Source organism: Exiguobacterium sp. s142 (assembly GCF_018618455.1).
Lineage (GTDB): Bacteria > Bacillota > Bacilli > Exiguobacteriales > Exiguobacteriaceae > Exiguobacterium > Exiguobacterium aurantiacum_A.
In genome coordinates, this window is the sequence record NZ_JACSMB010000016.1 from 1 (window position 1) to 53,545 (window position 53,545).

68 protein-coding genes, 1 rRNA gene and 2 other annotated features are annotated in these 53,545 nt (G+C 49.3%); all 69 genes read right to left on the reverse strand.

Translation table 11 applies throughout. The features are described from left to right. Positions 1-371 precede the first annotated feature (371 nt). Positions 372-1,025: a KinB-signaling pathway activation protein gene (locus KNP77_RS12665; RefSeq protein ID WP_214891130.1), complete on the reverse strand. Its 654-nt coding sequence runs from the start codon at positions 1,023-1,025 to the stop codon at positions 372-374. Positions 1,026-1,036: 11 nt separating this feature from the next. Continuing rightward, positions 1,037-2,068 (reverse strand): P-loop NTPase, encoded by a 1,032-nt coding sequence (locus KNP77_RS12670; RefSeq protein ID WP_214891132.1) that lies wholly within the window; start codon positions 2,066-2,068, stop codon positions 1,037-1,039. Positions 2,069-2,211: 143 nt separating this feature from the next. After that, positions 2,212-2,604 (reverse strand): 30S ribosomal protein S9, encoded by a 393-nt coding sequence (gene rpsI / locus KNP77_RS12675; RefSeq protein WP_070329232.1) that lies wholly within the window; start codon positions 2,602-2,604, stop codon positions 2,212-2,214. Between the two features lie 25 nt (positions 2,605-2,629). Then, on the reverse strand, positions 2,630-3,067 hold the full coding sequence (gene rplM, locus KNP77_RS12680; RefSeq protein ID WP_016510784.1) for a 50S ribosomal protein L13: 438 nt from the start codon (positions 3,065-3,067) through the stop codon (positions 2,630-2,632). Positions 3,068-3,221: 154 nt separating this feature from the next. Then, positions 3,222-3,962, reverse strand: a complete 741-nt coding sequence (gene truA, locus KNP77_RS12685) for a tRNA pseudouridine(38-40) synthase TruA (protein WP_214891134.1) — start codon at positions 3,960-3,962, stop codon at positions 3,222-3,224. Then, positions 3,959-4,750 (reverse strand): energy-coupling factor transporter transmembrane component T family protein, encoded by a 792-nt coding sequence (locus KNP77_RS12690; RefSeq protein ID WP_070329234.1) that lies wholly within the window; start codon positions 4,748-4,750, stop codon positions 3,959-3,961. The genes truA and KNP77_RS12690 overlap by 4 nt, the downstream gene beginning before the upstream one ends. After that, positions 4,747-5,625 carry an energy-coupling factor transporter ATPase gene (locus tag KNP77_RS12695; RefSeq protein ID WP_016510779.1) on the reverse strand — a complete coding sequence of 293 codons (879 nt, stop codon included), beginning with the start codon at positions 5,623-5,625 and terminating at the stop codon, positions 4,747-4,749. Before KNP77_RS12695 ends, KNP77_RS12690 begins: the two co-directional genes overlap by 4 nt. After that, positions 5,601-6,437, reverse strand: coding sequence for an energy-coupling factor transporter ATPase (locus KNP77_RS12700; RefSeq protein ID WP_070329236.1), 837 nt, complete (start codon positions 6,435-6,437; stop codon positions 5,601-5,603). The genes KNP77_RS12695 and KNP77_RS12700 overlap by 25 nt, the downstream gene beginning before the upstream one ends. Before the next feature lie 69 nt (positions 6,438-6,506). Then, a complete protein-coding gene (rplQ, locus tag KNP77_RS12705; RefSeq protein WP_016510776.1) occupies positions 6,507-6,860 on the reverse strand; it encodes a 50S ribosomal protein L17 in 354 nt (117 codons plus the stop codon). 24 nt (positions 6,861-6,884) lie between these two features. Continuing rightward, complete coding sequence (locus KNP77_RS12710; protein WP_070329237.1) at positions 6,885-7,829, reverse strand: DNA-directed RNA polymerase subunit alpha; 945 nt, start codon at positions 7,827-7,829, stop codon at positions 6,885-6,887. A gap of 92 nt (positions 7,830-7,921) precedes the next feature. After that, positions 7,922-8,317 carry a 30S ribosomal protein S11 gene (gene rpsK, locus KNP77_RS12715; protein ID WP_070329238.1) on the reverse strand — a complete coding sequence of 132 codons (396 nt, stop codon included), beginning with the start codon at positions 8,315-8,317 and terminating at the stop codon, positions 7,922-7,924. Positions 8,318-8,333: 16 nt separating this feature from the next. Further along, positions 8,334-8,699, reverse strand: coding sequence for a 30S ribosomal protein S13 (rpsM, locus tag KNP77_RS12720; protein WP_035386113.1), 366 nt, complete (start codon positions 8,697-8,699; stop codon positions 8,334-8,336). Positions 8,700-8,718: 19 nt separating this feature from the next. Beyond that, entirely contained in the window at positions 8,719-8,832 is a 114-nt protein-coding gene (gene rpmJ, locus KNP77_RS12725; RefSeq protein ID WP_003156543.1) for a 50S ribosomal protein L36, read from the reverse strand. Between the two features lie 30 nt (positions 8,833-8,862). Beyond that, positions 8,863-9,081: a translation initiation factor IF-1 gene (infA, locus tag KNP77_RS12730; protein ID WP_035386112.1), complete on the reverse strand. Its 219-nt coding sequence runs from the start codon at positions 9,079-9,081 to the stop codon at positions 8,863-8,865. Between the two features lie 105 nt (positions 9,082-9,186). Then, positions 9,187-9,945: a type I methionyl aminopeptidase gene (gene map, locus KNP77_RS12735; RefSeq protein WP_016508902.1), complete on the reverse strand. Its 759-nt coding sequence runs from the start codon at positions 9,943-9,945 to the stop codon at positions 9,187-9,189. Then, a complete protein-coding gene (locus KNP77_RS12740) occupies positions 9,942-10,592 on the reverse strand; it encodes an adenylate kinase (protein ID WP_070329239.1) in 651 nt (216 codons plus the stop codon). Before KNP77_RS12740 ends, map begins: the two co-directional genes overlap by 4 nt. Before the next feature lie 78 nt (positions 10,593-10,670). After that, entirely contained in the window at positions 10,671-11,960 is a 1,290-nt protein-coding gene (secY, locus tag KNP77_RS12745; RefSeq protein WP_070329240.1) for a preprotein translocase subunit SecY, read from the reverse strand. Continuing rightward, positions 11,960-12,400, reverse strand: coding sequence for a 50S ribosomal protein L15 (gene rplO / locus KNP77_RS12750; RefSeq protein ID WP_021066618.1), 441 nt, complete (start codon positions 12,398-12,400; stop codon positions 11,960-11,962). Before rplO ends, secY begins: the two co-directional genes overlap by 1 nt. Before the next feature lie 30 nt (positions 12,401-12,430). Beyond that, positions 12,431-12,616, reverse strand: a complete 186-nt coding sequence (rpmD, locus tag KNP77_RS12755) for a 50S ribosomal protein L30 (protein WP_016508937.1) — start codon at positions 12,614-12,616, stop codon at positions 12,431-12,433. Between the two features lie 15 nt (positions 12,617-12,631). Continuing rightward, the gene (gene rpsE / locus KNP77_RS12760) at positions 12,632-13,132 is read right to left on the reverse strand and encodes a 30S ribosomal protein S5 (protein ID WP_016508948.1); all 501 of its coding nucleotides are present in this window, start codon (positions 13,130-13,132) and stop codon (positions 12,632-12,634) included. Positions 13,133-13,152: 20 nt separating this feature from the next. Then, a complete protein-coding gene (rplR, locus tag KNP77_RS12765; protein WP_070329241.1) occupies positions 13,153-13,515 on the reverse strand; it encodes a 50S ribosomal protein L18 in 363 nt (120 codons plus the stop codon). Between the two features lie 34 nt (positions 13,516-13,549). Next, positions 13,550-14,089, reverse strand: a complete 540-nt coding sequence (gene rplF / locus KNP77_RS12770; protein WP_016508938.1) for a 50S ribosomal protein L6 — start codon at positions 14,087-14,089, stop codon at positions 13,550-13,552. 33 nt (positions 14,090-14,122) lie between these two features. Next, on the reverse strand, positions 14,123-14,521 hold the full coding sequence (rpsH, locus tag KNP77_RS12775) for a 30S ribosomal protein S8 (protein WP_021066614.1): 399 nt from the start codon (positions 14,519-14,521) through the stop codon (positions 14,123-14,125). Between the two features lie 31 nt (positions 14,522-14,552). Then, the gene (gene rpsN, locus KNP77_RS12780) at positions 14,553-14,822 is read right to left on the reverse strand and encodes a 30S ribosomal protein S14 (RefSeq protein WP_035386110.1); all 270 of its coding nucleotides are present in this window, start codon (positions 14,820-14,822) and stop codon (positions 14,553-14,555) included. A gap of 18 nt (positions 14,823-14,840) precedes the next feature. Beyond that, entirely contained in the window at positions 14,841-15,380 is a 540-nt protein-coding gene (gene rplE, locus KNP77_RS12785; RefSeq protein WP_016508927.1) for a 50S ribosomal protein L5, read from the reverse strand. Positions 15,381-15,412: 32 nt separating this feature from the next. After that, complete coding sequence (gene rplX, locus KNP77_RS12790; RefSeq protein ID WP_070329242.1) at positions 15,413-15,721, reverse strand: 50S ribosomal protein L24; 309 nt, start codon at positions 15,719-15,721, stop codon at positions 15,413-15,415. Positions 15,722-15,758: 37 nt separating this feature from the next. Beyond that, the gene (rplN, locus tag KNP77_RS12795; RefSeq protein ID WP_012727667.1) at positions 15,759-16,127 is read right to left on the reverse strand and encodes a 50S ribosomal protein L14; all 369 of its coding nucleotides are present in this window, start codon (positions 16,125-16,127) and stop codon (positions 15,759-15,761) included. Positions 16,128-16,170: 43 nt separating this feature from the next. Next, a complete protein-coding gene (gene rpsQ / locus KNP77_RS12800; protein WP_016508930.1) occupies positions 16,171-16,431 on the reverse strand; it encodes a 30S ribosomal protein S17 in 261 nt (86 codons plus the stop codon). 33 nt (positions 16,432-16,464) lie between these two features. Then, positions 16,465-16,668: a 50S ribosomal protein L29 gene (gene rpmC / locus KNP77_RS12805; RefSeq protein ID WP_016508900.1), complete on the reverse strand. Its 204-nt coding sequence runs from the start codon at positions 16,666-16,668 to the stop codon at positions 16,465-16,467. Then, a complete protein-coding gene (gene rplP / locus KNP77_RS12810; RefSeq protein ID WP_016508922.1) occupies positions 16,655-17,092 on the reverse strand; it encodes a 50S ribosomal protein L16 in 438 nt (145 codons plus the stop codon). Before rplP ends, rpmC begins: the two co-directional genes overlap by 14 nt. A gap of 32 nt (positions 17,093-17,124) precedes the next feature. Beyond that, the gene (gene rpsC / locus KNP77_RS12815) at positions 17,125-17,769 is read right to left on the reverse strand and encodes a 30S ribosomal protein S3 (RefSeq protein WP_035386108.1); all 645 of its coding nucleotides are present in this window, start codon (positions 17,767-17,769) and stop codon (positions 17,125-17,127) included. 13 nt (positions 17,770-17,782) lie between these two features. Continuing rightward, positions 17,783-18,115, reverse strand: a complete 333-nt coding sequence (rplV, locus tag KNP77_RS12820) for a 50S ribosomal protein L22 (protein ID WP_021066609.1) — start codon at positions 18,113-18,115, stop codon at positions 17,783-17,785. 20 nt (positions 18,116-18,135) lie between these two features. Further along, positions 18,136-18,411 (reverse strand): 30S ribosomal protein S19, encoded by a 276-nt coding sequence (gene rpsS / locus KNP77_RS12825; protein ID WP_012727673.1) that lies wholly within the window; start codon positions 18,409-18,411, stop codon positions 18,136-18,138. Positions 18,412-18,477: 66 nt separating this feature from the next. Beyond that, the gene (gene rplB / locus KNP77_RS12830) at positions 18,478-19,308 is read right to left on the reverse strand and encodes a 50S ribosomal protein L2 (RefSeq protein WP_070329243.1); all 831 of its coding nucleotides are present in this window, start codon (positions 19,306-19,308) and stop codon (positions 18,478-18,480) included. Positions 19,309-19,342: 34 nt separating this feature from the next. Next, positions 19,343-19,624 carry a 50S ribosomal protein L23 gene (rplW, locus tag KNP77_RS12835; protein ID WP_024372184.1) on the reverse strand — a complete coding sequence of 94 codons (282 nt, stop codon included), beginning with the start codon at positions 19,622-19,624 and terminating at the stop codon, positions 19,343-19,345. Continuing rightward, entirely contained in the window at positions 19,624-20,247 is a 624-nt protein-coding gene (gene rplD / locus KNP77_RS12840) for a 50S ribosomal protein L4 (RefSeq protein WP_070329244.1), read from the reverse strand. Before rplD ends, rplW begins: the two co-directional genes overlap by 1 nt. A gap of 28 nt (positions 20,248-20,275) precedes the next feature. Further along, a complete protein-coding gene (gene rplC, locus KNP77_RS12845) occupies positions 20,276-20,902 on the reverse strand; it encodes a 50S ribosomal protein L3 (protein WP_016508913.1) in 627 nt (208 codons plus the stop codon). 61 nt (positions 20,903-20,963) lie between these two features. Further along, positions 20,964-21,272: a 30S ribosomal protein S10 gene (gene rpsJ, locus KNP77_RS12850; RefSeq protein ID WP_016508894.1), complete on the reverse strand. Its 309-nt coding sequence runs from the start codon at positions 21,270-21,272 to the stop codon at positions 20,964-20,966. 380 nt (positions 21,273-21,652) lie between these two features. After that, the gene (locus KNP77_RS12855) at positions 21,653-22,162 is read right to left on the reverse strand and encodes a nucleotidyltransferase family protein (protein ID WP_070329245.1); all 510 of its coding nucleotides are present in this window, start codon (positions 22,160-22,162) and stop codon (positions 21,653-21,655) included. A gap of 97 nt (positions 22,163-22,259) precedes the next feature. Beyond that, positions 22,260-23,447 (reverse strand): elongation factor Tu, encoded by a 1,188-nt coding sequence (tuf, locus tag KNP77_RS12860; protein ID WP_070329246.1) that lies wholly within the window; start codon positions 23,445-23,447, stop codon positions 22,260-22,262. Positions 23,448-23,561: 114 nt separating this feature from the next. Continuing rightward, complete coding sequence (fusA, locus tag KNP77_RS12865) at positions 23,562-25,640, reverse strand: elongation factor G (protein ID WP_070329247.1); 2,079 nt, start codon at positions 25,638-25,640, stop codon at positions 23,562-23,564. Positions 25,641-25,756: 116 nt separating this feature from the next. After that, positions 25,757-26,224 carry a 30S ribosomal protein S7 gene (gene rpsG / locus KNP77_RS12870; RefSeq protein WP_016508928.1) on the reverse strand — a complete coding sequence of 156 codons (468 nt, stop codon included), beginning with the start codon at positions 26,222-26,224 and terminating at the stop codon, positions 25,757-25,759. Positions 26,225-26,269: 45 nt separating this feature from the next. Then, positions 26,270-26,692, reverse strand: coding sequence for a 30S ribosomal protein S12 (rpsL, locus tag KNP77_RS12875; protein ID WP_012727683.1), 423 nt, complete (start codon positions 26,690-26,692; stop codon positions 26,270-26,272). A gap of 288 nt (positions 26,693-26,980) precedes the next feature. Further along, positions 26,981-30,580 (reverse strand): DNA-directed RNA polymerase subunit beta', encoded by a 3,600-nt coding sequence (gene rpoC / locus KNP77_RS12880; protein ID WP_070329248.1) that lies wholly within the window; start codon positions 30,578-30,580, stop codon positions 26,981-26,983. Between the two features lie 22 nt (positions 30,581-30,602). After that, positions 30,603-34,151 carry a DNA-directed RNA polymerase subunit beta gene (gene rpoB / locus KNP77_RS12885; RefSeq protein ID WP_214891140.1) on the reverse strand — a complete coding sequence of 1,183 codons (3,549 nt, stop codon included), beginning with the start codon at positions 34,149-34,151 and terminating at the stop codon, positions 30,603-30,605. A 193-nt stretch (positions 34,152-34,344) separates the two neighbouring features. Beyond that, complete coding sequence (locus KNP77_RS12890) at positions 34,345-34,941, reverse strand: class I SAM-dependent methyltransferase (RefSeq protein ID WP_131441633.1); 597 nt, start codon at positions 34,939-34,941, stop codon at positions 34,345-34,347. A gap of 85 nt (positions 34,942-35,026) precedes the next feature. Continuing rightward, the gene (rplL, locus tag KNP77_RS12895) at positions 35,027-35,392 is read right to left on the reverse strand and encodes a 50S ribosomal protein L7/L12 (protein WP_070329250.1); all 366 of its coding nucleotides are present in this window, start codon (positions 35,390-35,392) and stop codon (positions 35,027-35,029) included. Positions 35,393-35,447: 55 nt separating this feature from the next. Beyond that, positions 35,448-35,954 (reverse strand): 50S ribosomal protein L10, encoded by a 507-nt coding sequence (gene rplJ, locus KNP77_RS12900; protein WP_070329251.1) that lies wholly within the window; start codon positions 35,952-35,954, stop codon positions 35,448-35,450. A 45-nt stretch (positions 35,955-35,999) separates the two neighbouring features. After that, positions 36,000-36,153, reverse strand: a sequence feature (ribosomal protein L10 leader region). 59 nt (positions 36,154-36,212) lie between these two features. Then, entirely contained in the window at positions 36,213-36,899 is a 687-nt protein-coding gene (gene rplA / locus KNP77_RS12905) for a 50S ribosomal protein L1 (RefSeq protein WP_083274148.1), read from the reverse strand. A gap of 98 nt (positions 36,900-36,997) precedes the next feature. Further along, entirely contained in the window at positions 36,998-37,423 is a 426-nt protein-coding gene (gene rplK, locus KNP77_RS12910) for a 50S ribosomal protein L11 (protein WP_070329252.1), read from the reverse strand. A 148-nt stretch (positions 37,424-37,571) separates the two neighbouring features. Next, entirely contained in the window at positions 37,572-38,123 is a 552-nt protein-coding gene (gene nusG, locus KNP77_RS12915; protein ID WP_071398664.1) for a transcription termination/antitermination protein NusG, read from the reverse strand. Between the two features lie 17 nt (positions 38,124-38,140). Further along, complete coding sequence (gene secE, locus KNP77_RS12920; protein WP_012727692.1) at positions 38,141-38,311, reverse strand: preprotein translocase subunit SecE; 171 nt, start codon at positions 38,309-38,311, stop codon at positions 38,141-38,143. A gap of 34 nt (positions 38,312-38,345) precedes the next feature. Next, a complete protein-coding gene (gene rpmG, locus KNP77_RS12925) occupies positions 38,346-38,492 on the reverse strand; it encodes a 50S ribosomal protein L33 (protein WP_083274150.1) in 147 nt (48 codons plus the stop codon). 127 nt (positions 38,493-38,619) lie between these two features. Then, entirely contained in the window at positions 38,620-39,261 is a 642-nt protein-coding gene (gene sigH, locus KNP77_RS12930) for an RNA polymerase sporulation sigma factor SigH (RefSeq protein WP_131508708.1), read from the reverse strand. Between the two features lie 203 nt (positions 39,262-39,464). Beyond that, on the reverse strand, positions 39,465-40,013 hold the full coding sequence (locus KNP77_RS12935; RefSeq protein WP_070329254.1) for a YacP-like NYN domain-containing protein: 549 nt from the start codon (positions 40,011-40,013) through the stop codon (positions 39,465-39,467). Then, the gene (rlmB, locus tag KNP77_RS12940; protein WP_035386115.1) at positions 40,010-40,747 is read right to left on the reverse strand and encodes a 23S rRNA (guanosine(2251)-2'-O)-methyltransferase RlmB; all 738 of its coding nucleotides are present in this window, start codon (positions 40,745-40,747) and stop codon (positions 40,010-40,012) included. Before rlmB ends, KNP77_RS12935 begins: the two co-directional genes overlap by 4 nt. A gap of 121 nt (positions 40,748-40,868) precedes the next feature. Further along, the gene (locus tag KNP77_RS12945; protein ID WP_035386102.1) at positions 40,869-41,273 is read right to left on the reverse strand and encodes a Mini-ribonuclease 3; all 405 of its coding nucleotides are present in this window, start codon (positions 41,271-41,273) and stop codon (positions 40,869-40,871) included. Further along, entirely contained in the window at positions 41,270-42,667 is a 1,398-nt protein-coding gene (gene cysS, locus KNP77_RS12950) for a cysteine--tRNA ligase (RefSeq protein WP_131466496.1), read from the reverse strand. Before cysS ends, KNP77_RS12945 begins: the two co-directional genes overlap by 4 nt. Next, positions 42,636-43,325, reverse strand: a complete 690-nt coding sequence (gene cysE / locus KNP77_RS12955) for a serine O-acetyltransferase (RefSeq protein ID WP_131466498.1) — start codon at positions 43,323-43,325, stop codon at positions 42,636-42,638. The genes cysS and cysE overlap by 32 nt, the downstream gene beginning before the upstream one ends. 49 nt (positions 43,326-43,374) lie before the next feature. After that, positions 43,375-43,578 (reverse strand) — a binding site (T-box leader). Next, positions 43,575-45,032 carry a glutamate--tRNA ligase gene (gltX, locus tag KNP77_RS12960; protein ID WP_201739246.1) on the reverse strand — a complete coding sequence of 486 codons (1,458 nt, stop codon included), beginning with the start codon at positions 45,030-45,032 and terminating at the stop codon, positions 43,575-43,577. It overlaps the preceding feature by 4 nt. Before the next feature lie 45 nt (positions 45,033-45,077). Further along, positions 45,078-45,551: a 2-C-methyl-D-erythritol 2,4-cyclodiphosphate synthase gene (gene ispF / locus KNP77_RS12965; RefSeq protein ID WP_131466502.1), complete on the reverse strand. Its 474-nt coding sequence runs from the start codon at positions 45,549-45,551 to the stop codon at positions 45,078-45,080. Next, positions 45,548-46,228 (reverse strand): 2-C-methyl-D-erythritol 4-phosphate cytidylyltransferase, encoded by a 681-nt coding sequence (gene ispD / locus KNP77_RS12970; protein WP_214891136.1) that lies wholly within the window; start codon positions 46,226-46,228, stop codon positions 45,548-45,550. The genes ispF and ispD overlap by 4 nt, the downstream gene beginning before the upstream one ends. 56 nt (positions 46,229-46,284) lie before the next feature. Beyond that, positions 46,285-47,349: a PIN/TRAM domain-containing protein gene (locus KNP77_RS12975; RefSeq protein WP_070329260.1), complete on the reverse strand. Its 1,065-nt coding sequence runs from the start codon at positions 47,347-47,349 to the stop codon at positions 46,285-46,287. Positions 47,350-47,463: 114 nt separating this feature from the next. Further along, a complete protein-coding gene (gene radA / locus KNP77_RS12980) occupies positions 47,464-48,840 on the reverse strand; it encodes a DNA repair protein RadA (RefSeq protein WP_131441626.1) in 1,377 nt (458 codons plus the stop codon). Between the two features lie 54 nt (positions 48,841-48,894). Next, a complete protein-coding gene (clpC, locus tag KNP77_RS12985) occupies positions 48,895-51,330 on the reverse strand; it encodes an ATP-dependent protease ATP-binding subunit ClpC (protein ID WP_070329262.1) in 2,436 nt (811 codons plus the stop codon). A 24-nt stretch (positions 51,331-51,354) separates the two neighbouring features. After that, positions 51,355-52,398, reverse strand: a complete 1,044-nt coding sequence (locus KNP77_RS12990; RefSeq protein WP_070329263.1) for a protein arginine kinase — start codon at positions 52,396-52,398, stop codon at positions 51,355-51,357. Further along, positions 52,398-52,832 carry a UvrB/UvrC motif-containing protein gene (locus KNP77_RS12995; protein ID WP_070329264.1) on the reverse strand — a complete coding sequence of 145 codons (435 nt, stop codon included), beginning with the start codon at positions 52,830-52,832 and terminating at the stop codon, positions 52,398-52,400. Before KNP77_RS12995 ends, KNP77_RS12990 begins: the two co-directional genes overlap by 1 nt. Before the next feature lie 14 nt (positions 52,833-52,846). Then, positions 52,847-53,314, reverse strand: a complete 468-nt coding sequence (locus KNP77_RS13000) for a CtsR family transcriptional regulator (protein WP_214891138.1) — start codon at positions 53,312-53,314, stop codon at positions 52,847-52,849. A gap of 142 nt (positions 53,315-53,456) precedes the next feature. Continuing rightward, positions 53,457-53,545: ribosomal RNA gene (gene rrf, locus KNP77_RS13005) — 5S ribosomal RNA — on the reverse strand; the annotation flags it as partial.

The following is a 53,545-nucleotide window of genomic DNA, read 5'->3' on the forward strand; positions in this document are numbered from 1 at the left end:
GAATTTGATATAGCTCTTGAAAATGACGAAGCTTGCGCTTCAATCAAAACTTGTAAAACTTTTTTTGCCTCATCGTTCAGTTTTCAAAGACCAAATGTTGTCGTGTTAGCGACTTTTTAATAATAGCGAGTTCACTTTTTAAAGTCAACCGTTTTTTATTATTTTTTTCACTTTTTTCTGTTGCTCAAATTTGAACAGCAGCGACGTTTATTAATATATCAATGCCTGCACTATTCGTCAACTGTTTTTCTAAAAAAACTTTGATTGCTTCAAAAATTATTTCGATACGCTTAAATTGGCCGTGGACTCCCTTCTTAACCAATGGAAAAGCTCAGGCGAAATCACCTGAGCTCATCACTGGCAAGAGAACATTACGACGATTTGGACGAGACGCGTTTCTTCGTCTTTAATGACTCTTTAGGACCACTATTCGATTTTGACATTGCTTCACCGTGCGCTGGCGCTTGGAAGCGATGAAGCATCAACACTTGGTAAGCGTTGGCGAACACGAGCGTCGCAAGTGCCGGCCATAGAAGAGCGATCTCATCTGTCGCTTGCAGTGCCGGAATCCACTCAATCAACGTAATGACGATCATCAAGAAGAGCGCGGGGATAAATGCACTCGCGTTCGTCTGTCTCGCCTTGCTCGTCGCTACGATCCACGACACGACGACTAGGACGAGCATCTCTCCGATATAACGCCACATGTGATCATTTCCAAATGCGAGCATGCGTAGATAGACCGCGTCAAATAACGCGAATACAATCAAGAGCACTTGAACTCGATTCCACAGTTTCGCTCCGCGGAATAAATCCAAGCCGACACGGTGGACGATCAAGTAGGCAAAAAAGCCCATCATACTGATTCCCGTCCACGTGCTCGAGTAACTGAGTGCCGTCACGATCGCTTCCCACGACTGACTGACCAAATAACCCGGATTGGCGAGTATATTCATCAGGAACCCAAATAGCGTCCCGAAAACGAGTGTCGTCCAAAACAAACGTAAAAAACCTTGTACTTTCATCTGCTAACCATTCACCCTTCTATTTGTTGAATGACCGATTGCGCCAATTCATCATATGTTATCTCAAACGGATGCCCATCCCGGTAGACCGAAGGCGCAAAGTCGTCTTCGTTGTCATACGGCTGACCGAGCGGGATTTGCGCGAGCAGTTTACTCTTGAGCGCTTCTGATAATTTTTCGCCGCCGCCGTAACCGAAGACGTATTCTTTCTCGCCCGTTACCTTACTCTCGAAGTATGCCATATTCTCAATGATTCCGAGCACTTTATGGTTCGTCTTGATTGCCATCGCACCCGCTCGAGCCGCGACGAAAGCAGCGGTCGCGTGAGGTGTCGTTACAATCAACTCCTGGCATGACGGGAGCATCGAGTGGATATCAAGCGCGACGTCACCTGTCCCTGGCGGTAAATCGAGCAACAAGTAGTCGAGGTCACCCCACTCCACATCATTGAAGAAGTTGTTGAGCATCTTTCCGAGCATCGGTCCGCGCCAGATGACCGGCGCATTGTCTTCGACGAAGAAGCCCATCGAGATGACTTTTACCCCGAACCGCTCGACCGGGATGATCTTTTCACCTCGGACGACGGGACGTTCTTCAATACCGAGCATATCCGGGACACTGAACCCGTAAATATCGGCATCAATCAAGCCGACCTTTTTACCGGCACGTGCTAACGCGACCGCCAAGTTGACCGATACCGTCGACTTCCCGACGCCGCCTTTTCCTGAAGCGATTGCTATGAACGTCGTTCCTGAGTTTTCACGAAGGATAGCCGGTTTTGTCGCTTCTTTTAAACTTTCGTCATTTAGCGCTTCGAAACGAAGGCCGACCGTCTTAAAGCCTTTTCCTTTCAACAATGTGACGATCTCTTGTTGCAGCTGAAGCTGCTCTCCGCTCCCGGTCTGCCCGAGTGCCACTTTCACGCTGACATAGTCTTCTTTAATTCGGACGTCTTTCACGCCAGCTGTATCTCCAAGCGTACGATTGATCGTCGGATCGACCAACCCTGCTAGTTCTTCACGAACTTGTTCTACTGTAAGCATGTCATTTCCCCCTAATTTCTGTCTCGATAACAGTATATCAAAAAAAGCGTTTTCTTGAGGGAACGAAAACCAACTATTTCTCGAGCAACAAAAAAACTCTCCGCCCATAAAGGGCGAAGAGTTTAGACCAAACTGTTCGAAGATTAACGCTTCGAGAACTGTGGTGCGCGACGTGCTGCTTTAAGACCGTATTTTTTACGCTCTTTCATACGTGCGTCACGAGTCAAGAAGCCTTTTTCTTTGAGGCTTGGACGGAATTCTGGGTCCGCTTGAAGAAGCGCACGTGATACGCCGTGGCGAATCGCTCCAGCTTGTCCAGTGAATCCACCACCGTTAACGTTAACGATGATATCGTATTTACCTTCTGTTTCAGTCAATACGAGTGGTGATTTTGCCATCATGATCAAAGTCTCATGACCGAAGTATTCTGAAATATCACGGCCATTTACAACAACTTTGCCGTCACCTGCAACGAGGTGAACACGAGCCACCGAGTGCTTGCGGCGGCCAGTTCCGTAGTAACGTACATCTGCCATCGTTTAGTTCCTCCTTGTGTCCCGATTAACCGCGAAGTTCGTAAACTTCTGGTTTTTGTGCTTCGTGGTTGTGCTCAGCTCCAGCGTAAACGTGGAGTTTAGTGAATTGTTGACGACCGAGTGATCCTTTTGGAAGCATCCCTTTGATCGCGAGTTCAAGCATACGCTCTGGGCGTTTTGCAAGAAGCTCTTTTGCAGTTTGTGATTTCAAGCCGCCTGGATGACCTGAATGACGGTAGTACATCTTGTCGTTCAGTTTGTTACCAGTCAATTTGACTTTCTCAGCGTTGATGATGATGACGTGGTCTCCGCAATCAACGTGTGGTGTGAAAGTTGGCTTGTGCTTACCGCGAAGAAGTGATGCTACTTCACTAGTCATACGACCGAGTGTTTTGCCTTCTGCATCGATAAGGTGCCATTTGCGTTCTACTTCAGATGCTTTAGCCATGAATGTCGTGCGCATGTGGAATACCTCCTAAAATGTCTGTTCATTTGAATTTTTTAATGCTTGTTTGATGCTTTATCATAATCCTAGTTTACGGGGCTAAGATTGTGGTTCATCTCTCAATGTGAAAATGAAATGCCAATGAATATGATACGTTTTTACAAGGGGAATGTCAATCTACTTTTTTATAATTCACATTCCATAAATATAGACCGTGCGGTGGAGCCGTAATCCCAGCACTGCGGCGGTCTTTCGCCGCGAGCATTCGACTCACATCGGCCGGCTCATACTTCCCTCTGCCAACCTCCATTAACGTACCGACCATAATCCGGACTTGGTTGTACAGAAAGCCGGATCCGACGAAGCGAAAGTACATTTCGTCTCCCGCCTCAACGAGTTCCGCTTCATAAATCGTGCGGACACGGTCCACCACTTCTGACTTCGTCACCGAAAACGAAGTGAAATCATGTGTCCCGACGAGTGAACGGAGCGCTTGACGCATCCGTTCCCGGTCAAGCGCATACGTCACCGTCACGGCATGATGGCGGCGGAACGGATCGACGTCAGTGCGAATGAAGTAACGATACTCTTTCCGTTTCGCACCGTAGCGGGCATGGAAAGAAGCATCTACTTCTTCGGCCGAACAAACAAGGATATCATCTGGCAACATCGCGTTCAACGCTTTGACGAAGCGATCTACCGGCATCGATAAATGCGTATCGAAGTGGATGACCTGACCTTTCGCGTGAACACGGGCATCCGTCCGCCCAGAAGCGACAACTTTCATCGCTTGACCATGCATCTTCGCAAGAACCGTCTCGACTTCGGCCTGAACCGTATTGCCGTTTGGCTGGACTTGATAACCCGCATAATTCGTCCCATCATAAGCAATCGTCAATTTAACCCGTCTCATCCTATCCCTCGCAATCCAATCAAAATGAGTGTCAAGCAGACAAATACGATCAACAATCCTGTGTCGCGTCGTTCCCACGTCATCTCACGCCACCTCGTCCGCCCTTCACCCCCACGGTACCCGCGGGCTTCCATCGCCGTGGCAAGGTCCTCAGCCCGCTTAAACGCGGACACGAACAATGGGATCATGAGCGGGACGACCGCTTTTAACCGATCTTTAATCGGACCACTCTTCAAATCGACGCCTCGCGCCTGTTGCGCCTTCATGATGCGATCCGTCTCGTCGGCTAGCGTCGGCAAGAAACGAAGCGAGATGGACAGCATCAGGGCGATCTCGTGTGCCGGCACTCGTATGCGTTCGAGGGGACGAAGACCAGCTTCAATCGAATCGGTCAGTTCCATCGGCGTCGTCGTCAAGGTGACGAGCGTCGTCAACATGACGAGATAGAAGAAACGGAGCGAGACGATCAAGCCCATTCTCACCCCTTCCGAATAAATCGAGAACGGACCGAGTGAAACGAGCAACGTCCCTTCCCGATTGAAGAACAGTTGCAACAGGAGTGTGAACACGATCAAAAATAAAATCATTTTCAACCCGTTCCATAAATAGCGCCATGACAACTGAGACAATTTGACCGCGAATAACGTGAACGCGAGTAAAAACACGTTCGTCCACAAATTGTCGGCCAAGAAGACGACTGGAATAAACCCGAGGATGAACAGCGTTTTGGCCCGAGCGTCAAGTGTGTGCAGCCATGAATGACCGGGAATGTATTGCCCGATGATCATATGGCTCCCCCCTTTCTCAACTCGGCCGCAATCCAGTCCGCCAGTTCGACTTCCGTCCGAAGGGATGGAGGCTCGACCCCGAACGTCGGTGCGAGTTCAAGCGCGAGCCGAAGCACGTTCGGGACGTCGAGTTGCAACGAGCGAACGAGTGACTCGTCCTTGAACAGTTCGAACGGGTCACCATCGAAGGCGACTTGTCCTTGTTCCATGACGACGACACGTTCCGCATACGTCAACACGTCATCCATGTCATGCGAGACGAGGATGAGCGTCAAGTCGAGTTCTTCTTTTAAACGTTTAAACAGCGCCAGCATGTCTTGACGGCCGAGCGGGTCGAGTCCTGCCGTCGGTTCATCGACGACTAAGACGTCCGGACGGCTCGCGAGCACGCCCGCAATCGCGACACGTCGCATCTGTCCGCCCGACAAATCGAACGGGGAACGGTCCCATAACGTTTCATCGAGACCGACAAGGCGCAGGGCCGCATGAGCCCGTTCTTTCGACTCGGCCTCCGTCGCACCGAAGTTGCGGGGACCAAACATCACGTCGCGTTCGACCGTCTCTTCAAACAGTTGATGCTCGGGATACTGAAAGACGAGCCCAACGCGGCGTCGAAGCGGAAGCAAACTTTGCTTTTTATCGCGACGCTTCGTAATCGCACGTACTGTAATGTCATCCACGACGACACGACCTTTTGTCGGTCGCAGTAAGCCGTTCATGTGCTGAACGAGTGTCGATTTCCCAGAGCCGGTATGGCCAAGAAACGCAACAAGCGCCCCCGACGGAATAAATACATTCACATCGCGCAGCGCGGTTCGTTCAAACGGAGTATTCAATTGATATTGGTAAGTCACTTCTTCAATGCTAATCGGCATAGATGGTTCACCAACTCCGAATGTTGTAGCATCAGACGATCGAGTGGTATGCCCCGTTCCTTCAGTTCGAGTTGCATCCGTACGATAAACGGCACATCCAATTGGATGGCACGTAACGCTTCCGGATTTCTAAACACGTCTTCTGGTGTACCGGTCATTGCAATTTTCCCTTTAGACAAGGCAATGATACGGTCGGCAAACAACACTTCGTCGAGCTCGTGTGTAATGGCGACAACGGTCATCCCTTCTGAGACGAGCTGTTGTACCGTTTGTAACACCTCTTTACGCCCAATCGGGTCGAGCATCGAGGTAGCTTCATCGAGCACGAGGACATGCGGGCGCATTGCGAGAGCCGAAGCAATCGCAACACGCTGCTTTTGTCCACCGGATAACTGATGCGGTTCACGGTCCGCTAGTTCCGATAATCCAACGCGCGCTAGACTGTCATCAATTCGACGAACCATTTCTTGACGTGGAAGTCCCATGTTTTCGAGAGAGAACGCCACATCATCGCGCACGGTCGCCCCGACAAACTGATTGTCGGGATTTTGGAAGACGACACCGATCCGTTTACGAACGTCCCACACGTCTGTGGCGTCCGTCGGATCGAGCGTCTCAACCCGGACCTCTCCTTCCTGAGGAAGCAAAAGCCCGTTCCACAACTTCGTCAAAGTCGACTTGCCGGAACCATTATGGCCAACGATGGCGAGCCATTCCCCTTTGTATACATCGAGTGACAACCCGTCTAAGGCTGGCTCGGTTTGTCCCGGGTAACGAAACACGACATCACGTACCATAATTTGAGATTCCATCTGTCGACTCCTTTCCGATGTGGAAACAGGGCAATACGTGACCGCATGCCCTGTTGACTGCCTAATGAATTAGACGAGTTCGATGATTACGACTTCCGCACCGTCACCGCGGCGTGGGCCGACTTTCATGATGCGTGTGTATCCACCTTGACGTTCAGCGTAGCGTGGTGCCACGTCTTCGAACAATTTTTGGATTGCGTTTTTCTCTCCAGCGCTCTCTTTGCGAACGAATGAAGCTACTTGACGACGGGCATGAAGATCGCCACGTTTTCCAAGAGTGATTAATTTTTCAACGACTGGGCGAAGTTCTTTCGCTTTTTGTTCAGTTGTTTGAATGCGCTCGTTGATAATAAGGTCAGTTGCAAGATCACGCAAAAGAGCCTTGCGTTGCGAGCTTGTACGGCCAAGTTTCGAATAAGCCATTACATTTCCCTCCTTCGGTTGAACTTAGTCTTCTTTACGCAAGCCCAAACCGAGCTCGTCCAACTTGAGTTGAACTTCTTCGAGTGATTTACGTCCGAGGTTACGGACTTTCATCATCTCTTCCTCTGATTTGTTTGCGAGTTCTTGAACAGTGTTGATGCCGGCGCGCTTCAAGCAGTTGTACGAACGAACTGAGAGATCGAGTTCTTCGATCGTCATTTCAAGTACTTTTTCTTTTTGGTCTTCTTCTTTCTCGACCATAATTTCTGCGTTGAGAGCTTCGTCAGTCAAACCAACAAAGATATTCAAGTGTTCTGTCAAAATTTTCGCTCCAAGCGATACTGCTTCTTCCGGACGGATTGAACCATCTGTCCACACGTCTAATAGAAGCTTATCGAAGCTAGCATCTTGACCGACACGTGTTTTGTCTACTTCGTAGTTCACGCGTTGAATCGGTGTATAGATCGAATCGATTGGAATGACACCAATCGGCATATCATCACGTTTGTTATCTTCTGCCTGGACGTAACCACGACCACGGCGAGCAGTCAAACGCATGCGAAGCGTCGCATTGTCAGCGAGAGTCGCGATGTGGAGCTCAGGATTCAAGATTTCAACGTCGCTATCATGGGTAATGTCTGCCGCAGTGACAGCACCGGCACTTGAAACGTTAATCTCAAGCGTTTTCTCTTCTTCCGAGTACACTTTGAGCGCTAACTTCTTGAGGTTTAAAACAATTTGGGTGACGTCTTCGACGACTCCGTCAATCGTTGAGAACTCGTGAAGTACGCCATCGATTTGAACCGCCGTAATCGCTGCACCAGGAAGCGATGACAATAAAATTCGACGCAGTGAGTTGCCGAGAGTAGTGCCATATCCACGTTCAAGCGGTTCCACCACGAATTTACCAAACGTAGCATCCTCGCTGATTTCGACCGTTTCGATCTTTGGTTTTTCAATCTCGATCATCTGAACCCCTCCTTGAGTGTATCCTGCCACGCAGCTTGCGCTGCATTGTATATGTTGTTCGTGCTAGGTAAGCCCATCACACGCACAAACGATTATACGCGGCGACGTTTTGGAGGGCGGCAACCGTTGTGCGGAACAGGTGTTACGTCACGGATTGCAGTTACTTCAAGACCAGTAGCTTGGAGGGCACGGATTGCCGCTTCACGTCCAGCACCAGGACCTTTAACGTTAACTTCTACTGTACGCATACCGTTGTCCATTGCAACTTTCGCTGCAGTTTCAGCAGCCAATTGTGCTGCGAACGGTGTCGATTTACGTGATCCTCTAAATCCAAGGTTACCAGAAGTAGCCCATGAGATCGCGTTACCTTGCGTGTCAGTGATTGTGATGATTGTGTTGTTAAATGTAGAACGGATGTGTACCACACCGACTTCAATATGCTTTTTGACTTTACGTTTTGAACGTACATTTTGCTTACGTTTCGCCATTGTTCAATTCCCTCCTTTACTTCTTCTTGTTCGCTACTGTACGGCGTGGGCCTTTACGAGTACGCGAGTTGTTCTTCGTGTTTTGTCCGCGAACAGGGAGACTACGGCGATGACGGACACCGCGGTAGGCGCCGATTTCGATCAAACGCTTAATGTTGAGTGAAACTTCACGACGAAGGTCACCTTCAACTTTAATTCCGTCAATTGCTTCACGGATGCGGTTGATTTCGTCTTCTGTAAGATCACGTGTGCGTGAATCTTCAGATACGTTTGCAGTCTTCAAGATTTCTTGTGCTTTTGTTTTACCAATACCAAAGATGTATGTGAGCGAAATAACGATACGTTTTTCGCGCGGAATATCTACACCAGCAATACGTGCCATGTGTGCACCTCCTCTTAGATTAACCTTGTTTTTGTTTGTGTTTCGGGTTTTCGCAAATTACCATTACTTTTCCTTTACGGCGAATAACTTTACATTTTTCGCAAATCGGTTTTACCGACGGTCTTACTTTCATGATTATACCCTCCTCCTGGAAAAATCGGAGTTACTTATAACGGTACGTGATTCGCCCGCGAGTCAAGTCGTACGGAGACAACTCGACAGTTACGCGGTCGCCTGGAAGGATTCGAATGTAGTGCATCCGAATTTTCCCTGAGACGTGCGCGAGCACCGTGTGGCCGTTTTCTAACTCCACTTTAAACATTGCGTTTGGAAGTGGTTCGATAACAGTGCCTTCCACTTCAATGACATCTTGTTTCGCCATCATTTATTCCCCTTTCTATATGAAGATATTTAGGAGCACAGACGATCTATTGTACAGTACTGTGAGAGAAGGATCCATAACGGATCAGCACGCAACAATAGAGCCTCATTCACCGGAATCGAGTTTCGTTAAAATCTCGTATCCATCGTCTGTGATGGCGATGGTGTGCTCAAAGTGGGCGCACATGCTACCGTCCACTGTCACAACTGTCCAGTTGTCAGCCAGCGTTCGAACATAGCGTTGACCAGCGTTGACCATTGGTTCAATGGCTAACGTCATCCCAGTCTTTAGGCGCGGCCCTTTCCCCGGTGGACCATAGTGCGGAATTTGCGGTTCTTCATGCAAATTTTGACCGACACCATGACCGACATACTCACGGACGACAGAAAACTCATGAGATTCAACATACGCTTGAATCGCATGCGAAATGTCTGTCAATCGCAGTCCAGCCTTGGCGTGCTCCAATCCTTTATACAGACTTTCTTCGGTTACGTCAAGCAACCGCTGTGTCTCTTCTGAGATTGTTCCCACTGGATAAGTCCAAGCGGAATCTCCATGGTATCCGTTATAGTGGGCACCGATGTCGATCGAGATGATATCTCCATCGTTCAATACCCGTTCTCCGGGAATTCCATGAACAAGTTCTTCGTTCACTGAAGCGCAAACACTACCGGTAAAACCGTTGTAGCCTTTGAACGACGGTGTCGCACCTTGGCTGCGAATGTAATCTTCCGCAATCCGGTCGAGCTCTAGCGTCGTAATACCTGGTTTGATGTGCTCTTTGAGCACCTGGTGCGTTCGAGCAACAATTTGCCCAGCCTCACGCATAATCGCAATTTCTCGAGGCGTCTTCGTGATGATCATTCAGTATCACCGAGTAACGCTTTAACATCGGCATAAACGACATCGATTGGACGATCTCCATCCAATGTACGAAGATACCCTTTTTCTGCATAAAAGTCAATAAGTGGTTTCGATTGCTCGATGTTGACGTCAAGGCGACGGCGAACCGTTTCCTCTTTATCGTCTTCACGTTGCATGAGTGCCGACCCATCCACATCACAGATGCCTTCCACTTTTGGTGGATTGAAGATCACATGATATGTCGCTCCACACGTCGGGCAGATCCAACGACCTGTCAAACGCGGAACGAGAATTTCCGCAGCCACATCAATGTTGACGACGTGGTCGATCTGTTTCCCCAAATCTTTAAGCAAACTTTCGAGTGCCTCTGCTTGAGCAACAGTACGCGGGAATCCATCGAGTAAAAAGCCGTTTTTCGTATCATCTTGACTCAAGCGTTCACGTACGATTCCGATTGTTACCTCATCCGGTACGAGTTCCCCTTTATCCATGAACGATTTAGCTTCTTTACCAAGTGGCGTTCCGCCTTTGATTGCCGCACGAAACATGTCGCCTGTCGAAATGTGTGGGATTTGGTACTCTTCGACGATTTTAGCCGCTTGAGTCCCTTTCCCTGCACCCGGTAAGCCCATGAGTACTAGATTCATCTCAGTTAGCCTCCAGTTTTGATTTTCACAACACATCGTAAACACGACAGGAAGGAAGGGAGAGCCCTTCCTTCCGCTTTAACGGATAAAGCCTTTGTAGTGTCGTTTTACGAGTTGACTTTCGATTTGTTTCATCGTTTCGAGGGCTACCCCGATTACGATCAACAAGCTCGTCCCTCCGATTTGCACCGAAGTTGGGAGACCGGCAAGCTTAATGAAGATTGTCGGCATGATCGCAACGAGCGATAGGAAAATCGCTCCGAAGAAAGTCAATCGATAGAGCAACTTCGTGATGTACTGTTCTGTTTGCGCCCCAGGACGAATCCCAGGAATATAGCCACCTTGCTTCTGCAGATTTTCTGCCATTTGCTCTGGGTTGACCTGAATAAATGTATAGAAGTAAGCGAACGCGATGATGAGCGCTACGTAGATTGACATTCCGATTGGAGATGTCGTATCGAAGTAAGTCTGCAACTTCTGCGTCGTTTCCGGAGAAGCAATGAAGCTTGCAACAGTTGGCGGTGTCACCATGAAGGAAATCGCGAAGATAACCGGGATGACACCAGCAGCGTTTAGCTTGATTGGCAAGTGCGTCGACTGACCGCCCACAGGGGTACGGTTCGCCGTGCGCTTCGCGTATTGAATCGGAATCTTACGTGCCGCTTGTTGAACATAAATGATCCCAACCGTCACAGCAAGAATAACGAGCAATAGCACAGCCAAGTAAACGATGTTAATGAATAACGCGTCTCCAGCATTTTGGAGCTTCGTCTCGTAAATCTGCGTGAAGATTCTTGGGAACCCAGCGATGATACCCGCGAAGATGATGACGGAAATACCATTCCCGACACCTTTCTCCGTTGTCATCTCACCGAGGAACATCAAGAACGCCGTACCTGCAGTAAGTACAATCGCGATCACGAAATAGGTTGCCGTTCCCCACGTCTCATTGACGAGACCTGGGTAGAGGCGGTTAAATCCGAACGACAGTGATGTCGCTTGAACAAACCCTAACATGATCGTCCCATAGCGCGTGACCGTCGCTAGCTTCTTACGCCCGGACTCGCCTTGTTTTGCCCATTCGGCAAACTTCGGAACGACGTCCATTTGTAAAAGTTGTACAACGATCGATGCCGTGATGTACGGCATGATCCCCATTGCGAACAGGGAGAAGTTCTGTAAAGCATTTCCTCCAAACAAGTTCAAGAAGTCGAGTAGACCTCCTGAGTCAAAACGCAACACATCCGTATTCACCATCGGCACCGGGATATGGGCCCCGATGCGGAAAATGATGATGATTGCGAGTGTGAAGAGAATACGCTGTCGAATATCTTTCACGCGCCACATATTGGAGATCGTCTGAAACATCAGATCACCTCAACTGAACCGCCAGCTGCTTCGATCGCTTCTTTCGCTGCACCCGAGAATTTGTTGGCTTTAACAGTTAATTTTGTTTCAAGCTTGCCGTTAGCAAGTACTTTGATTCCGTCTTTAGCAGAGCTGACGACACCAGTCTCGATTAAGAGTTCTGGAGTGACTTCAGTACCTGCTTCGAAACGGTTAAGCGTGTCTAGGGAAACAACTGCATACTCTTTACGAGTAGGGTTGTTGAAACCGCGTTTTGGAAGACGACGGTAAAGTGGGTTTTGTCCACCTTCGAACCCTGGACGAACGCCACCGCCTGAACGAGCTTTTTGACCTTTATGTCCACGGCCAGAAGTTTTACCGTTACCAGTCGCCATACCGCGACCGACACGGTTGCGTTCGTGACGCGAACCTGGAGTTGGCTTCAATTCATGGAGTTTCATAGTGGCACCTCCTTATTATTAAAATCGATATTATTCGTTAATTTCTTCTACAGTCACAAGGTGCGACACTTTTTTGATCATACCACGCATCGCGACGTTGTCAGGGACAACGACGGTTTGATGCATTTTGCGAAGACCAAGTGTACGTACTGTTACACGCTGATCCTCGGGACGACCGATTGTGCTGCGTGTGAGGGTGATTGCGAGTTTCGCCATGTCTAGTTCCCTCCCTTATTTAAGAAGTTCTTCTACGCTTTTACCGCGTAGTTTAGCAACTTCCTCTGCTTTTTTAAGCTCTGTCAAGCCTTTGACCGTCGCACGGACGATGTTGATCGGTGTGTTTGATCCAAGCGATTTCGAAAGGATGTCACCTACACCTGCAAGTTCGAGCACTGCACGAACTGGACCACCGGCGATAACCCCAGTACCTTCAGAAGCAGGTTTCATGAATACACGACCTGCTCCGTATACTCCTGTGATTTCGTGTGGAATTGTTGTACCAACCATTGGTACTTGAACCATGTTTTTCTTAGCGGCTTCAATAGCCTTGCGGATCGCTTCTGGCACCTCTTGTGCCTTACCTGTACCGAAACCGACGTGACCATTTTTGTCACCTACGACTACGAGAGCGGCGAAACGGAAGCGACGGCCACCTTTCACAACTTTCGCGACGCGGTTTACGGTAACAACGCGTTCTTCAAGTTGTTCCATGTTAACGTCTAACTGGCGCATCGAGTGTCCCCTCCTTTTTGTTAGAATTTAAGACCCGCTTCACGAGCTGCTTCTGCAACAGCTTTGACGCGGCCATGATAGAGGTATCCACCACGGTCGAACACAACAGTGTCGATACCTTTCTCGAGTGCACGTTCAGCTGCAAGTTTACCAACAGCTTTCGCTGCTTCAACGTTGCCGCCGTTTGTAAGATCGAGTGCTTTATCTTTCGAAGATGCTGACACAAGCGTTGTTTGTGACGCGTCATCGATAAGTTGTACGTAGATGTTCTTGCTCGAACGGAATACGTTCAAACGTGGACGAGCTGCCGTCCCGGTGATCGTACGACGTACACGAGCATGACGTTTCTTACGAACTGCATTTTTATCTGCTTTTGTGATCATTTATGCCACTCCTTTCCGTTCATTTCGTGACGAATTACTTACCAGTCTTACCTTCTTTACGGCGAATACGTTCATCAGAGTAACGAACACCTTTACCTTTGTAAGGTTCTGGAGCACGGTACGAGCGGATTTGAGCTGCAACGTGACCGACGCGCTCTTTGCTAATACCTTTTACGATGATTTGCGTGTTTGAAGGAACTTCGATCTCGATACCTTCTTCAGCAACGTACTCGATTGGATGCGAGTAACCGAGGCTGAGGACGAGTTTGTTACCTTGCTTAGCAGCACGGTAACCAACCCCTGAGATCTCAAGTGTTTTCTGGAACCCGTTAGACACACCTTCCACCATGTTGGCGATGAGGGCACGTGTCGTACCGTGGATCGTACGGTTCTCTTTCGAGTCATCCGGACGAACAACAGTTAGTTCGTTTTCTTCAATTTTGACTTCCAAGGCTGGGTTAGCTGAAAGCGAAAGTTCACCTTTAGCACCTTTTACTGTGACAATGTTGCCTTCTGCAACCGTTACAGTAACGCCAGCTGGAATCGTAACTGGTTTTTTACCAATACGTGACATTGATTACACCTCCGTTCTTGTTAGAAAAGTGACTTACCAGATGTAGGCGAGCACTTCGCCGCCGACTTGTTGTTGGCGAGCTTCTTTATCAGTCATAAGACCTTTTGATGTCGAAAGAACTGCGATACCGAGTCCTCCGAGTACTTTTGGTACTTCATCTGCTTTTGCATATACACGAAGACCTGGTTTCGAAATACGTTTGAGACCAGTGATAACACGTTCGTTGCTTGCTCCATATTTAAGGAAAAGACGAAGTGTACCTTGTTTAGCGTCCTCGATATATTCAACATCGCGAATGAAACCTTCACGCTTGAGGATCTCTGCAACCTCACGTTTGATATTAGAAGCTGGAAGCTCCAATTTTTCATGGCGAACCATGTTAGCGTTACGGATACGTGTAAGCATATCTGCAATAGGGTCTGTCATTACCATGCGATGTACCTCCTTTCACACTGTTAGTGGATTACCAACTTGCTTTTTTAACACCAGGGATTTGACCTTTGTATGCAAGATCACGGAACTTGATACGGCTGATCCCGAATTTACCCATGTAACCATGTGGACGACCTGTGATACGGCAACGGTTATGAAGACGTACAGGTGACGAGTTACGTGGCAATTTGCTGAGTCCGATGTAGTCGCCTTCAGCTTTTAATTGCGCGCGTCTCTCAGCGTACTGGGCAACGAGTTTCTCGCGTTTTTGCTCGCGATTCACCATTGACTTTTTAGCCATGTTGTCGACCTCCCTTTATTATTTTTGGAATGGCATTCCGAGAAGTGTGAGCAATTCACGTGCTTCTTCGTCTGTGTTCGCTGTTGTAACAACAACGATATCCATACCGCGTACTTTAGTTACTTTATCGTAATCGATTTCAGGGAAAATAAGCTGCTCTTTCACACCAAGCGTGTAGTTACCGCGTCCGTCGAATGCTTTCTTCGATACACCGCGGAAGTCACGTACACGTGGAAGTGAAACAGTTACTAATTTGTCGAGGAAATCGTACATGCGCTCGCCACGAAGTGTTACTTTCGCACCGATCGGCATGCCCTCACGAAGTTTGAAACCAGCGATTGATTTCTTAGCCTTCGTTACGAGTGGTTTTTGACCTGAAAGAATTGATAATTCTTCCACTGCCATGTCAAGAGCTTTCGAGTTCGAAACAGCGTCACCTACACCCATGTTGATGACGATCTTGTCGACTTGTGGCACTTGCATAACCGAGTCATAGTTGAATTTATCCATCATCGCTTTCACGATGTCGCTTTTATACTTCTCTTGCAAACGGTTCATAGTCGAATGGACCTCCTTTCGTCACGTTGTTCTTATTTATCGAGTACTTCGCCCGATTTCGCGACACGAACTTTTTTACCATCGACTACTTGGAAACCAACGCGAGTTGGTTTGCCCGTTTTAGGGTCGATTGGCATGACGTTCGAGACGTGAATTGGTGCTTCGATTTCAAGGATACCGCCTTGTGGATTCGCTTGTGATGGTTTAGCGTGTTTTTTCATCACGTTAACCCCTTCAACGACTACGCGGTTCTTGCTTGGCATAGCTTTGAGGATAACCCCTTGCTTGCCTTTATCTTTACCAGACATTACCTGGACTGTATCGCCTTTTTTAACATGCATCGTTTTGCGCACCTCCTTATAGGATTGAAATTGGAAATTAAAGTACTTCCGGTGCCAACGAAACGATCTTCATGAATTCTTTTTCACGAAGTTCACGTGCAACTGGCCCGAAGATCCGAGTGCCGCGTGGGCTCTTGTCATCTTTGATGATGACTGCTGCGTTCTCATCGAAACGGATGTACGAACCATCTTTACGACGAGCGCCGCGTTTTGTACGAACGACAACTGCTCTGACAACGTCACCTTTTTTAACAACGCCACCTGGTGTTGCTTGTTTTACCGTCGCGACGATGATGTCACCGATGTTTGCAGTCTTACGACCTGAACCACCGAGGACTTTAATTGTCAACAGTTCACGCGCGCCAGAGTTGTCTGCTACTTTCAAGCGAGATTCTTGTTGAATCATGCGAGTGTACCTCCCTCCGGATGTTTATAGATCCGAACTGTTATTAGATGATTACTGATTCTTCTACTACTGTTACGAGACGGAAACGTTTGTCTTTAGAAAGCGGACGTGTTTCCGCGATGCGGACCACATCGCCTACTTTAGCGACATTGTTCTCATCGTGCGCTTTAAATTTCTTCGTGTAGTTTACACGTTTTCCATAAAGCTTATGACGTACTTTTGTTTCAACTGCAACGACGATCGTTTTGTCCATTTTGTCAGACACGACGCGTCCAGTGAGTACTTTACGCTTATTGCGTTCCATGAGTGTTACCTCCTCTTCAATAATCCGATTAGATTAGCCGTTGTTGATGCCGAGTTCGCGTTCACGAAGAATCGTTTTAGCACGCGCAATCGACTTGCGTACTTCACGGATACGAGCAGGATTCTCAAGCTGACCTGTAGCTAATTGGAAACGAAGGTTAAAGAGTTCTTCTTTCCACTCGCCTACTTTACCGTTGAGCTCTTCATTTGTTGATTGACGGAGATCAGTTGCTTTCATTCGTATCACCACCATTTTCTTCACGTTTCACGAACTTACATTTCACTGGAAGTTTGTGCGCTGCAAGGCGAAGTGCCTCACGTGCGACTTCCTCAGATACACCCGCGATTTCGAACATTACTTTACCAGGCTTAACTACAGCTACCCAGCCTTCTGGAGCACCTTTACCCGAACCCATTCGAACTTCGAGAGGCTTTTTAGTGTACGGCTTGTGTGGGAAGATCTTGATCCACACTTTACCGCCACGTTTCATATAACGTGTCATTGCGATACGTGCTGATTCGATTTGACGGTTTGTGATCCAGCTCGCTTCGAGCGATTGGAGACCGAATTCACCGAAATGTACTGTTGTGCCGCGTTTTGCATTTCCGCGCATTTTACCACGGTGTACACGACGATATTTCACGCGTTTAGGTAACAACATAGTGTGTTGCCTCCTTCCTGAAAGAGTGTTTATTATTTAGTGTTTTTTGTTGGAAGAACTTCTCCGTGGTAAAGCCATACTTTAATTCCGATTTTACCATAAGTTGTGTCAGCTTCAGCTGTTCCGTAGTCGATGTCGGCACGGATTGTATGAAGCGGAACTGATCCTTCTGAGTACTTCTCTGAACGAGCGATATCAGCGCCACCAAGACGACCAGAAACTTCTGTTTTGATCCCTTTGATGCCAGTGCGCATCGAACGTTGAATTGACTGTTTCATTGCACGACGGAATGACACACGGCCTTCCAATTGACGAGCGATGTTTTCAGCAACAAGCTTAGCGACTGCATCCGCGTTTTTCACTTCAACAACGTTGATGTGAACACGTTTGCCTTCAGCAAGCTTTGTGATATTTTTACGGAGTGACTCGATTTCCGAACCACCTTTACCGATGACCATACCTGGTTTCGCAGTGTGAAGCGAAATGTTTACGCGGTTTGCAGCGCGTTCGATTTCAACTTTAGCCACACTAGCATCCTTCATTTTGTTTTCGATGTATTCACGAATAACGTAGTCTTCATGAAGGAGATCTGCGTAGTCTTTCTCAGCGTACCAACGCGAATCCCAGTCTTTGATAACACCAACGCGAAAACCGTGCGGATTTACCTTTTGACCCACTACATATCCCTCCTTATTTCTCAGTTACCACGATGTGAATGTGGCTTGTGCGTTTGTTAATACGACTTGCGCGACCCATCGCACGTGGGCGGAAGCGTTTGAGTGTTGGACCTTCGTTGACGAAAATTTCAGATACAACAAGGTTCTCAATGTTCATATCGTAGTTGTGCTCTGCGTTAGCGATCGCTGATTTCAATACTTTTTCAACGATTGGCGACGCTGCCTTGTTCGTGTGAGCAAGGACAGAGAGCGCTTCGCCGACTTGTTTCCCGCGAATTAAGTCTACAACGAGACGTGCTTTGCGAGGAGCAAGACGGACCATATTAGCTGATGCTTTAGCTTGCATGGATTTGACCTCCCCTCAGATTACCGTTTCGTTTTCTTGTCTGATCCGTGACCTTTGTACGTGCGTGTTGGAGCGAATTCACCAAGTTTGTGACCGACCATGTCTTCTGTCACGAATACTGGTACGTGTTTACGACCATCGTGTACACCGAACGTGTGACCCATGAATTCTGGGAAGATTGTCGAGCGACGTGACCAAGTTTTGATGACTTGCTTCTCACCAGATTCGTTAAGTTTGTCAACTTTAGCGAGCAAATGGTGATCTGCGAATGGACCTTTTTTCAAGCTGCGACCCATGATAGAACCTCCCTTTGGAATGATTCGGGAACGGCTCTTTCGAACCGCCCAAGAATCATGTGATAATTATTTCTTACGACGACGAAGGATGTACATGTCGCTCGATTTGTTTTTCTTACGAGTTTTGTAACCAAGAGCTGGTTTACCCCAAGGAGTAAGTGGGCCCGAACGACCGATTGGCGCACGACCTTCACCACCACCGTGTGGGTGATCAACTGGGTTCATTACAGAACCACGTACTGTTGGGCGTTTGCCTAACCAACGTGAACGTCCTGCTTTACCGATGTTTACAAGTTCGTGTTCTTCGTTACCAACTGAACCGATTGTAGCGCGGCAAGTGCCGAGGAACAAGCGTGATTCACCTGATTGAAGACGAACGATGACGTACTTGCCGTCACGTCCTTGGATTTGTGCCGATGCACCAGCCGCACGAACAAGCTGACCGCCTTTACCAGGCTTAAGCTCGATGTTGTGGATAGTAGTACCGACAGGGATGTTTACGAGTGGAAGAGCGTTCCCCACTTTGATATCCGCTTCAGGACCAGACATGATTTCCATGCCCACTTTGATGCCCTTAGGAGCGAGGATGTAACGTTTCTCACCATCTGCATAGTTGATGAGGGCGATGTTAGCTGAACGGTTTGGATCGTATTCGATCGTAGCAACGCGTCCGATGATAGCATCTTTGTTACGTTTGAAATCGATGATACGGTATTTACGTTTGTGCCCGCCACCTTGGTGACGTACAGTCAAACGACCTTGGTTGTTACGACCGCCTTTTTTCGAAAGCTTTTCAGTTAACGATTTCTCAGGACGGTTCGTTGTGATCTCTGCAAAGTCGAGAGATGTCATGTTACGGCGACCGTTAGTGGTCGGCTTAAACTTTTTAATTGCCATCGAGGATTCCCTCCTTTTCTTCTAAGGTAGTAAATTAACCGAGGAAGTCGATTGTGTTGCCTTCAGCAAGAGTTACGATCGCTTTTTTACGACGCGATGTGTAACCAGAGTGACGACCGACACGTTTCGCTTTCGGTTTCATGTTCATTGTGTTTACCGAAGCAACTTTCACGTTGAAAATTGTTTCGATAGCGTGCTTCACTTGTGATTTAGTCGCTTTAACTTCGATCTCGAAAACGTATTTGTTAGCTTCCATGAGGCTAACTGAACGCTCAGTGATGATCGGACGTTTGATGATATCGTATGCTTGAGCCATTATGCAAGCACCTCCTCTACCTTCGCAACCGCATCTTTAGTGAAGATGACTTTATCGTTAGCAATGAGGTCAAGAACGTTAACGCCCGCTGCCTCGATTACAGTCACTCCTGGGATGTTACGAGCTGCGAGAGCGATAGTCTCATTGTAGTCCGCTGTGACTACAAGAGCCTTACGTTCTACTGATAGGCCAAGAAGTACTGCGACCATATCTTTTGTTTTTGGTGCATCGAAAGCAAGGCCTTCGAGGACGATCATTTCGTTATTTTGTACTTTCGACGACAAAGCCGAGAGAAGTGCAAGACGACGAACTTTTTTAGGAAGCTTGTAAGAGTATGAACGTGGAGTTGGACCGAAGACTGTTCCACCACCAACCCATTGTGGTGAGCGGATCGAACCTTGGCGCGCACGACCAGTTCCCTTTTGTTTCCATGGTTTACGGCCGCCACCGCGTACTTCCGAGCGACCTTTCGTATCGTGAGTACCTTGACGGCGTGATGCTTGTTGCATGACGATCGCGTCATAAAGTACTGATTCGTTTGGCTCGATACCGAAGATGGCTTCAGCCAATTCGATTTCGCCAACTTGTGAACCTGTTTGGTTTAGCAAAGCTACTTTAGGCATTCGTAATTCCTCCTTTCCGTGCAGTTAATTAGTTACCTTTGACAGCTGTCTTGATGATGACGTTCGATTTACGAGCGCCTGGGATTGCGCCTTTAACGAGTACAAGGCCGCGTTCCACGTCAACTTTGACAATTTCAAGGTTTTGAATCGTTTTACGCTCGCCACCCATTTGACCAGGAAGAAGCTTCCCTTTAAATACGCGGTTAGGCGCTACAGGACCCATTGAACCAGGGCGACGGTGGTAACGCGAACCGTGGGACATTGGTCCACGTGATTGTCCGTGACGCTTAATCGCACCTTGGAATCCTTTACCTTTTGAAGTACCTGTTACGTCCACTAATTCACCTGCAGCGAAAATGTCCGCCTTGATCTCTTGACCGATTTCGTATCCTTCTACTGAAGTACGAATTTCTTTCATGAAGCGCTTAGGTGTCGCGCTTGCTTTCGCAGCGTGACCTTTTGCCGGTTTGTTTTGACGTGATTCTTTGATGTCTCCAAAACCGAGTTGAACTGCTTCGTAACCGTCTGTTTCAAGTGTTTTAACTTGAAGCACGACGTTTCCTTCGACAGCAACTACTGTTACCGGTACGACTTCGCCTGCTTCGTTGAAGATTTGAGTCATACCAAGTTTTGTTCCTAAGATTCCTTTAGCCATGAGATACACCTCCTGTTTAATAATTATTGTCTCTTCTGGCTAGTATCTACTATATGAAGAATTAAAGTTTGATTTCGATGTCAACACCTGATGGTAATTCGAGACGCATAAGCGCATCAACCGTTTTTGGTGTTGGGTTAACGATGTCGATCAAGCGTTTGTGTGTACGCATTTCGAACTGTTCACGAGCATCTTTATACTTGTGGACCGCACGAAGGATCGTGTAGATCGATTTGTCAGTTGGAAGCGGGATTGGGCCCGAGACCTTCGCACCTGAACGTTTCGCAGTTTCAACGATTTTCTCAGCTGATTGATCGAGAACGCGATGGTCGTATGCTTTTAAGCGAATACGGATTTTTTCATTTGCCATGTAAGTTTCCCTCCTTTGTCGCCTACTTTTAAAAATAGACAGTTCTCAGCGGAAATTTCCACACCGGCCATGGCAAAGCTGCCTGGCGTGTCATAACCTCCCGCTTCATCGCAGCGTGCTTGTGTCAGCAGAGGCATCCGATCATTGCAAATCAACGATAGGACCCATTTTCTGCTGTAAAGTCTCTCACCACTCGCACAAACACTTAATCATTATATCGAATCTGCAAAACAAATGCAAGATTTGATTTTTTTCGATCGTGCCGGATGTCTGATGAGTTGTTCAACGTTCACTAATGTAACAAGATTCGAACCCTTTTGCAAGTTCTTTTCCTTCTTTTGTTGAACTATTTTTCAAAAGAAGGCCCATGCCAACTCTTCCTAGCGTTTCATATACTCTTTAAACTGCTCAGTGACGGCTTCGACGACCGATGCCGGAGCTCGTTTCAAACACGTTTGCACAATCGAGTTGTTGAACGGGTGCGTCATAAAGTATTCGTGCAGCTTGTCGACTTTCTCTTCCCGCCCCATCACTGAATAGAGGACGACCCACTCTTCAAGATGCATCCAACTCTCGTCCGGTTCAATGTAAGGATGCGTATAAATCCCGTCCGTGCAACGCATCCGAAAACTAGCCATCACGTCGATGTCCTGTCCTTCAAACGTATATTCGCCAAAGTACGTCGTCATATACTCGTCGTGCGGACCAGACTCTTCTTTTTTTCCGGCACGGCTGAGCACACGGTCAATCGTCTCGAACTGGTCAGGCTCAACGAATAGATCCAAGTCACGCGCCGTCTCGACGATTCCGTGATGCTTGAGTAAACTTGACCCGCCAAAGCGGCAGGCAACGCCGTTCAACCGGCAAAGCGTCTCCACTTGCTTTTCCATCATCGATTCTCCTTCCTACAATCCTATCTCCTATCCTATCACTTCGTTTCAAAAAACAAAAAAGCAGCCCGCAAATGCGGACTGCTTAAGACATCGATTACTCGACGATTTCTGTTACCGAACCAGCACCTACAGTACGGCCACCCTCACGGATTGAGAAACGTGTTCCGTCTTCGATCGCGATTGTAGAAATCAATTCGATCGTCAACTCGATGTTGTCTCCTGGCATTACCATTTCAGTACCTTCTGGAAGGTGAACGATACCTGTTACGTCAGTTGTACGGAAGTAGAACTGCGGACGGTAGTTCGCGAAGAATGGCGTGTGACGGCCACCCTCTTCTTTAGAAAGAACGTAGATTGAAGCTTTGAATTTAGAGTGCGGAGTGATTGTACCTGGTTTAGCAAGTACTTGTCCACGCTCGATGTCTTCACGTGATACACCACGGAGAAGAGCACCGATGTTGTCGCCAGCTTCTGCATAGTCAAGAAGCTTACGGAACATCTCTACACCAGTACATACAGTTTTCTTAGTTTCTTCTGTAAGACCAACGATTTCAACTTCGTCGTTGACGCGGAGAATACCACGCTCAACACGACCAGTCGCTACAGTACCGCGACCAGTGATTGAGAATACGTCCTCAACTGGCATCATGAAGTCTTTGTCCGTGTCACGAACAGGCTCAGGGATGTACTCATCAACTGCGTTCATGAGTTCCATGATTTTTTCTTCCCATTGTGGTTCGCCGTTAAGCGCGCCAAGAGCTGAACCTTTGATTACAGGGAGGTCGTCGCCTGGGAAGTCATATTCAGAAAGAAGTTCACGGATTTCCATCTCAACGAGTTCGAGAAGCTCTTCGTCGTCAACCATGTCAACTTTGTTCATGAATACTACGATGAAAGGAACACCTACTTGACGTGAAAGAAGAATGTGCTCACGTGTTTGTGGCATTGGGCCATCTGTTGCCGAAACAACGAGGATCGCGCCGTCCATTTGTGCAGCACCAGTGATCATGTTTTTAACATAGTCAGCGTGACCTGGGCAGTCAACGTGTGCGTAGTGGCGTTTTTCAGTTTCGTACTCGATGTGAGCTGTTGCGATTGTGATACCGCGCTCGCGCTCTTCTGGAGCACCATCGATTGCGTCAAACTTTGTAGCTGTTTTCCCTTGTGCTTTTGAAAGTACAGCTGAAATCGCTGCAGTCAAAGTTGTTTTACCGTGGTCGACGTGGCCAATTGTACCAACGTTAACGTGCGGTTTAGAACGGTCGAATTTTTCTTTACCCATTCTAGATTCCTCCTCTATAGACAATTAATTTTTTATTTAACTAGGAAGACGTAGGCTACTTTTAACATACGTCCTCCTTAGCTTACAACAATCATTTCAGCGTTACAACCGTTATTAGCCGTTCGCTTTTTTGATGATTTCTTCTGCAATTGACTTCGGTACTTCTTCGTAGTGGTCGAAGTGCATCGAGTACGTTCCACGTCCTTGCGTACGTGAACGGAGTGACGTTGCATATCCGAACATTTCCGAAAGTGGAATCATCGCTTTAACGACTTGTGCGTTACCGCGAGCTTCCATACCTTCTACGCGTCCACGGCGTGACGTGACGTCACCCATGATGTCTCCCAAGTATTCTTCTGGGATGACAACTTCAACACGCATCATTGGCTCAAGGATGACAGCTTTCGCTTGTTCCTTAAGTTGTTTGACCGCCATCGAAGCAGCAACTTTAAACGCCATCTCGTTCGAGTCGACATCGTGGTACGATCCGAAGACGAGGGCAGCTTTAACGTCAACTACTGGGTAACCAGCGAGGATACCGTTTTCGAGAGCTTCTTGAATACCGTTTTGAACAGCTGGTACGTATTCACGTGGAACAACACCACCGACGATCTTGTTCTCAAATTCGAATCCAGCACCTTCTACGTTAGGTTCGAATTCAACGACAACGTGACCGTACTGACCGCGTCCACCCGATTGACGTACGAATTTCGAATCGATCTTCGCAGCGCTACGGATTGTCTCACGGTAAGCAACTTGTGGTGCACCGACGTTTGCTTCGACTTTGAATTCGCGACGCATACGGTCAACGAGGATATCAAGGTGAAGCTCACCCATACCAGAGATGATCGTTTGACCAGTCTCTTGGTTTGTTTCAGTGCGGAAAGTTGGATCCTCTTCTGCGAGTTTCGCGAGGGCTTGACCCATCTTGTCTTGGTCTGCTTTCGATTTAGGCTCGATTGCGACCGAGATAACCGGTTCTGGGAATGTCATTGACTCGAGAACGACGTTGTCTTTCTCTGAGCAAAGTGTGTCACCAGTCGTTGTATCTTTAAGACCAACAGCAGCGGCGATGTCACCAGAAAATACCATTGGGATTTCTTCACGGCTGTTTGCATGCATTTGAAGGATACGACCGAGACGCTCGCGCTTCCCTTTAGTCGAGTTCTTCACATACGAACCAGCTTGTGCTGTACCAGAGTACACACGGAAGAATGTCAATTTACCGACGTAAGGGTCAGTCATGACTTTGAACGCAAGTGCCGAGAACGGCGCTTCGTCAGAAGGTTCACGCGTGATTTCTTCTTCTGTATCGAGGTTGATTCCTTTGATTGACTCGACATCAACTGGTGATGGGAGGTAATCAACAACAGCGTCCAACATCAATTGAACACCTTTGTTTTTAAAGGCCGAACCGACAAGTACAGGGTAGAATTCAACGCTAAGTGTTGCTTGACGAATACCAGCTTTGAGTTCTTCGATTGAGATCTCTTCGCCTTCGAGGTATTTCATCATCAAATCTTCGTTGTAATCCGCAACGCCTTCGATCAAGCGACCACGAAGTTCTTCAGCTTGGTCAGCCATATCAGCTGGGAAGCCTTCTGTTACTTCGATGTCAGTACCGAGGTCGTTCGAGTACATGTATGTCTTTCTTTCGACGAGGTCGATGATTCCTTTGAATTCATCTTCTGCGCCGATTGGAAGTTGGATCGGGTGTGCGTTAGCGTGTAAACGTTCGTGAAGTGTTTTCACCGAGTACATGAAGTCCGCACCGATCTTATCCATCTTGTTGACGAATACGACACGTGGAACACCGTATGTTGTCGCTTGACGCCATACAGTTTCTGTTTGTGGTTCAACACCTGACTGAGCGTCAAGTACAGCAACTGCGCCATCAAGTACACGGAGTGAACGTTCAACTTCAACTGTGAAGTCTACGTGTCCAGGTGTATCGATGATGTTTACACGGTGGCCATTCCACTGTGCAGTCGTCGCTGCAGAAGTGATCGTGATTCCACGCTCTTGCTCCTGCTCCATCCAGTCCATTTGTGAAGCTCCTTCATGAGTTTCACCAATCTTGTGGATACGACCTGTGTAATAAAGAATACGTTCAGTTGTAGTCGTTTTACCGGCATCGATGTGAGCCATGATCCCGATGTTACGAGTATTCTTTAGGGAGAATTCTCTTGCCATACTGGGTATTCTCCTTCCGCATGTGTTTTTCGTGTGCTGGCACACGATATGATTATACCCGAAAGCCACTCCATTAAGCCACCGCTTGGTGACGTGGAGTGGTCTTTACGTTTAACTTACCAACGATAGTGAGCAAACGCTTTGTTCGCTTCTGCCATCTTATGCATGTCTTCGCGTCTCTTAACAGAAGCACCAGTGTTATTGGCTGCATCCATGATTTCATTCGCGATACGTTGCTCCATCGTCTTCTCGTTGCGGAGACGAGCGTAGTTCACGAGGTAACGAAGACCAAGTGTCGTACGGCGTTCTGGACGAACTTCAACAGGAACTTGGTAGTTTGCTCCACCTACACGGCGAGCTTTAACTTCAAGTACAGGCATGATGTTTGTCATTGCTTCTTCGAACACTTCCATAGGCTCTTTGCCTGAGCGTTCAGCGATGAGACCAAATGCGTTGTAAATGATAGTTTGAGCTGTACCTTTTTTACCGTCTAACATGACACGGTTAATGAGGCGAGTTACCAATTTCGAGTTGTAGATCGGATCTGCGATAACGTCACGACGTTCTGCACGGTTTTTACGCATCCGAGTACCCTCCTTTCAAAATTTCAGTAGTTTAGTTTGCGAGAATTACTTCTTCGCAGCTTTCGGACGTTTCGTACCGTATTTAGAACGGCCTTGCATACGTCCGTCCACACCTGCAGTGTCAAGTGCACCACGAACGATGTGGTAACGTACTCCTGGTAAGTCTTTTACACGTCCTCCGCGGATAAGAACAACGCTGTGCTCTTGAAGGTTGTGGCCAATACCTGGAATGTACGCAGTCACTTCGATTTGGTTAGTCAAACGAACACGGGCATACTTACGTAAAGCCGAGTTCGGTTTCTTCGGAGTCATTGTACCAACACGTGTACAAACACCACGTTTTTGTGGTGAGCTCACGTTTGTTTGTGACTTGATGAAACTGTTGTAACCTTTGTTAAGTGCTGGAGAGTCAGATTTAACGACTTTCGATTTGCGTCCTTTACGGACTAACTGGTTGATAGTAGGCATCTTTGAAGATCCTCCCTTCCTGAATTATGCTATTTTCTAGACCCACCGACCCGGGTGGTTCATTTAAGGTCATAACGAAACGCTTTTACGAGGCGTAGGCATTCCATGACCTCGCAAAAACGTGAGTTATACCTTGAAAGTGGCAATAATAGCAGCCAAACCTTTCCGTAGAAAGATCGGTTAACGTCCAAGTAGCTTGCCGACTGCTGGACACCATTGTCATCGACAACAACCGATTGGCGGCACTAAATCATAGTAGCACCGCCAAAGAGTGCTGTCAAGACGTTTTTACTCGACGTTCGCGTCTTCGAGGACGGCTTTCGACGCATCTTCTTTAAGTTTAACGTCACGGTATACCGGCATCCCTGTACCAGCTGGCACGAGTTTACCGATGATGACGTTCTCTTTGAGTCCGAGAAGATAGTCGCGTTTGCCTTTGATGGCAGCGTCTGTCAACACGCGAGTCGTTTCTTGGAACGAAGCGGCCGAGAGGAACGAATCTGTCTCAAGCGACGCTTTCGTGATTCCGAGAAGGACCGGTTTCGCCGTTGCTGGGCTCTTACCTACGCGAAGTACGTCTTTACACGCTTCTTTGAAGACGCCGATATCGACGAGTGAACCAGGGAGAAGTGGCGTGTCACCTGACTCGATGACTTTGACGCGACGAAGCATTTGGCGAACCATGACTTCGACGTGTTTGTCGCCGATTTCTACCCCTTGCATCCGGTATACTTTTTGAACTTCTTGAAGAAGATAGTTTTGGACACCAGACACACCACGGACGGTGAGCAATTCTTTCGGATCGATCGAACCTTCCGTGAAGACTTCCCCGGCATCTACCGTGTCGCCGATCTGAACGCGTAAACGCGCTCCGAACGGAATCGTGTACGTACGAGTCTCACTGAGTCCTTCGACCGTGAGTTCCCGCTTGTCACGCGACTCGGTAAAGTCGATGACCGTACCAGGAATTTCCGAGATGACCGCTTGCCCTTTCGGGTTACGAGCCTCGAATACCTCTTGGATACGTGGAAGACCTTGCGTGATATCATCTCCGGCTACCCCACCTGTGTGGAAGGTACGCATTGTAAGCTGCGTTCCTGGCTCACCGATTGATTGCGCGGCGATGATTCCGACTGCTTCGCCAACTTCAACGTTCGAGCCGGTCGCCAAGTTGCGGCCGTAGCACTTCTTACATACGCCGTGTGACGTGTTACATGTGAAGGCTGTACGGATTTCAACTCGTTCGATACCAGCGTCGACGATGTCGCGGGCGATATCTTCTGTGATCAATTGGTTCTTCTCAATCATGACTTCACCCGTTTCCGGATGTGCCACTGTCTCGAACGCTGTACGGCCGACGAGGCGGTCATACAAGTTTTCGATTTCTTCCGTGCCTTCGCGGAGAGCGGCAACGCGGATTCCGCGGTCCGTTCCACAATCTTCTTCACGGATGATGACATCTTGGGCAACGTCGACGAGACGACGCGTCAAGTAACCTGAGTCAGCCGTTTTAAGGGCTGTATCGGCAAGACCTTTACGCGCACCGTGCGTCGAGATGAAGTATTCTTGAACCGTCAGTCCCTCACGGAACGACGATTTGATTGGAAGTTCGATGATGCGGCCAGATGGAGCGGCCATCAAACCACGCATCCCTGCGAGCTGCGTGAAGTTGGACGCGTTACCACGGGCACCTGAGTCAGACATCATGAAGATCGGGTTCAAGCGGTTGAGGGATTTCATCAATCGCGATTGAATCTCGTCCTTCGCTTCGTTCCAAGAGCGTACAACGCGCTCGTAACGCTCATCTTCAGTGATGAGACCACGACGGAACGACTTCATGATTTGGTCGACTTGAGTTTGCGCTTCATCAAGGATTTCTTGTTTGTCCGGAAGAACGATGATATCGGCGATTCCGACCGTCACACCCGCTTTAGTCGAGTGTTTGAAGCCGAGATCTTTCATCCGGTCAAGCATGCGGCTCGTTTCAGTCGTTTCAAACTTCTGGAACACTTCCGCGATGACTTTACCAAGGAATCCTTTTTTGAACGGTTCGATGAGTGGACGTGCGGCAATTTCTTCCGCGACGTTGGCACCTTTTTCGATGAAGTACTTATCAGGCGTTGCTTCCTGCAAGTTTTCCATCGTCGGTTCGTTCAAGTATGGGAACGTGTTCGGCAAGATCTCGTTAAAGATCATCTTACCGACTGTCGTGATTAACATTTTCTCATTTTGCTCCGCTGTGAACGTCGGGTTGTTGAGCGTACGTGCTGGAAGGGCGACACGTGTATGCAAGTGGACGTATCCATTTTGATACGCGATGAGCGCTTCGTTGACGTTCGACAAAATTTTCCCTTGTCCGATGGCATCGTCGCGTTCAAGCGAGATGTAGTAGTTACCGAGGACCATATCCTGCGATGGTGTAACAACTGGTTTACCATCTTTCGGGTTCAAGATGTTCTGTGCAGCGAGCATGAGGAGACGAGCTTCTGCTTGCGCTTCGGCTGAAAGTGGTACGTGGACCGCCATTTGGTCACCATCAAAGTCGGCGTTGTAAGCCGTACATACGAGTGGGTGTAGACGAATCGCACGGCCCTCGACGAGAATCGGTTCGAAAGCTTGAATCCCTAGACGGTGAAGTGTAGGGGCACGGTTCAAGAGAACCGGATGCTCACGAATGACTTCTTCGAGGACGCCCCAGATTTCTGGTTGCATCTTCTCAATTTTGCGTTTGGCGTTCTTGATGTTCGACGCGATCCCGCGACCGACAAGTTCTTTCATCACGAACGGTTTGAAGAGTTCAAGGGCCATCTCTTTCGGGAGACCACATTGGAACATCTTCAAGTTCGGTCCAACGACGATAACCGAACGTCCTGAGTAGTCGACCCGTTTACCAAGAAGGTTTTGACGGAAACGACCTTGTTTCCCTTTCAACATATGTGAAAGCGACTTAAGTGGACGGTTACCTGGACCTGTTACCGGACGACCACGACGACCGTTGTCGATGAGGGCGTCAACCGCTTCTTGAAGCATACGCTTCTCGTTTTGCACGATGATGTTCGGCGCGCCGAGATCGAGCAAACGTTTGAGACGGTTGTTACGGTTGATGACTCGACGATATAAATCGTTCAAGTCAGAAGTCGCAAAGCGCCCACCATCGAGCTGCACCATCGGGCGAAGCTCAGGTGGAATGACAGGAAGTACTTCGAGGATCATCCAATCTGGATCATTCCCCGACGTGAAGAACGCATCGAGCACTTCAAGACGCTTGATCGCACGTGTACGACGTTGGCCTTGAACTGTCTTCAATTCTTCGCGGAGTTCTCCGACTTCCTTCTCGAGTTGTACGTCTTGAAGGAGTGTCCGGATCGCTTCCGCACCCATGTCTGCTTTAAAGTCACTACCGTACTTCTCACGGTAGAGACGGAATTCTTTTTCCGAGAGAAGTTGTTTCTTCTCGAGCGGAGTGTCACCTGGTTCTGTCACGACGTACGACGCGAAGTAGATTACTTCTTCGAGCGCACGCGGTGACATATCGAGAACAAGCCCCATTCGACTTGGAATCCCTTTGAAGTACCAGATGTGCGAAACCGGAGCCGCGAGCTCGATGTGGCCCATACGTTCGCGACGCACTTTCGCTTTCGTCACTTCAACGCCACAGCGGTCACAAATGACTCCTTTATATCGGATTCGTTTGTATTTCCCGCAGTAACATTCCCAGTCTTTCGTAGGACCGAAGATTCGTTCACAGAACAGTCCGTCCTTCTCTGGTTTGAGTGTACGATAGTTGATTGTTTCCGGCTTTTTGACTTCCCCGTAAGACCACGAACGGATCTTTTCGGGTGAAGCCAAGCCGATTTTCATATATTCAAATCGATTAACATCTACCAAGGGGCCGACCTCCCTTTTCGCCTTATTCCTCTTCCGTAACAGTCGGTTGAACGACTTGTTCTAACGCCGATGTTGCGTTCGGGATGTTGTCGTCATCTTCATCTTTCATTTCAACTTCTTCGTCGTCCACAGACATCATCTTGACTTCCATACCGAGCGCTTGAAGCTCTTTGATCAAGACGCGGAACGATTCAGGAACGCCCGCTTTCGGAACGCTCTCGCCTTTCACGATTGCTTCGTATGCTTTCACACGACCAACCGTGTCATCCGACTTGATTGTAAGGATTTCTTGGAGCGTGTAGGCTGCGCCGTACGCTTCAAGTGCCCAAACTTCCATCTCACCGAAGCGCTGTCCACCGAACTGTGCTTTACCACCGAGCGGTTGTTGCGTAACGAGCGAGTATGGTCCTGTCGAACGAGCGTGAAGTTTATCATCAACCATGTGCGCAAGTTTGATCATATACATGACACCGACCGAGACGCGGTTATCGAACGGTTCACCAGTACGACCGTCATAGAGACGAGTCTTAGCGTCTTTGTCCATTCCAGCTTCTTCAATCGTTGCCCATACGTCTTCCTCACGTGCGCCATCGAATACAGGTGTCGCCACTTTGATGCCGAGCTTTTTAGCCGCCATTCCAAGGTGGAGTTCAAGTACCTGACCGATGTTCATCCGCGATGGTACACCGAGTGGGTTAAGCATGATGTCAATCGGTGTGCCGTCTGGCATGTATGGCATGTCTTCTTCAGGGAGGATCCGCGAGATAACACCTTTGTTACCGTGACGTCCCGCCATCTTATCCCCTTCGTGAATCTTACGTTTTTGAACGATGTAGACACGAACCATTTGGTTCACACCTGGTGAGAGTTCGTCGCCGTTCTCACGGTCGAACACCTTGACGTCCAAGATGATGCCGTCGCCGCCGTTTGGTACACGGAGTGACGTATCACGGACTTCACGGGCTTTCTCACCGAAGATCGCATGCAAGAGACGCTCTTCCGCCGTCAGTTCAGTTACACCTTTAGGCGTGACTTTCCCGACGAGGATATCGCCATCTTTCACTTCCGCACCAATGCGGATGATCCCACGGTCGTCCAAGTGGCGAAGCGCGTCATCACCGACGTTCGGAATATCACGTGTGATTTCCTCAGGTCCGAGTTTCGTGTCTCGTGACTCTGACTCATACTCTTCGATGTGAATCGAAGTGTAGACGTCATCTTTCACGAGGCGCTCACTCATGATGATCGCATCCTCATAGTTGTAACCGTCCCATGTCATGAAGGCGACAACGACGTTACGACCGAGCGCGAGCTCACCCATATCCATCGATGGACCGTCAGCAAGGATTTCTCCTTTGTCGACATGGTCACCAGCAGCGATGATCGGCTTTTGGTTGTAGCACGTCCCTTGGTTCGAACGAACGTACTTTTGAAGTTTGTAGCGGTCAAGGTCACCTGAAACCGTTGTTCCGTTCACGTCAGACGTGCGGCGGACCAAGATTTCACGCGCTGTGACACGCTCGACGACACCTGGGTATTTCGCGATAATCGCGGCCCCAGAGTCTTTCGCTGACACGTACTCCATACCAGTACCGATAATCGGCGAGTCCGGTTGAAGGAGTGGTACAGCTTGACGTTGCATGTTCGCTCCCATGAGGGCACGGTTCGAGTCATCGTTCTCAAGGAACGGGATACATGCTGTTGCCGCAGAAACAACCTGTTTCGGCGAAACGTCCATGTAGTCGACTCGACTTGGCTCAACTGACAAGTTTTGTCCGCGGAAGCGGCAAAGGACTTGCTCGTTTGCAAAGTAACTGTCTTCAGTGAGCGGCATGTTCGCCTGGGCGACGACGTAGAGATCTTCTTCATCCGCCGTCATATATTGAATCTCGCTCGTGACGAGACCTGTTTCCGGGTCGACTCGGCGGTACGGTGTCTCAATGAAACCGTACTCGTTTACTTTCGCAAAAGATGAAAGCGAGTTGATGAGACCGATGTTCGGTCCTTCAGGTGTTTCGATTGGACACATCCGACCGTAGTGCGAATAGTGAACATCTCGAACTTCGAAGCCGGCACGCTCACGTGTCAAACCACCCGGTCCGAGTGCAGAGAGACGACGCTTGTGCGTGAGCTCTGCGAGCGGGTTTGTTTGGTCCATGAACTGTGACAACTGCGAGCTACCGAAGAACTCTTTCAGCGATGCGATTACCGGGCGGATGTTAATCAGCGCCTGTGGTGTGATCGCATTTTGATCTTGAATCGACATCCGTTCTTTTACGACACGTTCCATACGAGAAAGACCGATACGGAATTGGTTTTGGAGAAGTTCTCCGACTGAACGAAGACGACGGTTTCCTAAGTGGTCGATGTCATCTGTTGTCCCGACTTCGTGAAGTAAGTTGAAGAAGTAGTTGATCGATGCAATGATATCCGCTGGCGTGACGTGCTTGATGCTACGGTCGATGTTGCCATTACCGATAATGTTCAAGACACGCTCTCCATCCGGGTCATCTGGTGAGATGACTTTGATCGATTGGAGACCAAACGGCTCACCTTCAGCAACGCCGCCAGTTGGCTCAGCGTCCATGTAACCGAGACCGTTTTCCAAATGCGGAAGGACGCGGTCTAAGTTGCGACGGTCGAGGATCGTTCCAGCTTCGGCGATCACTTCGCCTGTCTCTGGGTCAACGAGCGTCTCGGCCAATTTCTGACCGAAGAGACGGTTTTTAAGATGAAGTTTTTTGTTCATCTTATAACGACCAACGTTTGCGAGGTCGTAGCGTTTCGGGTCGAAGAAACGTGAGACGAGAAGTGATTTTGCGTTTTCAACCGTTGGTGGTTCACCAGGGCGGAGACGCTCGTAAATCTCGATCAACGCTTTCTCTGTCGACTCGGTATTATCTTTTTCAAGGGTGTTCCGAAGATATTCATCATCCCCGAGAAGGTCGATAATTTCTTGGTCCGTACCAAATCCGAGAGCACGCAACAACACCGTTACCGGGATCTTACGGGTACGGTCGATACGAACATAAACGATATCCTTAGCATCTGTCTCAAGTTCGAGCCATGCTCCACGGTTCGGGATGACTGTTGCACCGAAACCACGTTTACCGTTTTTATCGAGTTTAGAATTGTAATAGACGCTCGGCGAACGAACAAGCTGGGAAACGATGACGCGTTCTGCGCCGTTAATAATAAACGTTCCCGACTCTGTCATAATCGGGAAATCACCCATGAATACTTCTTGTTCTTTAAGCTCACCTGTCTCTTTGTTTTGCAGACGTACTTTCACGCGCAATGGCGCAGAATAAGTGACGTCGCGCTCCTTCGAGTCATCAATCGAATATTTCGGCTCGCTAAGCGAGTAATCGATGAACTCAAGCACGAGGTTTCCAGTGAAGTCGGAGATTGGCGAAATGTCGGTAAACATCTCTTTCAATCCTTCACGTAAGAACCACTCATAAGAAGCAGTTTGAATTTCAATCAAATTCGGAAGCTCTAATACCTCACTGATACGGGCAAAGCTTCTTCTCTGACGGTGACGACCGTACTGAACAAGTTGACCAGTCAACTGATTCACCTCTCAGACCCCCAATTCTCTATCGAATTTTTCGGGCGTAATAATCGAACATTGTCATTGAATGTCGCCCTTTTTCCGCGTCTAAAAAGCGGCAAACGCGGCAATTCAAGGCGAATTCCATTCCAATGGCATTTTATAATGTTAGCATATACGTTATAGCGAGTCAACAAGACTCAACCGTTTGTCAAGAGCGAATTGCCCGGAAAATAAAATAGCCTTTGTCTTTGGCAACCGTCTCGACCTGACCGAACACATCTTCAAGCAACTTCTTAGCAGAAGGCGCTCCTTGTTTCTTTTGAATGACGACGTAGAGTGCCCCGCCCATGACGAGATGCGCGTACGCATCTCTTAAAATCGTGTGAACCACTTGCTTCCCGGCCCGAATCGGCGGATTGGTCACGATAGCGGCAAATTGCTCGCCTCCGACTCCATCATATGCGTGGCTAAGCCGTGTTTCGATCGTCACCCCGTTTTGGGCGGCGTTTTGCTCTGACAAGGCAAGCGCTCGTTCGTTCACGTCGACGAGAAGCGCTTCACGCCCAGAGGCGTCGGCAAGCGAGATCCCCATCGGACCGTAGCCGCAGCCTACATCTAAAATGCGACCTTCAACTTCCGGCACTTCAAATGACTCGATTAAGAGACGTGACCCAAAATCGACCGATCCTTTCGAGAACACGCCGCGGTCCGAGGTGAAGCGATACATCTTCCCTCGCAACTCATACGTCCACGTCTCAGGGGCACTTTTCGAACTCGGATCGTTCGTATAGTAATGATCTCCCATGCATTGAACCTCCTAACCCACTCTTCAAGGAAATAAAAGAAGCTCGCCATAGCGAGCTTCTATACGTTGTGAAGTAAAAGTTAGATTACTTAACTTCGACAGATGCGCCAGCTTCTTCAAGCTTAGCTTTAACTGCGTCTGCATCTTCTTTAGAAACGCCTTCTTTGACTGGAGCCGGAGTTCCGTCAACGAGTGCTTTTGCTTCTTTAAGACCGAGGCCAGTAAGTTCACGTACTGCTTTGATTACGTTGATCTTACCAGAACCTGCGCTTGTGAGGATTACGTCGAATTCAGTTTGCTCTTCAGCTACTGCTGCGCCTGCACCTGCTGCTGCTACTGGAGCTGCTGCTGATACGCCGAATTCTTCTTCGATTGTTTTTACGAGTTCGTTAAGTTCGAGAACCGTCATTGATTTGAGGTCTTCGATGAATTGCTCTTTGTTGAAAGCCATTATGGTTTTCCTCCTTTGATGTTGTAAAAAGTTTTTTTACGCTACGCGACAAAGATTAAGCAGACTGCTCTTCTTTTTGTTCTGCGATTGCGTTTGTTGCGATTGCGAGCCCGCGGATCGGAGCTTGAAGGACGCTGAGAAGCATCGAGAGAAGACCATCGCGTGATGGAAGTTCTGCAAGGGCTTTAACTTCTTCGAGTGAAGTTACTTTGCCTTCGATGATTCCGCCTTTAAGTTCGAGCGCTTTGTGCTCTTTTGAGAAGTCGTTCAAGATCTTCGCTGGAGCAATAACGTCTTCTTTCGAGAACGCGATTGCAGTAGGACCTGTGAAAACTTCATCGAGACCGTCATAACCAGACTGAGTCGCCGCGCGACGAAGGAGACCGTTTTTGTATACTTTGAACTCGATTCCAGCGTCACGAAGTGTTTTACGGAGTGTAGTCACTTCTTCAACTGTAAGTCCACGGTAGTCAACAACGATCGTTCCAACGCTTGCTTGCATTTTCTCAGCGATTTCATCAACGAGTACCGATTTCTGAGCTACGATTTTTTCGCTTGCCATGTTTGTGCACCTCCTAGTCAATTCTTATACCGGACGAGAGGCTGCTCTCCAAAAAGAAATCCCTCGTATGAAGACATACGAGGGCGTAATTGTTTGAAAGTAAACCTGTGACAACAGGCTCAAGTTCGAGCAAAGACACCTCGGAAGGGTTTACGGACCGATGTCCACCTTCTGTCTGCGGTAATCCAACATATTCGGTTGAACGTGTTTTACTTTAACAGCGGCATCACACGTTGTCAACAGTTTATTTCAAGTGAATTACTTGATGAAATCGGCAGTCGCGACACGGATACCAGGACCCATTGTCGAAGAAAGCGCGATGTTTTTGAGGTAAGTTCCTTTTGCAGTAGCAGGCTTAACTTTCATGAGTGTCTCGAGGATAGTCTCGATGTTCTCAGAGAGTTTTGTTGCTTCAAATGACTTCTTACCAACTGGTACGTGGATGTTACCGGCTTTATCAACACGGTACTCAACTTTACCAGCTTTGATGTCCGCGATTGCTTTCGCAACGTCGAACGTGACTGTGCCTGTTTTCGGGTTAGGCATGAGGCCTTTTGGTCCGAGAACGCGACCGAGTTTACCAACTTCACCCATCATGTCAGGTGTCGCAACGATAACATCGAAGTCGAACCATCCTTGTTGGATTTTAGTGATGTACTCAGCGTCGCCGACGAAGTCAGCGCCAGCCGCTTCAGCTTCTTTAACTTTTTCGCCTTTTGCAAAGACGAGAACTTTTTGTGTTTTACCAGTACCGTGTGGAAGTACAACGGCACCGCGGATTTGTTGGTCCGCTTTCTTCGGATCTACGCCGAGACGGACAGCAATTTCGATTGTTTCATCGAACTTAGCTGTTGCAGTTTTTTGAACGAGTTCAACCGCTTCTGCGAGGTCGTAAGACTTCGTGCGATCAACAAGCTTAGCTGCTTCTTGGTGTTTTTTACCCATGATTCTTTTCCTCCTTGTGGTTAGCGGAATTTCCTCCCACATAATGAAGGGATTGAAGGTGAGCAAAATATGCACCGACAATCCCAGAGACTAATAAATTAGTCTTCGATTACAATACCCATACTGCGCGCAGTACCTTCAACCATAAGCATCGCTGTTTCTACAGACGCTGCGTTAAGGTCAGGCATTTTAAGTTCAGCGATTTCGCGAACTTTATCACGCTTAACCGTTGCTACTTTCTTACGGTTCGGTTCTCCTGAACCGCTCTCGATACCAGCAGCTTTTTTCAAAAGAACTGCAGCTGGTGGAGTTTTCGTAATGAATGTAAACGAACGATCTTCGTATACCGTAATGACTACAGGAATAATCAATCCGGCTTGGTCTTGTGTACGAGCGTTGAACTCTTTACAGAATCCCATGATGTTAACACCTGCTTGACCAAGTGCTGGACCAACTGGTGGTGCTGGGTTAGCTTTACCAGCAGGGATTTGAAGTTTAACGAGTTTAGTAACTTTTTTCGCCACGAGACACACCTCCTTAAGTCTAAAATGTGGTTTCTTGGACGTTGTGCGCCCTCCCACTCAATCTATTAGGTCGAGTTTGTACTGAAATATAGCACAACATCAAACATTTCCGATTGTACCATCCGTTTCCGAGAATGGCAAGTGGGTTTTAGTTAATTTTCTGAACTTGTTCGAAATCAAGCTCAATTTTTGTTTCGCGGCCGAACATGTCGACGACGACTTTGAGCTTCTCTTTGTCAGTTTCGATCTCATCAATCGTACCTTCAAAGTTCTCGAACGCGCCTTCTTTGACACGAACGAGATCGCCAAGCTCATAGTTATAACGGTCTTTCTTCTCGATCAGACCCATCTGCGAAAGGACGTTCGTCACTTCGTCAGGCTGGAGTGCGATCGGCTTGGCGCCGCCCCCGGTTGATCCGAGGAAGCCCGTTACGTTTGGCGTGTTACGAACAACATACCATGAATCGTCTGTCATAATCATCTCGACGAAGACGTATCCAGGGAAGTTTTTCACTTCACGCTCTTTAATTTTCTTTTCGCCACTCTTCAACGTGACTTCTTCTTGCGTTGTTTCGGTCGGAACGAGGACGCGGAAAATTTTATCTTCCATGTTCATCGAACCGATTCGACGTTCTAGGTTTTCTTTGACATTGTTCTCAAAGCCAGAGTACGTCTGGACAACAAACCATTGTTTCTCCACGGCTTTCACCTCTTTCCTTAGTTAATCAATAGGTTGACGAGATAACTGACACCAGTATCTACGCCGAACACGAACAGGCCGATCACGACGACCGTCGCGATGACTGTGATGGTATATTTTGTGAGCTCTTTACGAGTCGGCCAACTCGTCTTCTTTAACTCTTTCCATACATCGCGCAAAAAGTTCATGGTAGCTTCCTCCTACGTTGAATGCCAATCTACGTTACTTTGATTCTCGATGTGTTGTGTGCGCATTGCAACGACGGCAGAACTTGTTCAGCTCGAGCCGCGTCTGCACATCATCTTTCTTGGTCGTCGAGTAAACTCTTGACCCGCAATCCGCGCACTCGAGACTTACTTTCTTTGCCATCCATAAGCGCCCCTTTCGACAGCTCCATATTAAAAAAGAGCGAAAAAAAAACGCCTCCTGTAACTGGCGTCTGCGGACAAGGCGCTGCCTTAAAAGTATCACATAGGAGGCGTGCGGTCAATACGAGTTAACTCGTCAGCATTTTAACGTCAACATGCCGCTCGAATTTTTTCTTCACGCGCTGCAAGGCGTTATCGATCGACTTCACGTGACGGTCAAGGTCGTCAGAGATTTCTTGATACGAACGGCCATCCAAATAAAGACGAAGCACTTTTCGTTCCAAGTCACTGAGGAGCTCATCCATCTTCTCTTCCATGAACAGTTGTTCTTCCCGCGTGACGAGCAAGTCTTGCGGGTCGTTCGGATGCGGGGGGATGATCACGTCGAGCAACGTCCGGTCAGACTCATCGTCAAAGATCGGCTTGTCGAGCGAGACGTATGAGTTGAGCGGAATATGCTTCTGACGCGTCGCCGTCTTAATCGCCGTGATCATCTGACGGGTGATACACATCTCGGCAAAACTCTTAAACGACGCGAGGCGTTCATCCCGATAGTCACGCACGCCTTTATACAGACCGATCATTCCCTCTTGGACGATATCCTCGTGGTCGGCGCCAATCAAAAAGTAAGACCGCGCCTTCGCCCGCACGAAGTAACGGTAACGTTCAATCAAAAACTCGAGCGCATCACTATCCCCTTCATTCCGCGCTAGAGAGACGAGCTCTTCGTCTGACATCGTTTCAAACTGCTCGTATGGCCATCCGTTCATGTTTCATACCCCCCGGCAATTGATAATGAACTATGTAAGTTAGTGTTCTTATTATAGGCGTCATACAAAACGACCGTCAAATAAATTTCAAAAAATTCCGTCAATTAGATATGGTGTAACTCATACAACTAATAGTATACAACATTTCTTTCCAAAAAAATGTCAAACTAAAAACAAAAAAACGAGTCCATTGTATGAACTCGTCAGTGAGAATCCTCACCGTTCGACTTACGGCGCCGCATTTCTTCAAAACGGGCCATGACGTCAGGCGGGATATCGATTGTTTTTCGATTGGACCGATCGCTCGCGAGCGTCTGACGCTCTTGCTCAATCGCCACTTTCGCTTGCTTCCAATCCTTTAATAGTTCGGTCGCCGGGACACGGAGGGCACCTTGACCGAAGATGACCCATTGCTCGGTAAAATCGTTTGTGGCGACGAATAACGTCACTAAACGATCGTCCACGAGTTCATGGGCCCGCCGTTCGATCCACTCATCCGCCGTTTCGTTCTCCTTCGTATAGACGACCTCGACCCGGCTCCGCTTCTGGATCGATTCGCGCCCATAGCGCATGTGGGCATCAAAGACGACCGTCACCATGCGGCCTGTGGCGGCCTGATACTCGGCCATCGCTTCAATCAAGTCATTTCGAGCTTGATCGAAGTCGATGTCCCGCAGTTTTCGAAGATGCGGCCACGCCCCAATGATGTTATAGCCATCGACGAGGAGTAATTCTCGCTTTTTCAGGCTCATGATAACGGATTACGAGAGCGATGCACCTCATACAGAAGAAGTGCGGCCGCGACCGAAGCGTTGAGCGACGTGACATGACCGACCATCGGCATATGGACGAGGAAGTCACACGCCTCGCGCACGAGACGGCCCATCCCTTTCCCTTCGCTGCCGATTACGACGACGAGTGGCATGTTCCCATCGAGCCGACGATAGTCTTGACTCTCACTCGCGTCAGTTCCGACGATCCACATCCCTTTTTCTTTCAATTCTTCGAGCGTCCGCGTCAAGTTCGTGACACGCGCGACCGGGATATATTCAATTGCTCCCGTCGAGGCTTTCGCGACGGTTTGCGTCAAGCCGACCGAGCGCCGTTTCGGAATGATGACTCCATGGGCGCCGACCGCGTCAGCTGTCCGTAAAATCGATCCCAAGTTGTGCGGGTCCTCTAGCTCATCGAGCAAAATAAAGAGCGGTGTCTCCCCTTTAGACTCGGCAAGCGCGAACATATCGTCAAGCGTCTTATACTCGTAAGCCGCAACGGCCGCGACGACGCCTTGATGGTGTTCACTGCCCGCCATCTTTTCAAGCTTCGTCTTCGGGACGAACGAGATCTGTACCGAGGCCTCATTGGCCATGCCGATAATTTGGGCGAGCGGCCCTTTGTGCTGCCCTTCCATGATAAAGACTTTATTCATATCCCGTCCGCTCCGAAGCGCCTCGATTACTGGATTACGTCCATATAAGAAATCGATGCCTTCTTCAAGGACGTCAACTTCTTGATAGTCCGGGCGTTCCGGCTTTTGACGGTGCGGACGGTCGCCCCGTTCACCTCTTGGACGGTCGAACGAACGCTTGTCGTTCGCTCGTCCTCCGTCATGTCGTTTCGGGTTGCTCGGTTTCGAGCCATGTGAGTGCCTGTTCGATGAGTTCTTCAAGACGATCCCTTCTTTCTATTAGATATGTGTAGCCGATCAATGCCTCAAAAGCTGTCGAGTAGCGGTATGTGTGGACGTCGGTGCGTTTCGGGATCGACCCTGATTTCGCATTTTTACCGCGCCGGACGATCGCTGTCTCGTCCTCGCTCAAGATACCCGTCTCTAACCAGTGGGTGACGACGCTCGCTTGCGCGGTTGCGTTCACGTAACGGACGGCCCCGCGATGGAGGTCGTTCGGTCGCGTCAACCCTTTGCCGAGCAGTCGTTTTCGTACCGCCATCTCATACACTGCGTCGCCCATATAAGCGAGGGCGAGCGCGTTTAGTTGATTCGCATTCGTCATGACCGTTTCCACCGTACGCCTTGCGCCGTATCTTCGAGCTGGATGTTCTGTTGTTTCAACAAGTCACGGATTTCGTCGGCACGGGCAAAGTTACGCTCTGCTCGGGCCGTATTCCGCTCGAGAATTAACTGATCGATCTCGGCGTCGAGTAGTTCTGTTTCCACTTCAATCGTCAACCCGAGCACGCCCGTCAATTCCTTGAACAAGTCGAGCACTTGCTCGAGCGTATCTTTCGAGACATGGTCTGCTTTGGCGTAGATGTTTGCCTCTTTTGCTAAATCAAACAATACTGTCACGGCGTTCGCCGTGTTGATATCATCATCCATCGCTTCGATAAATGCTGCTTTCACCGTCGCAAGTTTTCGCTCCATCGCCTCGCTCGGTTCAACGAGACCGGCCGTGACCGACAGACGGTGTTCGACGTTATGGTACGCTTCCTTGATCCGGTCCCATCCGTTCGCGGCCTGATTGATCAGCTCGCGGCTATAGTTGATCGGATGACGGTAGTGGACCGATAACATGAAGAAACGGAGCACCATCGCGTCGACTTCTTTTAACGCCTCGTGGACGAGCAGGAAATTCCCGAGTGATTTCGACATCTTCTCGTTCTCGATGTTGATGAAGCCGTTGTGGAGCCAGTAGTTCGCAAACTTCGTATGGTTGCACGCCTCAGACTGCGCAATCTCATTCTCGTGGTGCGGGAATTTGAGGTCATGCCCGCCTGCGTGAATGTCGATCGTTTTGCCGAGGTGCTTCTTCGCCATCGCCGAGCATTCGATATGCCAGCCGGGGCGTCCTTGTCCCCAAGGGCTGTCCCAAGCCGGCTCATCTGGTTTAGCCGCTTTCCAGAGCACGAAGTCGAGCGGGTCTTCCTTCTTCTCCCCGACGTCGACACGTGACCCGGCCCGAAGGTCTTCGATCGACTGTTGGCTGAGCTTGCCATACTCTTCAAACTTACGCGTCCGGAAATAGACATCGCCTTCTGACGCGTAGGCGTAGCCTTCATCCTCTAAGTTACGGATAAAGTCGATGATTTCCTCCATCGTGTCGGTGACACGTGGATGCACGTCCGCTGGCAAGACGTTCAACGCACCCGTATCCGCCAAATAAGCGTCGATATAGCGGTTCGTCAGCGTTGCGACGTCCTCACCGAGCTCATTCGCCGTACGGATGATCTTATCATCCACATCGGTAAAGTTGAGGACGTACTTCACGTCGTAGCCTCGGTATGTCAAATAGCGGCGTACCGTGTCGAATGCGATGGCCGGACGGGCGTTTCCGACGTGAATATAATTATAGACGGTCGGTCCGCATACGTACATGGACACTTTCCCAGGAACGATCGGGTTGAACGGTTCTTTCTTATTCGTGAGGCTGTTGTAAAACTGAATCATGTGACTTCTCCTCCATCTGTTTCTCGAGTGATGCTAACTGACGTTGCAGATCGGCTACAGCGTTCTCTAACCGCTCTTGGCATTCACGATCCGGGTCCGGTAAGCGATGGTCGAGGTCGTGCTGTTTGACCCGCTCCCCGTTGCGGATGACGACACGTCCAGGGATTCCGACGACGGTCGAGTCTGACGGGACATCTTTTAAGACGACCGAACTGGCCCCGATTTTGACGCAATCGCCTATCGTGATATTACCGAGCACTTTCGCGCCGGCCGAGATGAGCACATCGTTCCCGATGGTCGGATGCCGCTTCCCTTTTTCTTTGCCGGTTCCGCCGAGCGTCACGCCTTGATAGATGGTGACGTTATTGCCGATGATGGCCGTCTCCCCGATGACGATCCCGAATCCGTGGTCGATAAAGACACCTTCGCCGATGATGGCACCCGGATGAATCTCAATCCCGGTCACCCAGCGACTCGTCTGGGCAATCATTTTAGCCAATAGTTTAATATTGCGAGTCCACAACCCATGCGCGATCCGATGCGACCATAAGGCATGGAGGCCTGGATACGTCAATACGACTTCTGCTTTTGAGCGGGCAGCCGGATCGAGTTCGAGCACGTTCCGGATGTCGGCGCTCACACTTTTCCAAAATCCCATAATTGTTCTCCTTTTCCATATCAAAAACAAAGACGCCCCTGTGCCAAGGCACAGAGACGCCGTAAGCGCGGTTCCACTCTGTTTGGGAAAGTTCCCCTCTCAAGTCTCGTTAACGCCGAGTCGCGGTCCCGACTACATATCGCCGGAACGGCTCCGAGGTGCACTTCGACGGGGGACGCTTCTAGAACTTCCAGCCTAGGTTCTAGTCTCTGACAAGTGTCAACCCGCTTACTTTCCTCATCGTTGCCTTTAAGCTAATAATGTTGTGAGACGTGCCAACACACGCTCTTTGCCAATCAGCGCAATCGCGTTTGGAAGTTCTGGTCCATGTGTTTGTCCGGTCGTGGCGACACGGATTGGCATGAACAAGTTCTTTCCTTTTTGCCCAGTCGCTTTTTGAGTGGCCTTCGTAGCCGCTTTGACAGCTTCCGGTGTGAAGTCTTCGATCGCCTCGAGCTGCGTTTTGAACTCGGCGAGTACAGCCGGCACCGCTTCACCGGCAAGCACCGCGTTCGCCGCCTCGTCATACTCGACCTCGTCTTTAAAGAACAAGTCTGTCAACGGTACAATTTCGGCACCGTGTGTCATTTGTTCTTTATAAAGAGCGATGAGTGCTGTGGCCCAGTCCGCCTCTTCCATTGACAAGGCAACAGGCAATCGTCCTGCTTCTTGTAAGAATGGTAAACTGAGTGCCACCACTTCGTCAAGCGAAGCCTGCTTCATGTAGACACTGTTGATCCAAGCGAGCTTATGCTGGTCGAATACGGCCGGACTCTTCGATAGACGGCCCGCGTCGAACATGTCGATAAACGCTTCTTTCGTGAAGATTTCCTCTTCACCGACTGGAGACCAACCGAGAAGCGAGATGAAGTTGAAGAGCGCACCAGGGAGATATCCGAGGTCTGCATATTGTTCGATGAACTGGATGATCGACTCATCACGTTTCGAGAGCTTCTTATGGTTCTCGTTATAGATCAATGTCATGTGACCGAACGTCGGATACTCCCATCCGAGTGCATCGTATACCATCATCTGTTTCGGTGTGTTCGCGATATGGTCATCCCCGCGCAACACGTGGCTGATTTTCATCAAGTAGTCATCGACGACGACGGCAAAGTTGTACGTCGGGATCCCGTCTTGCTTGACGATGACCCAGTCTCCGAAGTCTTTCGACTCGAACGAAACGTCGCCTTTGACAACGTCTATCCATTTGTACGTAACCTGTTCTGGCACTCGAATCCGAATCGACGGCTTCCGTCCTTCGGCTTCGAACGCCGAGCGCTCAGCGTCGCTCAAGTCGCGATGTGCTCCCGAGTAGCGTGGTGCTTCACCGCGTGCGATCTGTGCCTCGCGCTCCGCTTCGAGTTCTTCTGACGTCATGTAGCATTTATAAGCGAGCCCTTTGTCCATCAACTCGTTCACGTATTTGTTGTAGATGTCGAGTCGTTCCATTTGGAAATATGGACCGTAATCGCCATCGCGACCCGGACCTTCATCCCACTCGATACCGAGCCATTCCAAGTACTTCATCTGACTTTCGACACCGTTCTCGACGTTTCGTTTTTGATCCGTGTCCTCGATCCGAAGAATCATTTTCCCGCCTGCGTGGCGAGCATATAAATAGTTAAATAGCGCGGTCCGGGCGTTCCCGATATGAAGGTGACCCGTCGGACTTGGCGCATAGCGTACACGCACTTCACTCATAATATTTCCACCTTTCTTCTCTTCTGCCCAAATAGTATACCACTTTTTTCAAGCACGGTTGAGCAAGATGACCGCCTGGGCGGCGATTCCTTCTTCACGTCCCGTAAAACCTAACCGTTCCGTCGTCGTCGCTTTCACGTTCACTTGGCTAATATCAGCTTCAAGCAGTTCGGCGATGACCGCGCGCATGTCATCGATATACGTCCGGAGCTTCGGCCGTTCCGCCATAACAGTCGCGTCTACGTTGCCGAGCACATACCCTTCTGCCTTGACGAGTTGCCATACGTGTTGGAGCAACACTTTCGAGTCTGCATCTTTAAACTCGGGATCCGTATCCGGGAAGTGTTTGCCGATATCCCCTGCCGCGATGGCACCGAGCGCCGCATCTGCGATGGTGTGAAGTAACACGTCGGCATCCGAGTGTCCAAGCAAACCGCGGTCGTGGGGAATCTCGATCCCTCCTAATATAAGCGGGCGCCCTTCTGCGAACGCATGTACATCAAAACCTTGTCCGATTCTCATCGATAGTCCTCCTTCGTCAAGATCGCTTCCCCGAACAACAAATCCTCGGGGGTCGTCATTTTTATGTTGTGATAGTCACCTGGAATGACGGTGACTTCTTTACCTGACCACTCGAACAAGCTCGCATCATCAGTCCCGATGAATTGGGATGATTCTGCCTGGTCATGAATCGCCCGGATGTCAGCCACAGGAAACGCTTGCGGTGTCTGAGCGAGCCAAAGCGTCTCACGGGGAACAGTTTGCGTAATCGTCCCCGCGGTCACTTGTTTCACCGTATCTTTCACAGGAACGGCTAAAATGGCCCCTTTCGTCTGAGCCGCTTCCGCTACTTGATGCAACTGACTGATTCGAACGAACGGCCGGGCCCCGTCATGGATCAACACAACTCCGTCCGTGTCGATTGTCTGTAAACCGGCTCGAACGCTCTGTTGCCGTTCTTCTCCGCCTGCCACGTACGTAATCGGCGTCGGGACGTTACGTAACTCATGCGCGAACCAGGCCTCTTCTTCCGGACGAATCGCCAGAACAATCTGTTCACACCATGTGTCTCTCGCAAACGCCTCGACGGTCCAGACGATGATCGGTTTTCCTTGGAGCGACAACATCAACTTATTCTCATCGGCTCCCATGCGCTTGCCTTTCCCGGCAGCCGGGATGACGACCGTGTAACGTACCATCACGTTCACCTCTCTTCGTGAAAAAAGAGAGCGCTGATGCGTCTCTTTTTCCATACTTATTCAGGGCGAGCAAAAATCATTCGGCCCGCGGATGTTTGGAGTACGCTCGTCACGACGACAGGGAGCGTCTTCGAGATGAGCTTGCGTCCGCCTTCGACGACGACCATCGTCCCGTCTTCGAGGTAAGCGACCCCTTGGTTCTGTTCTTTCCCTTCTTTGATGACCGTCACGACCATCTCTTCTCCGGGAATGACGATCTGTTTGACCGAGTTGGCCAAATCATTAATGTTGAGCACCGGTACGTTTCGGACTTCACACACTTTATTCAAGTTGTAATCGTTCGTCACGACGATGCCTTTTTTTAACTCGGCGAGCTTGATCAATTTAATATCGACTTCGGCCACGTCTTCAAAGTCACCATCGTAAATCTCGACCTCGATTCGATCGTTGTTTTGGAGCTCTTTTAAAATATCCAGACCGCGTCGGCCTCGATTCCGTTTAAGCGTATCCGACGAGTCGGCGATGTACTGCAACTCTCCGATGACGAACTGAGGAACGATGAGTGTCCCTTCGATGAATCCGGTCTTCGAAATATCGGCGATCCGACCATCGATGATTACGCTTGTATCTAATATTTTATCGTTAGAGCGGCGTAATGGTTCCGCTTCCGGCTTGTCCCGTTCACTTTTCACGAACAACTTGATCCATTCGTTCCGCTTCCGGTAACCAACGGCAAATCCAAAGTAACCGAACAGGGCAGTCACAAAAATCGGTACAATCTTACTGAGTAAGAAGATGCCTGTGACCTCAAGCGATACACTGATCAAAAAGGCAATCAATAAACCGATGATCAATCCGATCGAGCCGAATAAAATATCGCCGACCGGTAAACGGACGAGCCGTTCTTCGACAAAACGGATAAATTTGACGATCACATCGGTCAAAAATAAACTGAGAATGAAGAAGATAAGTCCACCAATCAAACTAGCAACGTAAGGAATCGTCAACCATGCCGGCACGCTGACACCGAGGTCATCAAGAAGCACCATCGCTTCGATCATGCCAAACCATCCGACGACGAGTCCAATCAAAATAAATCCGAGTCGCACTGCAATCTTCACTCATTCCACCTCCTTCTATTGAATTAAAATTTCAAAAAAATAACACTTATATTGTAACACGGTTCTTTTAAATCCGTTCGTTACAAAGCGTTAAAAACTGCCGGAAGCGCCCCGTCAGAACGGGATGGCAAGTTGGAGCGCTTCATCGACAGTACTGACACCGACCACGTCGATACCAGGCGGGGCGGTCCAGCCCCCTAGGTTATTCTTCGGAATAATCGCACGCGTGAAACCGAGCTTGGCCGCTTCCGCGACACGTTGCTCAATCCGTGACACACGGCGCACTTCCCCGGTCAATCCGACCTCGCCGATGCAGACATCGGTCGGACGAGTCGGACGGTCCCGGAAACTCGAGGCGATGGAAATACAAATCGCCAAATCGATTGCCGGTTCATCGAGCTTGACTCCGCCCGCCGCCTTCAAATAAGCATCTTGCGTTTGAAGCAAGAGACCCGAACGCTTCTCCAGCACGGCCATGAGAAGGGCGACCCGGTTTTGGTCGATTCCCGTTGCCATCCGGCGCGGGTTCCCGAACGACGTTGGGGAAATGAGTGCTTGCAGCTCAACGAGTACCGTCCGTGTCCCTTCCATCGACGCGACGACCGTCGAGCCTGAGACGCCCGCCGTCCTTTCTTCGAGGAAAATCTCTGACGGGTTGAGCACTTCCTCAAGACCGCCTTCTTTCATCTCGAATATTCCAATCTCGTTCGTCGAACCGAACCGGTTTTTGACGGCCCGTAAAATCCGGAACGTGTGGTGACGTTCTCCTTCAAAATACAGAACAGCATCCACCATATGCTCGAGCAGACGCGGTCCGGCAATCGATCCTTGCTTCGTCACGTGGCCGACGATAAAGACGGCGACCCCTCGTGTCTTGGCAATTTTCATGAGCGCAGCCGTACATTCACGCACTTGGGCGACGCTGCCTGGCGCCGATTGGATTTCATCCATGTATACCGTCTGAATCGAGTCGATAATGACGAACCCAGGTTCCTCTTCATCGATGACCCGTTCGATCATGAGCATGTCCGTCTCGGCGAGAACGTATAAATCCTGCGTCGGTAACCCTAGTCGTTCTGCGCGCAGCTTTGTCTGCTTCAACGATTCTTCCCCAGAAATATATAGCACTTTCCGACCGCTATGGGCGAGATGTGCACTCACTTGCAGGAGAATTGTCGACTTCCCGATCCCCGGGTCCCCACCGACGAGGACAAGCGAGCCCGGGACAATTCCGCCCCCGAGCACCCGGTCGAACTCTTGACTGTTCGTATGCACACGTGTTTCTTCTTGGGAAACGACGTCTGAGAGACGCTCTGGCTTCAGTTGTCGCGACGAGCTATGGACGAACGCAGCTCCCCGTTTCGCTTTCTTTTCTTCAACAAATTCTTCGACGAGCGTGTTCCACTCGTTACATCCCGGACAACGACCCATCCATTTTGGGGATTCATATCCACAAGACTGACATACGTACTTCGTTTTAATTTTTGCCATGTTATTCCCTTCTGTCTAAAAAAGCCCCCTCACAAGAGAGAGGGAGCTCCGTATTTACTGGACGACACCTTCGTTGCGGACGATGAATTCACCGTCTTGAACATCGAGAGCCACTTTACTGCCTTTCGTGATTTCCCCGCTGAGCATCGATTCTGAGAGTCGGTCTTCCACCTCGCGTTGGAGCGCACGGCGGAGCGGACGAGCCCCGTACTCAGGGTCATAGCCGACGACGGCAATCTTCTCAAGCGCCGATTCTGTCAAAGTGAAATCGATGCCTTGCTCGCCAAGTCGGTCTGTGAGCGTCTTCGCCATAAGTTTGACGATTTCTTGGATATGCTCTTTTTGAAGCGAATGGAAGACGGTGATCTCGTCGATCCGGTTCAAGAACTCAGGCCGGAACGCTTTCTTCAATTCTTCCATGACTTTATCTTTCATTTCCGTATATTCACGTTTCACGTCATCTTCGACGGTGAAGCCGACATATTTGTTTCGTTTAAGTGCAGCCGCACCGACGTTTGACGTCATGATGATGACCGTGTTGCGGAAGTCGACCGTACGACCTTTCGAGTCGGTCAGACGCCCGTCATCGAGCACTTGGAGCAAGATGTTGAACACTTCAGGGTGAGCTTTCTCAATCTCATCAAGCAAGATAACCGAGTATGGCTTACGACGGACTTTCTCCGTCAACTGACCGCCTTCTTCGTATCCGACATACCCTGGAGGTGATCCGACGAGACGGCTCGTCGCGTGTTTTTCCATATACTCCGACATGTCGATTCGGATGATCGCATCCTCGTCACCGAAGAGCGCCTCAGCGACAGCACGCGCTAGTTCCGTTTTCCCGACACCGGTCGGTCCGAGGAAAACGAATGAACCGATCGGACGTTTCGGATCTTTCAGTCCGGCCCGGGCCCGACGGATTGCCCGTGAGATTGATTTGACGGCTTCATCTTGACCGATGACCCGACCGTGTAAGATCGACTCGAGCTTGAGGAGACGGTCTGTCTCCTCTTCGGCAATTTTTGTCACCGGCACACCCGTCCAGCTTGCGACGACTTGAGCGATGTCTTCTTTCGTCACTTCAAGCTTTTCATTGCCTTGCTTGTTCTGCCATTCTGATTTGAGATGCTCGAGTTCATCGCGAAGCTTCTGTTCTGTATCACGAAGCGAAGCCGCTTTTTCAAACTCTTGGCTCTGGACGGCCGCATCTTTTTCTTTACGGATCGATTCGAGACGTGCTTCAAGCTCTTTTAAGTTCGGCGGCGCCGTGAATGAACGGAGGCGAACTTTCGAAGCCGCTTCGTCGACGAGGTCGATCGCTTTATCTGGAAGGAACCGGTCCGAAATATAGCGGTCAGATAAGACAACCGCTTCATGAATCGCCTCATCCGTAATTGTGACACGGTGGTGAGCCTCATAGCGGTCACGCAAACCGAACAAGATCTGTTCAGCCTGGTCCGTCGTCGGCTCATTCACTTGAATCGGTTGGAAGCGGCGTTCGAGTGCGGCATCCTTCTCAATGTATTTCCGGTACTCGTCAAGCGTTGTTGCACCGATACACTGGAGCTCTCCTCGCGCGAGCGACGGTTTCAAGATGTTCGAGGCATCGATCGCTCCTTCGGCTCCACCCGCCCCAATCAACGTGTGTAACTCGTCGATGAAGAGAATGACGTTGCCGGCCTGGCGAATCTCGTCCATGACTTTTTTCAATCGGTCTTCAAACTCACCGCGGTATTTCGTTCCCGCGACGAGCGTACCCATGTCAAGCACCATGACGCGTTTGTTGCGAAGCGTCTCCGGCACTTCATTGTTGATGATCTGTTGCGCGAGTCCTTCGACAACTGCCGTCTTACCGACACCTGGCTCTCCAATCAATACCGGGTTGTTCTTCGTCCGGCGAGACAACACTTCGATGACCCGTTGGATTTCACCGGCACGGCCGATAACAGGGTCGAGACGTGACTCACGCGCTTGTTGCGTCAAGTCACGGGCCAAGCCATCAAGTGTCGGTGTCGCTGCGCTCGTGCCTGGTTGTGATGCGTTTGACGACGATTCCGTGTTCCCGAGAAGTTGAAGCACTTGTTGCCGTGCTTTCGTCAAGCTGATACCGAGGTTGTTCAAGACGCGGGCAGCGACGCCTTCGCCTTCACGAATCAATCCGAGTAAAATATGCTCTGTCCCGACGTAAGAATGACCGAGTTTACGGGCTTCATCCATCGAGAGCTCGATTACTTTTTTCGCACGCGGCGTGTAGTGGATTGTCGAACCGTTCTCAGAACCACGGCCAATCAGCGCCTCGACTTCTTGTTGAATTTTCTCAGAAGTTAGACCGAGGGCGAACAACGCTTTGGCAGCAATCCCTTCACCTTCACGGACAAGTCCGAGCAAGATATGTTCCGTACCAATATTATGATGGCCAAGTCGTACCGCTTCCTCTTGTGCTAAAGCTAATACGCGCTGAGCTCGTTCTGTAAATCGACCAAACATCATTGACAAAACCTCCTTAAAGTTGGATCAAACTAAACCATGATCTAACGTTCGACGTACGAGAGTCGCTCGTTCGCGATCTCGTTCTTTCGTAGATAATGTTTTCCCGAAATGTTTTTGTAGGAAACCTGATTGTAGGCGGACGATCAAATCATGAAACTGCGGTGGACTCCAGTCGGACAAAATACCGAGGTCACTCGCTAAATGTAAATCGGATAACCGTTCAATCGCCTCTGTCGACGACAATAATTTGGAATACCGTAAAATCCCGTAAGAACGATAAAACTGATCTTCCAATTCATCTTGGTTACTGGCTAGGAGCTGTTCTCGGGCTTGACGTTCTGCGTGGACGATTTGTTCTGTAATTTCCATAAAATCAGATAACAGCTGCGATTCATCGCTGCCAAGCGTCCGTTGATTCGATAACTGGAACAAACGCCCGGCTGCGTCACTGCCTTCTCCGTAACGTCCTCGAATCGTGTATCCGAGTTTGCGAAGTTCTACTAATATAGGAGTTATTCGTCCCGTTAACGTCAGACCCGGCAGGTGAAGCATGACCGATGCGCGAAGTCCGGTACCGATATTGCTCGGACACGTCGTCAAATAGCCAAGCTCTTCATCGAAAGCGTATGGGAGCGACTCGCCACAGAGCGCGTCGACTCGTTTCGCAAGTTCGAACGCTTCTTGGACTTGATAGCCGGGAAGCAACGTTTGGATGCGCAAATGATCTTCTTCGTTAATCAACACGCTAATCGTCTCGTCTTCACTCAGGAAAACAGCACTCTCATCTTTTTCCGCAATCGTCGGGCTGATCAAATGCTTTTCGACGAGAGCTTGCCGCGTCACTTGATCATAGGCGCGCATATGCAGATATTCAAAGCCTTGTAAGCCGCCCAAGGCCGTCTCGATGCGTTCGCATAGCTGTCGCTGTCCTTCTTGAGACAATGTAGGAGAAAAGACGGTGTCTTTTAAATTGCGTGCCAAACGAATTCGTGTCGAGATGACAAGATCATCAAGCTTGGCCCGTTCTTTCATTTTTGGACCGAGTGGATGTTTGAGGAATGTCTCCATCACGCCTCACCTTGCCCTTTCAGTTGCGTCATTTCTTTTTTGATTCGTGCCGCTCGTTCATAATCTTCTTGTTCGACGGCCCGTTCTAACTCCCCTGCTAACTTTACAAGACGTTCGCCGATTCGCTCATCCGGTGTGCGTAACGCGTCAGGTACCGAACCGACATGATGGTCATGCCCTTGCTGGTACTGACGTGTCATTTTAATCAACTCTTCACGGAAAACTGTGTAGCATGAGGCGCAGCCCGCTTTTCTTAGGTGCGTCACCTCGCTCTGTGTCATCTGGCAAGTTGGACACCGCTTCACGACAGGAACGTAACCGGCCATCACTTCGACTGTACAGTTCCGACATAGTTTTCGTTCGACTGGGACCCCGTTTTCCAACATAACGACTTCATTGACGGCAGGACGCCGTTTACACCGTTCGCATAACATGTCTTAAGCCTCCGTCAGTGATAACTAAGTAACTTCATCAGGGCGAGTAGCTGCTGTCTTCGAATCAGATAGCGGTCGTCGGCGTTCAAGCCGAGCGCTTCGTCGGACAACAAGTGGTACAGTAAACGGACATCCCGCTCGCTCAACATACCTTCTTCAAATAAACGGATCAAAATGTTTTCAACAAGTTGTTCCGTCAGGCGAGGGTGGTCTTGTAAAATATCCATTAAACTCGTCAGCAAGTCTTGTTTCTCATGAAGAATGACGCGACGAATTCGAATATAACCGCCCCCGCCTCGCTTACTTTCTACAAGGTAGCCTTTTTCGACCGTAAAACGTGTATTGATGACATAGTTGATTTGAGACGGAACACATTCAAAACGTTTCGCGATATCTTGTCGTTTGATTTCAATCGCTTCTGCCTGACTTTCCTTCAGCACTTGCTTCAAATACTGTTCGATTACATCAGATATGTTTCTCATCTCCACCACCCTCTGACCATCTTTGACTTTTGTTTTTATTCTATCACTGATTTAAAAAAAGGCAAACGAAAAGCGACGACGCAAATGCGTCGTCGCTCAAAAGAAAAGACGACCAAGCATGTGCTTGGTCGTCCTTCATATGGCCTGGCAACGTCCTATCCTCACAGGGGGAGACCCCCAACTACTTTCGGCGCTGAAGCGCTTAACTTCCGTGTTCGGCATGGGAACGGG

Coding starts and splice junctions, on each gene's coding strand:
- KNP77_RS12665 (WP_214891130.1), bottom strand. CDS start 1,025: ATGAAAGTACAAGGTTTTTTACGTTTGTTTTGGACGACACTCGTTTTC.
- KNP77_RS12670 (WP_214891132.1), bottom strand. CDS start 2,068: ATGCTTACAGTAGAACAAGTTCGTGAAGAACTAGCAGGGTTGGTCGAT.
- rpsI (WP_070329232.1), bottom strand. CDS start 2,604: ATGGCAGATGTACGTTACTACGGAACTGGCCGCCGCAAGCACTCGGTG.
- rplM (WP_016510784.1), bottom strand. CDS start 3,067: ATGCGCACGACATTCATGGCTAAAGCATCTGAAGTAGAACGCAAATGG.
- truA (WP_214891134.1), bottom strand. CDS start 3,962: ATGAGACGGGTTAAATTGACGATTGCTTATGATGGGACGAATTATGCG.
- KNP77_RS12690 (WP_070329234.1), bottom strand. CDS start 4,750: ATGATCATCGGGCAATACATTCCCGGTCATTCATGGCTGCACACACTT.
- KNP77_RS12695 (WP_016510779.1), bottom strand. CDS start 5,625: ATGCCGATTAGCATTGAAGAAGTGACTTACCAATATCAATTGAATACT.
- KNP77_RS12700 (WP_070329236.1), bottom strand. CDS start 6,437: ATGGAATCTCAAATTATGGTACGTGATGTCGTGTTTCGTTACCCGGGA.
- rplQ (WP_016510776.1), bottom strand. CDS start 6,860: ATGGCTTATTCGAAACTTGGCCGTACAAGCTCGCAACGCAAGGCTCTT.
- KNP77_RS12710 (WP_070329237.1), bottom strand. CDS start 7,829: ATGATCGAGATTGAAAAACCAAAGATCGAAACGGTCGAAATCAGCGAG.
- rpsK (WP_070329238.1), bottom strand. CDS start 8,317: ATGGCGAAACGTAAGCAAAATGTACGTTCAAAACGTAAAGTCAAAAAG.
- rpsM (WP_035386113.1), bottom strand. CDS start 8,699: ATGGCACGTATTGCTGGTGTAGATATTCCGCGCGAAAAACGTATCGTT.
- rpmJ (WP_003156543.1), bottom strand. CDS start 8,832: ATGAAAGTAAGACCGTCGGTAAAACCGATTTGCGAAAAATGTAAAGTT.
- infA (WP_035386112.1), bottom strand. CDS start 9,081: ATGGCGAAACAAGATGTCATTGAAGTGGAAGGCACTGTTATCGAACCA.
- map (WP_016508902.1), bottom strand. CDS start 9,945: ATGATCATCACGAAGACGCCTCGAGAAATTGCGATTATGCGTGAGGCT.
- KNP77_RS12740 (WP_070329239.1), bottom strand. CDS start 10,592: ATGAATCTAGTACTCATGGGCTTACCGGGTGCAGGGAAAGGGACTCAA.
- secY (WP_070329240.1), bottom strand. CDS start 11,960: ATGTTTCAGACGATCTCCAATATGTGGCGCGTGAAAGATATTCGACAG.
- rplO (WP_021066618.1), bottom strand. CDS start 12,400: ATGAAACTCCATGAATTGAAGCCAACTCCAGGTTCGCGTCACGAACGC.
- rpmD (WP_016508937.1), bottom strand. CDS start 12,616: ATGGCGAAACTCGCAATCACCCTCACACGCAGCACAATCGGTCGTCCC.
- rpsE (WP_016508948.1), bottom strand. CDS start 13,132: ATGCGCCAGTTAGACGTTAACATGGAACAACTTGAAGAACGCGTTGTT.
- rplR (WP_070329241.1), bottom strand. CDS start 13,515: ATGATCACAAAAGCAGATAAAAATGCAGTTCGTAAGAAACGTCATGCT.
- rplF (WP_016508938.1), bottom strand. CDS start 14,089: ATGTCACGTATTGGTAAAAAACCAGTTACGATTCCAGCTGGCGTTACT.
- rpsH (WP_021066614.1), bottom strand. CDS start 14,521: ATGGTAATGACAGACCCTATTGCAGATATGCTTACACGTATCCGTAAC.
- rpsN (WP_035386110.1), bottom strand. CDS start 14,822: ATGGCTAAAAAGTCAATGGTGAATCGCGAGCAAAAACGCGAGAAACTC.
- rplE (WP_016508927.1), bottom strand. CDS start 15,380: ATGAACCGTTTGCAAGAGAAGTATAAAAGCGACATCGTGAAAGCGATG.
- rplX (WP_070329242.1), bottom strand. CDS start 15,721: ATGCATGTTAAAAAAGGCGATACAGTCCAGGTAATGTCTGGTAAAGAT.
- rplN (WP_012727667.1), bottom strand. CDS start 16,127: ATGATTCAACAAGAATCTCGCTTGAAAGTAGCAGACAACTCTGGCGCG.
- rpsQ (WP_016508930.1), bottom strand. CDS start 16,431: ATGGAACGCAATAAGCGTAAAGTACTCACTGGACGCGTCGTGTCTGAC.
- rpmC (WP_016508900.1), bottom strand. CDS start 16,668: ATGAAAGCAACTGATCTCCGTCAATCAACAAATGAAGAGCTCAACGGT.
- rplP (WP_016508922.1), bottom strand. CDS start 17,092: ATGTTGTTACCTAAACGCGTGAAATATCGTCGTGTACACCGTGGTAAA.
- rplV (WP_021066609.1), bottom strand. CDS start 18,115: ATGCAAGCTAAAGCATCAGCTAATATGGTCCGTCTTGCTCCTCGCAAA.
- rpsS (WP_012727673.1), bottom strand. CDS start 18,411: ATGGGTCGCAGCTTGAAAAAAGGTCCATTCGCAGATCACCATTTGCTC.
- rplB (WP_070329243.1), bottom strand. CDS start 19,308: ATGGCAATTAAAAAGTTTAAGCCGACCACTAACGGTCGCCGTAACATG.
- rplW (WP_024372184.1), bottom strand. CDS start 19,624: ATGGCTCAAGCATACGATATCATCAAACGTCCGATCATCACTGAGCGT.
- rplD (WP_070329244.1), bottom strand. CDS start 20,247: ATGCCTAAAGTAGCTTTGCTAAACCAAACAGGTTCACAAGTTGGCGAA.
- rplC (WP_016508913.1), bottom strand. CDS start 20,902: ATGGCTAAAGGAATCTTAGGAACAAAACTTGGTATGACTCAAATCTTC.
- rpsJ (WP_016508894.1), bottom strand. CDS start 21,272: ATGGCAAATGAAAAAATCCGTATTCGCTTAAAAGCATACGACCATCGC.
- KNP77_RS12855 (WP_070329245.1), bottom strand. CDS start 22,162: ATGGAAAAGCAAGTGGAGACGCTTTGCCGGTTGAACGGCGTTGCCTGC.
- tuf (WP_070329246.1), bottom strand. CDS start 23,447: ATGGGTAAAGAAAAATTCGACCGTTCTAAACCGCACGTTAACGTTGGT.
- fusA (WP_070329247.1), bottom strand. CDS start 25,640: ATGGCAAGAGAATTCTCCCTAAAGAATACTCGTAACATCGGGATCATG.
- rpsG (WP_016508928.1), bottom strand. CDS start 26,224: ATGCGTAAAAACCGTGCAGAACGTCGTGACGTTATCGCAGATCCGATC.
- rpsL (WP_012727683.1), bottom strand. CDS start 26,692: ATGCCTACTATCAACCAGTTAGTCCGTAAAGGACGCAAATCGAAAGTC.
- KNP77_RS12890 (WP_131441633.1), bottom strand. CDS start 34,941: ATGGGAGATCATTACTATACGAACGATCCGAGTTCGAAAAGTGCCCCT.
- rplL (WP_070329250.1), bottom strand. CDS start 35,392: ATGGCTTTCAACAAAGAGCAATTCATCGAAGACCTCAAATCAATGACG.
- rplJ (WP_070329251.1), bottom strand. CDS start 35,954: ATGGCAAGCGAAAAAATCGTAGCTCAGAAATCGGTACTCGTTGATGAA.
- rplA (WP_083274148.1), bottom strand. CDS start 36,899: ATGGGTAAAAAACACCAAGAAGCAGCTAAGCTTGTTGATCGCACGAAG.
- secE (WP_012727692.1), bottom strand. CDS start 38,311: ATGAACTTTTTGCGCGATGTATGGAAAGAGTTAAAGAAGACGAGTTGG.
- rpmG (WP_083274150.1), bottom strand. CDS start 38,492: ATGGCAAAGAAAGTAAGTCTCGAGTGCGCGGATTGCGGGTCAAGAGTT.
- sigH (WP_131508708.1), bottom strand. CDS start 39,261: ATGAACGGATGGCCATACGAGCAGTTTGAAACGATGTCAGACGAAGAG.
- KNP77_RS12935 (WP_070329254.1), bottom strand. CDS start 40,013: ATGAGCCTGAAAAAGCGAGAATTACTCCTCGTCGATGGCTATAACATC.
- KNP77_RS12945 (WP_035386102.1), bottom strand. CDS start 41,273: ATGACGAATGCGAATCAACTAAACGCGCTCGCCCTCGCTTATATGGGC.
- cysS (WP_131466496.1), bottom strand. CDS start 42,667: ATGATTCAGTTTTACAACAGCCTCACGAATAAGAAAGAACCGTTCAAC.
- cysE (WP_131466498.1), bottom strand. CDS start 43,325: ATGGGATTTTGGAAAAGTGTGAGCGCCGACATCCGGAACGTGCTCGAA.
- ispF (WP_131466502.1), bottom strand. CDS start 45,551: ATGAGAATCGGACAAGGTTTTGATGTACATGCGTTCGCAGAAGGGCGC.
- ispD (WP_214891136.1), bottom strand. CDS start 46,228: ATGGTACGTTACACGGTCGTCATCCCGGCTGCCGGGAAAGGCAAGCGC.
- radA (WP_131441626.1), bottom strand. CDS start 48,840: ATGGCAAAAATTAAAACGAAGTACGTATGTCAGTCTTGTGGATATGAA.
- clpC (WP_070329262.1), bottom strand. CDS start 51,330: ATGATGTTTGGTCGATTTACAGAACGAGCTCAGCGCGTATTAGCTTTA.
- KNP77_RS12990 (WP_070329263.1), bottom strand. CDS start 52,398: ATGGAGACATTCCTCAAACATCCACTCGGTCCAAAAATGAAAGAACGG.
- KNP77_RS12995 (WP_070329264.1), bottom strand. CDS start 52,832: ATGTTATGCGAACGGTGTAAACGGCGTCCTGCCGTCAATGAAGTCGTT.
- KNP77_RS13000 (WP_214891138.1), bottom strand. CDS start 53,314: ATGAGAAACATATCTGATGTAATCGAACAGTATTTGAAGCAAGTGCTG.